This is a genomic window from Xenorhabdus mauleonii (assembly GCF_900113945.1).
GTDB lineage: Bacteria > Pseudomonadota > Gammaproteobacteria > Enterobacterales > Enterobacteriaceae > Xenorhabdus > Xenorhabdus mauleonii.
Window position 1 is genome coordinate 1 of sequence record NZ_FORG01000018.1, and the last position, 57,671, is coordinate 57,671.

The 57,671-nt window shown below is 44.6% G+C and carries 45 protein-coding genes, 6 tRNA genes and 2 pseudogenes; 42 read left to right on the forward strand and 11 right to left on the reverse strand.

Annotated elements, in window-relative coordinates; genetic code table 11:
- Nucleotides 1-1,901 (forward strand): adhesion domain-containing protein (locus tag BM100_RS15580; protein ID WP_139216972.1); only part of this gene is annotated, 1,901 nt, incomplete at its 5' end.
- Nucleotides 1,902-1,966: 65 nt separating this feature from the next.
- Here BM100_RS15580 and BM100_RS15585 read toward each other — a convergent pair.
- Nucleotides 1,967-2,265 (reverse strand): annotated as a pseudogene (locus BM100_RS15585) (disulfide bond formation protein B); the annotation flags it as partial.
- A 53-nt stretch (nt 2,266-2,318) separates the two neighbouring features.
- Here BM100_RS15585 and BM100_RS15590 point away from each other — a divergent pair.
- The 9 genes and pseudogenes from BM100_RS15590 (at nt 2,319) to fur (ending at nt 10,261) form a co-directional block, all read left to right on the forward strand.
- Nucleotides 2,319-2,732: pseudogene (locus tag BM100_RS15590) on the forward strand (helix-turn-helix domain-containing protein).
- Between the two features lie 173 nt (nt 2,733-2,905).
- Nucleotides 2,906-3,157 carry a type II toxin-antitoxin system Phd/YefM family antitoxin gene (locus BM100_RS15595; RefSeq protein WP_092512577.1) on the forward strand — a complete coding sequence of 84 codons (252 nt, stop codon included), beginning with the start codon at nt 2,906-2,908 and terminating at the stop codon, nt 3,155-3,157.
- On the forward strand, nt 3,147-3,428 hold the full coding sequence (locus tag BM100_RS15600) for a type II toxin-antitoxin system RelE family toxin (RefSeq protein ID WP_092512579.1): 282 nt from the start codon (nt 3,147-3,149) through the stop codon (nt 3,426-3,428). Before BM100_RS15595 ends, BM100_RS15600 begins: the two co-directional genes overlap by 11 nt.
- A 272-nt stretch (nt 3,429-3,700) precedes the next feature.
- Nucleotides 3,701-4,825, forward strand: coding sequence for an efflux RND transporter periplasmic adaptor subunit (locus tag BM100_RS15605; RefSeq protein WP_092512581.1), 1,125 nt, complete (start codon nt 3,701-3,703; stop codon nt 4,823-4,825).
- Nucleotide 4,826: 1 nt separating this feature from the next.
- Entirely contained in the window at nt 4,827-7,925 is a 3,099-nt protein-coding gene (locus BM100_RS15610; protein WP_092512583.1) for an efflux RND transporter permease subunit, read from the forward strand.
- Between the two features lie 19 nt (nt 7,926-7,944).
- Nucleotides 7,945-8,535 (forward strand): TetR/AcrR family transcriptional regulator, encoded by a 591-nt coding sequence (locus BM100_RS15615; RefSeq protein ID WP_092512585.1) that lies wholly within the window; start codon nt 7,945-7,947, stop codon nt 8,533-8,535.
- Nucleotides 8,536-8,639: 104 nt separating this feature from the next.
- A complete protein-coding gene (gene ybfE, locus BM100_RS15620) occupies nt 8,640-8,930 on the forward strand; it encodes a LexA regulated protein (protein ID WP_086108058.1) in 291 nt (96 codons plus the stop codon).
- Nucleotides 8,931-9,104: 174 nt separating this feature from the next.
- Nucleotides 9,105-9,638 carry a flavodoxin FldA gene (gene fldA, locus BM100_RS15625; RefSeq protein WP_092512587.1) on the forward strand — a complete coding sequence of 178 codons (534 nt, stop codon included), beginning with the start codon at nt 9,105-9,107 and terminating at the stop codon, nt 9,636-9,638.
- Nucleotides 9,639-9,811: 173 nt separating this feature from the next.
- Nucleotides 9,812-10,261: a ferric iron uptake transcriptional regulator gene (gene fur / locus BM100_RS15630; RefSeq protein ID WP_092512589.1), complete on the forward strand. Its 450-nt coding sequence runs from the start codon at nt 9,812-9,814 to the stop codon at nt 10,259-10,261.
- Nucleotides 10,262-10,436: 175 nt separating this feature from the next.
- Here fur and BM100_RS15635 read toward each other — a convergent pair whose 3' ends face one another.
- From BM100_RS15635 to nagE, 4 genes are all read right to left on the reverse strand, one after another.
- Complete coding sequence (locus BM100_RS15635; protein ID WP_092512591.1) at nt 10,437-13,139, reverse strand: beta-N-acetylhexosaminidase; 2,703 nt, start codon at nt 13,137-13,139, stop codon at nt 10,437-10,439.
- 312 nt (nt 13,140-13,451) lie between these two features.
- Nucleotides 13,452-15,119, reverse strand: coding sequence for a glutamine--tRNA ligase (gene glnS, locus BM100_RS15640; protein ID WP_092512593.1), 1,668 nt, complete (start codon nt 15,117-15,119; stop codon nt 13,452-13,454).
- Nucleotides 15,120-15,382: 263 nt separating this feature from the next.
- A complete protein-coding gene (locus tag BM100_RS15645; protein ID WP_092512595.1) occupies nt 15,383-16,582 on the reverse strand; it encodes an MFS transporter in 1,200 nt (399 codons plus the stop codon).
- 462 nt (nt 16,583-17,044) lie between these two features.
- Entirely contained in the window at nt 17,045-19,078 is a 2,034-nt protein-coding gene (gene nagE, locus BM100_RS15650; RefSeq protein WP_092512597.1) for an N-acetylglucosamine-specific PTS transporter subunit IIBC, read from the reverse strand.
- 379 nt (nt 19,079-19,457) lie between these two features.
- Here nagE and nagB point away from each other — a divergent pair, with 379 nt between their 5' ends.
- The 10 genes from nagB to BM100_RS15700 all read left to right on the forward strand — a co-directional run bounded on the left by nagB (nt 19,458) and on the right by BM100_RS15700 (nt 24,753).
- The gene (nagB, locus tag BM100_RS15655) at nt 19,458-20,264 is read left to right on the forward strand and encodes a glucosamine-6-phosphate deaminase (RefSeq protein ID WP_092512599.1); all 807 of its coding nucleotides are present in this window, start codon (nt 19,458-19,460) and stop codon (nt 20,262-20,264) included.
- A 27-nt stretch (nt 20,265-20,291) separates the two neighbouring features.
- Entirely contained in the window at nt 20,292-21,449 is a 1,158-nt protein-coding gene (gene nagA / locus BM100_RS15660) for an N-acetylglucosamine-6-phosphate deacetylase (protein ID WP_092512601.1), read from the forward strand.
- Between the two features lie 12 nt (nt 21,450-21,461).
- A complete protein-coding gene (gene nagC / locus BM100_RS15665; protein ID WP_092512603.1) occupies nt 21,462-22,685 on the forward strand; it encodes a DNA-binding transcriptional regulator NagC in 1,224 nt (407 codons plus the stop codon).
- 154 nt (nt 22,686-22,839) lie between these two features.
- Nucleotides 22,840-22,916 (forward strand) — tRNA-Met (locus tag BM100_RS15670).
- Nucleotides 22,917-22,921: 5 nt separating this feature from the next.
- Nucleotides 22,922-23,006 (forward strand) — tRNA-Leu (locus BM100_RS15675).
- 69 nt (nt 23,007-23,075) lie between these two features.
- Nucleotides 23,076-23,150, forward strand: a tRNA-Gln gene (locus BM100_RS15680).
- Nucleotides 23,151-23,232: 82 nt separating this feature from the next.
- Nucleotides 23,233-23,307 (forward strand) — tRNA-Gln (locus tag BM100_RS15685).
- Nucleotides 23,308-23,347: 40 nt separating this feature from the next.
- Nucleotides 23,348-23,424: transfer RNA gene (locus BM100_RS15690), tRNA-Met, on the forward strand.
- A gap of 14 nt (nt 23,425-23,438) precedes the next feature.
- A tRNA-Gln gene (locus BM100_RS15695) sits at nt 23,439-23,513 on the forward strand.
- Between the two features lie 379 nt (nt 23,514-23,892).
- Entirely contained in the window at nt 23,893-24,753 is an 861-nt protein-coding gene (locus tag BM100_RS15700) for a phage tail protein (protein ID WP_092512605.1), read from the forward strand.
- Nucleotides 24,754-25,263: 510 nt separating this feature from the next.
- Here the strand turns inward: BM100_RS15700 and ubiF are convergent.
- The gene (ubiF, locus tag BM100_RS15705; protein WP_169924764.1) at nt 25,264-26,451 is read right to left on the reverse strand and encodes a 3-demethoxyubiquinol 3-hydroxylase; all 1,188 of its coding nucleotides are present in this window, start codon (nt 26,449-26,451) and stop codon (nt 25,264-25,266) included.
- Nucleotides 26,452-26,654: 203 nt separating this feature from the next.
- Between ubiF and miaB the strand changes: the two genes are divergently transcribed.
- From miaB to ybeD, 20 genes are all read left to right on the forward strand, one after another.
- Nucleotides 26,655-28,085: a tRNA (N6-isopentenyl adenosine(37)-C2)-methylthiotransferase MiaB gene (miaB, locus tag BM100_RS15710; RefSeq protein ID WP_092512609.1), complete on the forward strand. Its 1,431-nt coding sequence runs from the start codon at nt 26,655-26,657 to the stop codon at nt 28,083-28,085.
- 93 nt (nt 28,086-28,178) lie between these two features.
- Entirely contained in the window at nt 28,179-29,156 is a 978-nt protein-coding gene (locus BM100_RS15715; protein WP_420855341.1) for a PhoH family protein, read from the forward strand.
- Nucleotides 29,153-29,620: an rRNA maturation RNase YbeY gene (gene ybeY / locus BM100_RS15720; RefSeq protein WP_092512613.1), complete on the forward strand. Its 468-nt coding sequence runs from the start codon at nt 29,153-29,155 to the stop codon at nt 29,618-29,620. The genes BM100_RS15715 and ybeY overlap by 4 nt, the downstream gene beginning before the upstream one ends.
- A gap of 72 nt (nt 29,621-29,692) precedes the next feature.
- Nucleotides 29,693-30,571 carry a CNNM family magnesium/cobalt transport protein CorC gene (corC, locus tag BM100_RS15725; protein ID WP_092512615.1) on the forward strand — a complete coding sequence of 293 codons (879 nt, stop codon included), beginning with the start codon at nt 29,693-29,695 and terminating at the stop codon, nt 30,569-30,571.
- 10 nt (nt 30,572-30,581) lie between these two features.
- A complete protein-coding gene (lnt, locus tag BM100_RS15730) occupies nt 30,582-32,111 on the forward strand; it encodes an apolipoprotein N-acyltransferase (protein ID WP_092512617.1) in 1,530 nt (509 codons plus the stop codon).
- A 577-nt stretch (nt 32,112-32,688) separates the two neighbouring features.
- A complete protein-coding gene (locus BM100_RS15735) occupies nt 32,689-33,576 on the forward strand; it encodes an amino acid ABC transporter substrate-binding protein (RefSeq protein ID WP_139216973.1) in 888 nt (295 codons plus the stop codon).
- 153 nt (nt 33,577-33,729) lie between these two features.
- Entirely contained in the window at nt 33,730-34,470 is a 741-nt protein-coding gene (locus BM100_RS15740; protein WP_092512619.1) for an amino acid ABC transporter permease, read from the forward strand.
- Nucleotides 34,471-34,472: 2 nt separating this feature from the next.
- Nucleotides 34,473-35,147, forward strand: coding sequence for a glutamate/aspartate ABC transporter permease GltK (gene gltK, locus BM100_RS15745; protein WP_092512621.1), 675 nt, complete (start codon nt 34,473-34,475; stop codon nt 35,145-35,147).
- The gene (locus BM100_RS15750; RefSeq protein ID WP_092512623.1) at nt 35,147-35,872 is read left to right on the forward strand and encodes an amino acid ABC transporter ATP-binding protein; all 726 of its coding nucleotides are present in this window, start codon (nt 35,147-35,149) and stop codon (nt 35,870-35,872) included. Before gltK ends, BM100_RS15750 begins: the two co-directional genes overlap by 1 nt.
- Before the next feature lie 193 nt (nt 35,873-36,065).
- The gene (gene leuS, locus BM100_RS15755; protein WP_092512625.1) at nt 36,066-38,648 is read left to right on the forward strand and encodes a leucine--tRNA ligase; all 2,583 of its coding nucleotides are present in this window, start codon (nt 36,066-36,068) and stop codon (nt 38,646-38,648) included.
- 33 nt (nt 38,649-38,681) lie between these two features.
- Nucleotides 38,682-39,227 carry an LPS assembly lipoprotein LptE gene (gene lptE / locus BM100_RS15760; RefSeq protein WP_092512699.1) on the forward strand — a complete coding sequence of 182 codons (546 nt, stop codon included), beginning with the start codon at nt 38,682-38,684 and terminating at the stop codon, nt 39,225-39,227.
- A complete protein-coding gene (gene holA / locus BM100_RS15765; protein WP_092512627.1) occupies nt 39,224-40,255 on the forward strand; it encodes a DNA polymerase III subunit delta in 1,032 nt (343 codons plus the stop codon). Before lptE ends, holA begins: the two co-directional genes overlap by 4 nt.
- Nucleotides 40,248-40,952, forward strand: coding sequence for a nicotinate-nucleotide adenylyltransferase (gene nadD / locus BM100_RS15770; protein ID WP_092512629.1), 705 nt, complete (start codon nt 40,248-40,250; stop codon nt 40,950-40,952). The genes holA and nadD overlap by 8 nt, the downstream gene beginning before the upstream one ends.
- 95 nt (nt 40,953-41,047) lie before the next feature.
- Nucleotides 41,048-41,374 (forward strand): ribosome silencing factor, encoded by a 327-nt coding sequence (gene rsfS, locus BM100_RS15775; RefSeq protein ID WP_092512631.1) that lies wholly within the window; start codon nt 41,048-41,050, stop codon nt 41,372-41,374.
- A gap of 2 nt (nt 41,375-41,376) precedes the next feature.
- Nucleotides 41,377-41,847 (forward strand): 23S rRNA (pseudouridine(1915)-N(3))-methyltransferase RlmH, encoded by a 471-nt coding sequence (gene rlmH / locus BM100_RS15780; RefSeq protein ID WP_092512633.1) that lies wholly within the window; start codon nt 41,377-41,379, stop codon nt 41,845-41,847.
- Between the two features lie 36 nt (nt 41,848-41,883).
- A complete protein-coding gene (gene mrdA, locus BM100_RS15785; protein WP_092512635.1) occupies nt 41,884-43,857 on the forward strand; it encodes a peptidoglycan DD-transpeptidase MrdA in 1,974 nt (657 codons plus the stop codon).
- Between the two features lie 8 nt (nt 43,858-43,865).
- The gene (gene mrdB / locus BM100_RS15790) at nt 43,866-44,978 is read left to right on the forward strand and encodes a peptidoglycan glycosyltransferase MrdB (RefSeq protein WP_092512637.1); all 1,113 of its coding nucleotides are present in this window, start codon (nt 43,866-43,868) and stop codon (nt 44,976-44,978) included.
- 12 nt (nt 44,979-44,990) lie between these two features.
- Nucleotides 44,991-46,055, forward strand: a complete 1,065-nt coding sequence (gene rlpA / locus BM100_RS15795; protein ID WP_092512639.1) for an endolytic peptidoglycan transglycosylase RlpA — start codon at nt 44,991-44,993, stop codon at nt 46,053-46,055.
- 251 nt (nt 46,056-46,306) lie between these two features.
- A complete protein-coding gene (dacA, locus tag BM100_RS15800) occupies nt 46,307-47,515 on the forward strand; it encodes a D-alanyl-D-alanine carboxypeptidase DacA (protein WP_092512641.1) in 1,209 nt (402 codons plus the stop codon).
- Nucleotides 47,516-47,621: 106 nt separating this feature from the next.
- On the forward strand, nt 47,622-47,885 hold the full coding sequence (gene ybeD / locus BM100_RS15805; protein WP_045959110.1) for a DUF493 family protein YbeD: 264 nt from the start codon (nt 47,622-47,624) through the stop codon (nt 47,883-47,885).
- A 152-nt stretch (nt 47,886-48,037) separates the two neighbouring features.
- On the opposite strand, the gene BM100_RS15810 is transcribed toward ybeD, so the two are convergent.
- The 4 genes from BM100_RS15810 to fhuC form a co-directional block, all read right to left on the reverse strand.
- Nucleotides 48,038-48,961: a siderophore-interacting protein gene (locus BM100_RS15810; protein WP_092512643.1), complete on the reverse strand. Its 924-nt coding sequence runs from the start codon at nt 48,959-48,961 to the stop codon at nt 48,038-48,040.
- Between the two features lie 174 nt (nt 48,962-49,135).
- Complete coding sequence (gene fhuB / locus BM100_RS15815) at nt 49,136-51,109, reverse strand: Fe(3+)-hydroxamate ABC transporter permease FhuB (RefSeq protein WP_092512645.1); 1,974 nt, start codon at nt 51,107-51,109, stop codon at nt 49,136-49,138.
- Nucleotides 51,106-52,017 carry a Fe(3+)-hydroxamate ABC transporter substrate-binding protein FhuD gene (fhuD, locus tag BM100_RS15820; protein ID WP_092512647.1) on the reverse strand — a complete coding sequence of 304 codons (912 nt, stop codon included), beginning with the start codon at nt 52,015-52,017 and terminating at the stop codon, nt 51,106-51,108. The genes fhuB and fhuD overlap by 4 nt, the downstream gene beginning before the upstream one ends.
- A complete protein-coding gene (gene fhuC / locus BM100_RS15825; RefSeq protein ID WP_420855339.1) occupies nt 52,017-52,814 on the reverse strand; it encodes a Fe3+-hydroxamate ABC transporter ATP-binding protein FhuC in 798 nt (265 codons plus the stop codon). The genes fhuD and fhuC overlap by 1 nt, the downstream gene beginning before the upstream one ends.
- Before the next feature lie 207 nt (nt 52,815-53,021).
- Between fhuC and BM100_RS15830 the strand changes: the two genes are divergently transcribed.
- Nucleotides 53,022-55,235, forward strand: coding sequence for a TonB-dependent siderophore receptor (locus tag BM100_RS15830; RefSeq protein WP_153044899.1), 2,214 nt, complete (start codon nt 53,022-53,024; stop codon nt 55,233-55,235).
- A 65-nt stretch (nt 55,236-55,300) separates the two neighbouring features.
- Here the strand turns inward: BM100_RS15830 and BM100_RS15835 are convergent, their stop codons facing one another.
- Nucleotides 55,301-56,761, reverse strand: coding sequence for a TrkH family potassium uptake protein (locus BM100_RS15835; RefSeq protein ID WP_092512649.1), 1,461 nt, complete (start codon nt 56,759-56,761; stop codon nt 55,301-55,303).
- Between the two features lie 179 nt (nt 56,762-56,940).
- Here BM100_RS15835 and lipB point away from each other — a divergent pair, with 179 nt between their 5' ends.
- Nucleotides 56,941-57,576 (forward strand): lipoyl(octanoyl) transferase LipB, encoded by a 636-nt coding sequence (gene lipB / locus BM100_RS15840; protein WP_092512651.1) that lies wholly within the window; start codon nt 56,941-56,943, stop codon nt 57,574-57,576.
- Nucleotides 57,577-57,671 lie beyond the last annotated feature (95 nt).

The following is a 57,671-nucleotide window of genomic DNA, read 5'->3' on the forward strand; positions in this document are numbered from 1 at the left end:
ATAACAAAGGTCAGGCCAAGCTCATACTGGAAAAAGAGTTGGAATTGGAGATTTCAGGTGAAGTGATTGTCATGTCTATTCTACCGGCCAACTTCACCGGACAACAGAATCTGGACGGTATTAAGAAGGTCACCACAGTACCGGGTTCACCTGGAAACAATACATCTGGTGGCAACAATGGCACCATCGTCGATCCGGATGCGAAACCGATTGTTAAGAATTTGGAACTTCATGGGAGATTGCAAGTTGGCGATACAATAAGAGGTGAATATGCCTTTGGTGCCAATAAGGGGGATCCCGTCGATCACTCAGTGTACACATGGTATCGAATTAAGGGGAAACCAAGCCCGGATAAATTGAAAATTGTACCTGACGAAGAAAATAAAGAGAAAATCCTCGGCCCTATTGCGGTCACTGATAATGGTAAGGTACCGCTCTATACTCTTCAGAAGAGTGAGATGGAACATTTTATCCGACTAGAAGTGCAACCTATGCATGGTGGACAGCCCTTGGGTGATAAGTTAGTGGTAACTACAAATATAGACAAGGAAGATAATGGAAATAAAAATCTTTCGGGAGGGAGTGACAGTTACGGCCGGGTAATCGATCCAGATTTGGGGCCCGAAATATCCGACTTGAAGATAGGCATAGAAGTTGAAGGCGATAAAAAATATCTGACAGCAACCTACCAGTTTAAACCCAAACAGGGAGCAGATGATGAGGATAAATCCCGATTCCTATGGGGTGAGTATGCAGTAGGCGATGAATTCACAACAAGGAGAGATGTGTCCAGAGTAGGCCGTACAGTGGAGAAAAACCAGGCTGTTGCTGCACAACCTCATAAGGTTCCTCGATACGAAAAACCATTAGACGAGCTTTCTGGCAAAATCATTGCACTATCGGTGCAGGGAAAAAATAGATCGAATATGGACGGTAATACTGAAGACGCAGATACCAAAAAGGATGCTAAAGAATTGGGCGATAATGTTAACACAGATGGCGTGATAAAAGGTAAAGCGGATGTTATTGAGGCAAAAATGAATAAAACGGAGGCTAAAGCCAGAGTTAATCTGCTTAACAAGGATCAACCGCTTAGTGATGAAGAATCTGCTAGGCTAACCATTAAAACCACAAAAGGCGGAGCCAATATTGGAGGTGTGCCGGTATCCATTGAAATGACTTACGAAGTGCGTACTCCAAACAATCTGAATCATAAGGATTTTCCTGATAGTGATAGACCAAAGGTAACGGCAAAATTGGAAGTAGAGGATAAAAAAGGTGTTTTATATGACAACCCTAACATACAGGATAGGAAAATAACTTATACAGGTCATACGGATGAAAATGGCGATTTGATTATCAAGGTGACTGATCCTGACGGAAAGGGAGTGAAAACCAAGATAAATGTCACTACGGGGGGAGCTCCTGATGAGAATTTAGATATTACCTTTACGGTAATTACCAGCCCGAATGTGGATGGAGCCACTTATTACGGGCATATGGAGAACACAATCACAACCGAAAATGGATTGGTTTTCCATCGTCCTACAATAAAGAAAGAACACTTAGGGACTGTTGACGTATCGTCACCTGTAGTTGATGGGGAAATATGGACATATCATCGTTATACAAAGGTCATGGGGTATTGTACCGAACGTGGACTCCAGACGCCAAGCACCTCGGAATATTTAGATTTGGCTAAGGAGTCAAATGAGAAATTTGGTGTGGAAAAAAATGCAGTAAAAAGAAAATACGGATGGCCTACAAAATATGAATATTATGCATCCAATATAGTACCTCAAGGTGAGCCTGGCGCAGGTTATCGACGAACCGTAGATCTTGAAATATTAACAGTTGGTCGGAATAACAATAGCCAATTAGTAGCTTGCCGTAATCCTTAATTCTTTTAATCTTAACTAAAACTGCCCTTTGTTGTCACTGCAACAACAAGGGGCAGTTTTTTATCTCAGCTAAAGTACTTATGACGCACCCGAACACCTTGGCTCACCAACACCAACACGCCAACAACCAAATAAACAGCAAAAATGCCAATCAACCATTGCGGCATATCCAGTGTCAGAAATTCCCACTGTTTAATCGAGCAATCACCATACGCCTGAAATACGGAAGGTAACCATTCATGCAGTGGCAGCCAAGACGGGAAATCAACAAAGAAATCGCAGGTGTTAAACGGAGAAGGGTATAACTGCATCATGGTGTGATCCCACGCAAGCCTCAATCCTTGCCAGCGCTGTAAATCCACAGTTTATTGCTGTGTCTCAAATACAATGAAGTGCGAGTTAGATGCGGTTATTCGTATGCTTACAATCCCATTACATGAAGCGACAAAGAGACTGGTCGCTGCTATTCCCTTTTTGGGGGAAGATACGTCTGAAGATGCTTACCAAGACGCATTAGAAATGGTGGATTTACCTGATTAAAACGATGATACCAGCCCGCTGATAGATTTTCTGGTGGAAAAAATCGCTGAATACGAAGACAACAACGAACGCTTTGCCGCATTTAATAAAACGGTAGAAACTATGCCTACAGGCGTCGCTGCATTGCGGGTATTAATGGATCAACACGGTCTTTCTTATTCAGACCTAAAAGAAGAGATTTGCTCGAAGTCACTTATCAGCCAGATTTTTTCTGGTAAACGTTCATTAACGATTGCGCATATCAAGGCACTTTCCAAACGCTTCAACGTAAAGCCTGATATTTTTCTCTGAAAAATATGCTGTGGCCGTTTAAAATGATGTTGCTGGGCTATTCATCGTATAGGCTCACAATAAAGGGAATAATCGATACAGAACATAGTAAACTTTAAAAACTTTTATTAGCACCTTTAAAGGTGCCATTATTAGGTTTTTATAAAATATATCACCTCTTTCTGGAGTCTAATATGGCATATCAAATATTAACGACAATTGCAGCCAGTATTACCGATTTAAAACGTAATCCAATGGGAACTGTTGCAGAAGGGGAAGGAAGCGCGGTTGCAATTCTGAATCGTAATGAACCCGCATTCTACTGTGTTCCGCCAGAGTTATATGCCTACTATCGGGAATTGGCAGAAGATGCTGAACTCAATCGCATTGCAGATGAGCGACTGGAAAATCCTGAATTCGTGAGTGTCAACCTCAATGAATTATAAACTTGAATTTGAGAATCGAGCACTTAAGGAGTGGCGGAATCTGGGACACACAATACGGGAGCAACTTAAAAAGAAGTTGGCTGAACGTTTAAAAAAACCCCATGTTCCTGCGTCTCAATTAAGTGAGCGCACCAACAGATACAAGATCAAACTTAAGTCATCAGGATATCGTTTGGTTTATGAAGTGGTTGATGAAAAGGTGTTGTTGCTTGTTATCGCTGTTGGTAAACGATCCGATGACGAAGTTTATAAACTCGCCGATAAACGATGATCTATACCCTTAGTCTTCCATATCGAAAACCGTCTGGCTTGAGATCAACGGCGGTTTTTAACCCACATAAGTTTTACCAGTACTCAATAACGTTTAATACCATTTAACCCCCCCTACTCAAAAAAACTGGCACGTACCTTTGCTTCAAACGATTTATCATCTGCTATCGCGTTTTATTACGGCTATTTAATTTGATTGAACATAATTTTTAGATAGACTAATCTGTCTAATAATTAACTTATCGCTTAAGTCACCCTCTGTAAGGACGATAAATGGCAAGAAATCTCCTCCCCCTTCTTGGCTTTTGTTTTTCTCTATTCAGTTTTTATACCTATGCCGAGCCTTCTCAACAGCAAATGCGCGTTTCAACCACAACGGTGCAGGCTGTTCCTTTTACGCCTTCAGTTAAAATTGTGGGAACTGTGGTTGCCAGAAATGAAATTGCGATAACCCCCGCGTTAACTCAACTGGTCATCACCGATGTTCTGGTCGAAGAAGGTGACGATGTAAAACAAGGGCAGATTTTAGCGACGCTGGAAACGCCGATTCAGGATGAGAAAGTCAAAAGAGCACAGGCAGAACTGGAAAAAGCACTGGCTTTGGTGAAACAAAACGAAGCGAAGAATACTCAAGCTCAGTCTGAACTTAAACGGGCAAAACCGCTGAGCGTTACCGGCGTGATTTCTGCCAGTGAATTCGATGAGTACAAAATGGAGGCAAGCTCGGCCTTATCTGCCCTCAATGCAGCCAAAGCAGAATTCCGGCAGTTGCAGGCACAATTGGCCGAAGAAAAAACCCAACGGGCCAAAACCACCATCATCGCCCCCAAAGACGGGGTTATCAGTGAACGTGTCGCCACCAGCGGTATGATTACTGACAATAATTTCTTGTTTAAGTTGATTGAAAATAACCAATATGAGTTTTCAGCCGATGCCTATATCTCCCATTTAAAGCAGGTGAAACTCGGTTCTTCTGCGGTCATTAACCTGACAGGCGAAGATAAAATAACCGGCAAGGTGAGATATATTTCACCGAAAATTGATTCAATCACTCAAATCGGCAAAATCAGGATCGCCCTTGAAAATGCCCCCAAAGATATCAAGTTGGGTGATTTCGGCTCCGCCTTGTTTCAGCTTAATCCTGAGACAATCAATGCCATTCCTTATAGTGCCGTCACGATGATCGCCACAAACATCGCGTCCGATAAAAATAAAGCAACGGTCTTTGTGGTTGGCAAAAATAATGCTGCCGAGAAAAAACACGTGATCACCGGACGGGTGTTTGATAACTGGATTGAAATAAAGTCAGGATTATCACCAAAGGATAAAGTCATTGTTTCTGCATCGCCCTTCCTGCAGGAAATGGATACTGTTTCTCTGACATCACAGGAAAAATAAGATGAAATTCCAGTTATCAGAATGGGCGATCAGGAAGCCGATCCCGACGATTGTTATTTTTTTGGCACTCACGGTCGCGGGGTTATTCTCCTTTGATAAACTCCCCATTAACGCCAATCCTGTGATTACTTTTCCGGTTGTGACTGTCACGATTACGCAAAGTGGTTCGTCCCCTTCTGAACTGGAAAACGCCGTTACCCAACCTGTAGAACGCGCTATTTCAGGCTTGCCCGGGATCAGGCACATTAACTCAACCATCACCGATGGTGTCTCTATCACGATTGTTGAGTTCAGTTTAAACGTAGATCCTAACGTTGCCATTAATGATATCCGCGAGCAAATTACCCAAATCCGGGCGGAATTACCCCAGACAATAGAAGAACCCCTGATAAGCCGAATTGATGTCGAAGGCGGTGCCATTCTGAATTATGCCGTTCAATCAAAAAATAAGAGTCTGACCGAATTGTCGTGGTTTGTGGATGATACGTTAAGCAAAAAGTTATTAACGGTTAAAGGCAGCCAAAAAATCACGCGCTTGGGGGGAACAACCCGGGAAATTTTGGTCGAACCTGATCCGGTCAAGATGGCAGCGTTAAAGATCAGTATTACCGACATTAACCATCTATTGCTCCAGAATAACGTCAATATTCCCGGCGGAAATATGACAGTTGCCGGGCAAAATCACACCATACGTGTCTTAGGTGCGAAAAATGAAGTGGATTATCTGCGTCAACTAAAACTGCCCTTGAATAATAATAATTGGGTGACGCTGGGCGATATTGCCACTATCAGTGATTCACATAAAGAGGCGGTTACGATTGCCCGTTTGAATGGCAAAGAGGTGGTTGGCTTTGCTGTATACCGTGCAAGAGGTTCCAGTGATACCGCCGTCGAAAAAGGAGTTACGCAAGCCCTGGAGGAGATTCGTCAAGATCATCCTGATATTGATATCAAGCTGGTGACATCAAACGTTAAATACACCGTGGACAGTTATAATCTGACCATGCAAACGCTTTTCGAAGGCGCAGCATTAACGGTTATTGTAGTGTTTTTCTTCCTGAAAAGTTTGCGGGCGACACTGATTGCCGCGATCGCTTTGCCTTTATCAATTCTGCCGACGTTTATTGTGCTCTATATCTTCGGCTACACGTTAAATAGCATCACGCTGCTGGCATTAACCTTGGTTATTGGTATCTTGGTGGATGATGCCATCGTCGAAATAGAGAATATCGAGAAATATATTGAGCGCGGTGAACGGCCTTATATTGCCGCGATTAAAGCATCAAATGCCATTGGTTTTGCCATCATTGCCATTACGATTACCATTGTGGCCGTTTTCTTGCCGGTGAGCTTTGTTGGTGGCTTCGTCGGCAAATATTTTGTGCCGTTTGGTATTACGGTATCCGCCGCTGTGTTGTCTTCATTGCTGGTCGCCAGACTGGTCACGCCCCTGATGTCGGCTTATTTACTGTTGCCCAGAAAATCGTCACCTGAAAAAGAGAAGAAAGCAGATGACGTCGAGATGCCGAAATGGATCAAAACATATCTTTCTCTTTTGGGCAGGACATTAAAATTCCGCAAAACAGCGTTAGCGGTTGCATCGGTTTTTCTTTTGGGATCATTAGTCCTGGTCGATTTATTGCCATCCGGTTTCTTGCCAAAATCTGATGTCAGTATTGCCAAAATAGAGGTTGAAACCCCACCGGGAACTCAGGCGGCTCAAAGTGACAAAGTCTTGCAGCAAATTATTAATAAGCTGAAAGATCGTTCCGAAATTATTGATATTTTTTCTGTTGCTGGGGCAGATGATTCATCCGGCAATATCAATCAGAATAAAAGCAGTATTCTGATCAATTTAGTGCCTATCAATGAACGTAAATTATCACAAAGAGAGTTTGAGCAATCACTGGCACCTGTTTTAAATGAAATCCCAGATATTCGCTATAATTTGGGCAATAACGACGGTGGCAGGGATGTGTCAATTGTGTTGGCAAGTGACAATCCTGAAATTCTTTCCCAAACAGTGAATCAGTTGCGCCACGAAATGATGGGAGTGACGGGATTGAAAAACATTCAGATCTTGCAACCCTTGCCACGGCGGGAGGTCATTGTTAAGCCCAATATCGCCGAAGCTGCCAGAGCAGGCGTCACGACGGAAAACATTGGTTCCGTCATCAGAACAGCAACCATCGGTGCGGGTGATGCCAATGTCTCTAAATTTAATTTACCGGACAGGCAAGTTCCTATCCGTGTCTTATTATCGAAAGAAAACAGGGACAGCCTGACCGTCTTGAATGATCTCTATGTCAACAGTACATCGGGAACCAATGTTCCCATCAAATCGATCGCTGATATCTCTTTTTCTTCTGGCCCGGACAAAATTGAGCGTATTTCCCGCCAGCGCAAAGCGGCTATTGAAGCTGATCTCAGTGGCATTGAAATTGGAACGGCGCTGGAGCAAATCGATAAATTGCCCTCATTGAAGAATTTGCCACCCGAGGTCAAAAGAGTGCTCTATGGCGATGTGGAATACATGGACGAGATGTTTGACCGTTTTTCCACCACCATGCTGCTGAGTGTTTTGATGGTACTGGCTATTTTAATTATTTTATTTAAAGATTTTTTACAGCCGCTGACGATTTTAATTGCCCTGCCCTTTGCCATAGGTGGTGCTATCATCGCTTTGCTTCTCTATAATGCCGCAATTGATATGCCTGTTATTATCGGCCTATTAATGCTGATGGGAATTGTAACCAAAAACTCTATCTTATTAGTTGAATTTATACTCGAAAGAGCCCGTTCAGGTATGTCACGGAATGAGGCGATTATTCAGGCTGGCAGAGAGCGTGTCCGGCCCATTATCATGACAACAATTGCCATGATTGCCGGAATGATCCCTCTTGTCTTAACCAGCGGGGCAGATGCCAGTTTCCGGGCGCCTATGGCGATTGCGGTGATTGGCGGCCTGCTGAGTTCAACATTGCTGAGTTTGCTGTTTGTACCCGTTATTTATAGTTATATGGATGATTTTAAAAATTTTATTACTCCATATCTTAGAAAATTGTCATCGGTAACGAAGGACGATCTCGATTATCACTGACAATGAAGAGGAAGATAAGGTGAAAAAACTAACGGAAAAACAGAAAGCCAAACGCAAACATATTCTTGATGCCGCGATATCCTGTTTTATCGAAAAAGGGTTCCATGCAACGTCGACCGCAGAAATCTGCAAGGCGGCGGGCATGAGCCCCGGGAATCTGTTTCACTATTACCCGACCAAAAATGCCATAATTGAAGCTATCGCAGAAGAAGATTATCAGGACTACGAAAAAATTTTGTCTGATTGTCACGATGAAAGCTCATTCATCACGACAATAGAAAAAATAATGGCAGAGCTGCTGCGGCTTTCGGATCAACCCGGCTATGCCCGTCTCGGTATCGAACTTATTGCTGAAGCCAGCCGCAATCCCAATGTTTATAAGATTTTTATCGAAAACGATAAAAAAATCAGGAAACGCCTGACCGCATTAATTCGCCAAGGCATTGAAGCAGGAGAAATCAATCGGCAACTTAATGCAGAACAGGCAGCGTCTTGGATAATGACGACCATTGATGGAACTATCGGCAGAAAAGGGATGGAATCAGAGTATGAATGGGCAGGAAATTTTGATTTTCTGACCAGCATGATACGCAAGGCGTTGGCACCGTAATCGCCGATTCCGATAATCTCTCCCATCAACCAGTAGCGACACGCGCCCAGCTAAGGTATTATTGCCCGCTATATTTTGGTACACGCCCTTTATCAATTGAATTTATGGCAAAAGAACAAACTGATCGCACCACACTGGATTTGTTCGCAGATGAACGCAGGCCAGGGCGACCTAAAACAAACCCGCTGTCCAGAGATGAGCAGCTTAGGATCAATAAGCGCAACCAGTTGCGAAGAGATAAGGTCAAGGGATTGCGTCGAGTGGAACTCAAACTCAATGAAGACGCCGTTGATGCACTGAATCATCTGGCAAAACAGCGTAATATCAGCCGCAGCGAGCTGATTGAACAAATGCTGTTAGCCCAACTGGCAGAAGAAAATCACCTTGCCGATTAACGGCTTTTATTCAACAACAATGAAGCTACGCACCACACAAATCTGACAGATTTGTCATGGATGTTTGGTCAAAATAACGCTTTTCATTTTATAAAAACTGACATTTTTCCTGCTGATTTCAGCGCGATGTGTACAAATTAAATACACATAGAAAACAAGAGGTTAACCCATTTTATGGCAATAATAGGTATATTCTTCGGCAGCGATACCGGCAACACAGAGAACATCGCTAAAATGATCCAAGAAAAATTGGGCGGTGCTGATGTTGCTGAAGTTCACGATATTGCCAAAAGTAGCAAAGAAGATATAGAAGCCTTTGACATTTTGCTACTTGGCATCCCGACTTGGTATTACGGCGAGGCTCAGTGTGATTGGGATGATTTCTTCCCAACACTGGAAGAGATCAACTTTGAAGGAAAACTGGTTGCTCTGTTCGGTTGTGGTGATCAGGAAGACTATGCAGAGTATTTTTGTGATGCCATGGGCACTATTCGCGATATTATTGAGCCTAAAGGTGCTATTATTGTGGGTCACTGGTCGACAGAAGGATATCATTTTGAAGCCTCTAAAGGGATGGCTGATGACAACCACTTTATCGGTTTGGCCATTGATGAAGATCGTCAGCCAGAATTAACTGATGAACGCGTAGATGTCTGGGTTCAACAAATCAAGACTGAAATGAGCTTATCAGAAATTCTGGGAGCATAAGTTCCCGCCGCAGGATATTTTCTTGCATAATGTGTCATGATATCAGACCTGGCATGGTTTTCATTTTGGATATCCATGCCTATAATCAACAACGTGAAACAGAATCATGATTCCCTCACGATACCCCTAAGTATCACAAGTTCACTTAACTCAAGTTACAGGACTGAATCCGCATGACCGACAACAATAAAGCATTGAAAAATGCTGGACTTAAAGTAACGCTTCCGCGATTGAAAATTCTGGAAGTGTTACAGGACCCAGAATGCCATCATGTCAGTGCGGAGGATCTCTACAAAAAACTGATTGATATCGGTGAAGAGATTGGCCTCGCCACTGTCTATCGCGTGTTGAACCAGTTCGATGATGCCGGCATTGTCACCCGCCACAATTTCGAAGGCGGCAAATCGGTTTTTGAACTGACTCAACAACATCACCATGACCATCTGATTTGTCTCGATTGTGGTAAAGTCATTGAATTTAATGACGAATTTATTGAAGAACGTCAGAAAAACATCGCTGAACGTTATGGGATTAAACTTTCAAACCATAGCCTCTATTTATATGGTCACTGCGCTGTTGGTGATTGCCGCAAAGATAATACGCTGCATGATGAGAATTCATAAGAAACAAGCACAATAAGAACTGATTGAAGTTGAAAAATTAATTGAAGTTGAAGAATTAATTGTAATTGTTAGTTTTTGCTGTTTGATTTGGTTTGAATAAGCTACTGCCGATTAGCATGGGCTAATCGGCAGGTTGCTTTAAATGCTGGTGTTTGTTCTTTATTCAGCTTTTACTTCACCTAGTTTTTACTTCATCTATCCGGCTGAAACGCTGGCCATCGCTACTGACAGAACGGATTTTCACATGACTGCTGACTGACGGCCTTTGCCTGTCATTGTAAACCTGCCATGTTTTGCCATCATCCAGCGAATATTGAATAACGACGCCCGGCAATGCAATGTTGGCTTCAAATACTCCATCAATAATTCTGCCGCCCGGCACTGGCAACCGATATGAAATCCTTGCCTTATCCAATTTTGCCAGCTCATGTTGCCCTATCAGATTGGCGAAACGTTGCCAGTCGTGATGAAGTGCGCTGATATCAACATAACGTGTTATTCCTCCCTTATATTCCCTGCCCTGCTGATAAGTAAGCTCCCAATCCGCCCGATACCATGCCCGTTCTGCCAACGGCAATAAGCGCGGATAAATCATATATTCCATCTGGTCATCTGTTCTTACTGTTTCGCTCCATGATTGCCCTGACATCCCATAAGCACCCGGCCAGTGTTTATTGCTGTGAGCATTGAAGTGATTGCCATCACGATCTACCGAGGTTTCCGCATTTTGTGGCATGTTGTTTGGCGCAAAACTGAAAACTTTCTCTTCATCATTAAACCGAGTTGCCCAATAATAACCACGTTCCTTCGGATTGACTTCATACGGCATATCGAGATAAACATAATCAGGGCTGGAAACGACAACCCGATAGCCTTTATTCGCCCAATCGTTTACCGAGTCATAGCCTCCCCAATAGAGGGTATCCCAGAAATTGACCGCAACATGCTTGGTGGCGAAATCTTTTGCCGATTTGGCATGTTTCAACCCATCCTGCCATGCCTGCATCGTGTCAATGCCATGCCGGTTGACGATTTTGCTGACTTCAATGGCAAAATAACTGGCAAGTTCATCAACATCTTTAATGACACCCTGTGCAATCATCTTTTGGCAAACTTGGGATTTTGCCCAAGGCTTGTCTTCAATTTTTTGGTCGATAATGCCTTTATGGGGCACAATTGGCCCATCTTTATCCTGATATCCCGCCCCCAGACGGATGTTTTTTGCTTCATCGCCACCAAAATGCCAAGTATTCAATGGCAATCCGGCTTCTTTATGCATAGACGCAATTTCACCGATCACTTTATCAATAAACCGCTTGGAGGAATCCATGCATGGGTTAAGGTAGCTTCGATGATCGTAGAACTGTACAGACGTTGTATTTGAGGTATCCGTCGGATCAAGCAGGCGATATTCATTGGCCTCCTGCACCTTTCCCTGCGCCAGCAATTTGTTATAACGCGCTTCCATCGATACCACTGCGGCACGGGCATGGGCTGGCAAGTCAATTTCCGGGATAACTTCTATCTGCCGGGCCTTGGCATAGTTCAAAATATCAAGATAATCCTGACGGCTAAAATAGCCGCTACCCATGTTATTGTTATCCGGCCCTGAACCCAATTGCGGCAGCAGGCACCAAGTTTCGCTCAAATCATGGCAACGTTGGCTACCAACGTCTGTCAGCTCCGGCAATCCGGGAATTTCCAGACGCCAGCCTTCATCATCACTTAAATGGAAGTGAAATTTGTTCAACTTATAGTTGGACATTTGATCGAGCAGACGCAAGACAGCTTCTTTGCTGTGGAAGTTACGGCCGACATCCAAAAATACGCCACGATATTCAAATCTTGGTGCATCTTTTGCCTTTAATGTCGCGATTTTTGGAGTGCCATTTGCGGGAAGCAAGGAAAGCAATGATTGCAGACCATAGAATACGCCTGACTGATCAAACGCAATGATTTGTGCTCCCTTGGTCGTGATTTCCAGCGTATATGCGCCTTTCACCCGCCAATGCTGATTAAACTTGTTTGCATTGATTTGGGTCGCAATCTGATAACCGCTATCAGTCAGCGTAATATTGTAGGATTTGAAACGATCCCTGATTACATTAATGGATGACCCATCCAACCCTCCCAGTTCCAATTTAACACCGCGAGATAAATCAACATCTTGGGAATGAATGGTTAGTTCTTGAGGCGTAGGAATAATCTGCCCACGCAATTTATCCTCACTAATTTTTACCATCTGATTGTTTTTTCTGAAGCGATTTTCAGGTGTCATCAGAATATTGTTATCATCAGTGGTGCGTTTCCATTGCTCGCCTTCCAGATCAGATAAAAATTCACTGATATTTTCCGTATCCGTATTTTTCAGGATTTTTGGTATCGCATCACCGGATGTGGCGTACCAACGCGGCATAAAATCTGTACTGAAAATTTGCCAATATTCACCAATAATAGGCAACACAACGCGTTCATTGGCCTTGATGCCTTTGAATTTCTCTGTCGGCTCCAACTTATGCAAATCGCCTGTGATATGGGTAATTTTGTATTGGTCATGATCGAGTTTCAAGATCTGGCGAATACTGTGAAAATAGATAGCCCAATCCGCCGCATCAATCGCTTGGGGGCCGTTACTCAAGGTAATGTTGACCCGGTTACAGACAGCAGAATCAGCCCCCAAAATGGCGCAATCTGTGCCGTGCGATCCGGCTTGATTATCAATAACCTTGAAATTAACTTTTAACTGGCTCAGTGAATCCACAACGTGCTGTGATGACATTTGCTGCGACACCTGCGGTGACATTTCTGCATGGACACATCCCATAAATCCAACTGCTGTGATGAGTGCTGCCAAGGTACGTAATTTAACGGTTTTCATAAATTACCTCGTCCGAATTTATTATTTTTTTCGATGGGGCAAATTTTAGAACAAATAATGTACAGATTTGGCTAGCTAATAACCCTATACAATATAGGACTATAAGGCAATTTTTAATCTCTGGGGGAAGGAATTAATTTTCATTACGATGCTGTTAAGATCAAGATAAAAACCACTCTGACAAACCCATGTTGTTGCCAGGCAGCCCGACTAATTTAGCCTATAGACCGGAAAAACAAAACCCCGTTGAAATAACGGGGTTTTTTAACATCTTCATGAGCAAAATTTACAGGTTAGATAACCAGAGTTACCTTACGCTTGTGAAATTTTTGCCCAAGTATCACGCAGGCCAACCGTACGGTTGAAGACCAAATTTTCAGCACTTGAGAGACGGCTATCAGCACAGAAATAACCTTCACGCTCAAACTGATAATTGTCTTCTGATCGTGCGCTTGTCAGCCCCGGTTCCACAAATCCTTTACGCACTGTCAGCGATTCAGGGTTAATGGTAGACAGGAAATCATCTTCTGCGCCTGGGTTTGGTACGCTGAACAGACGGTCATACAGATAAAATTCCGCAGGAACACCGTGTGTTGCGCTGACCCAGTGAATAACACCTTTAACCTTGCGGCCATCAGCCGGATCTTTGTTCAGTGTTTGCTCGTCGTATTGACAATAAATTGCCGTGATATTGCCTTCCGCATCTTTTTCAACACGATTTGCCTGAATCACATACGCATTACGCAAGCGCACTTCTTTGCCCAATACCAGACGCTTATATTGACGGTTCGCTTCTTCGCGGAAGTCAGCACGATCAATATACAATTCGCGGCTGAACGGCACTTCACGGCTGCCCATTTCCGGTTTGTTCGGATGGTTAGGCATGGTCAGAATGACTTCGCCTTCTGGCATGTTCTCAATGACCAGCTTCACCGGATCAAGAACCGCCATTGCACGCGGTGCATTTTCATTCAGATCATCACGGATGCAAGATTCCAATGACGCCATTTCAACGTTATTGTCTTGTTTTGTGACACCAATGCGGCGGCAGAATTCACGAATGGAAGCAGCAGTATAACCACGGCGGCGTAAACCAGAAATGGTCAGCATACGTGGATCATCCCAACCACTCACGATGTTTTCTGTCACCAATTGGTTCAGCTTGCGCTTCGACATCACGGTATATTCCAGATTCAGACGAGAAAATTCGTACTGACGCGGATGGCAATCAATGGTGATGTTATCCAATACCCAATCGTACAAACGACGGTTATCCTGGAATTCCAGAGTACAAAGGGAATGGGTGATCCCTTCCAGTGCATCGGAAATGCAGTGCGTGAAATCGTACATCGGGTAGATGCACCACTTATTGCCTGACTGGTGATGCTCCGCAAATTTAATACGGTAAATCACCGGATCACGCATGACAATAAACGAGGATGCCATATCAATTTTGGCACGCAGACACGCTTTGCCTTCTTCAAATCCACCAGCCCGCATTTTTTCAAACAGCGCTAAGTTTTCTTCCACGCTGCGATCACGATACGGGCTGTTTTTACCCGGAGCTTTCAAAGTACCGCGATATTCACGGATCTCTTCCGCGCTCAACTCATCAACGTACGCCAATCCTTTGTTGATTAACTCAATGGCGTATTGATACAGCGTATCGAAATAGTCAGAAGAGTAACGGATATTGCCGCTCCACTCGAAACCCAACCATTTTACGTCATTCTGGATAGACTCAACGTATTCGATATCTTCTTTAACCGGGTTTGTATCGTCAAAACGTAGGTTGCATTGTCCCTGATAGTCTTGAGCGATGCCGAAATTCAGGCATATCGATTTAGCATGACCGATATGCAGATAACCGTTAGGTTCAGGCGGGAAACGGGTATGTACGGATGTATGTTTACCAGTTGCCAAGTCTTCATCAATAATCTGACGAATAAAGTTTGTCGGGCGGGCATCTGCCTCACTCATCGTTTTTTCCTCAATGCAAAAAGCGCTTCAATATAACCCCTTATAATCTAACAAGAGGAACTGAGAAACAACACTTAGTTAGCGGTAAATAACAGTTAGTGGTAAATACAGGAGCTTAATTGAACAAGCGTAGATAAACACAGGCAAGAAAATCTCAATATAAAAAAGACAGCTATTTATTATATAACCCGTAGCTAATCAAAAAATATGCGGAGCCTCATTAGGATCTCCGCATAATATCTGGCCTTTACTTGTCGATATATTTACTTTTCGCTGCCTTTACTTGCCAGTACTTTGTTCATGGAAAAAGCGGTAGTCCATAAAGAAGCAATGAGGAGGAGAGTTATCACCCATGCAAAAGATGCCACTCCCGTGCTATCAAGCAAAATACCACCGATAACGCCACCAGCGGCAACTGCGGCATTCCATCCCGTTGTATAAATGGCTTGTGCAACATCAACTGAATTACCGGAGAAACGCGATAATGCGGTTTGAGTAATGGTCGCAAACCCACCAAAGGCCAAACCCCAAATAGCGATGCACAGGTAAACCATTTGTGGAATATCACCCCAAAAACCAAGCAGCAAAGCTGCCAAAATGAAAATGGCAATGCTTGTTACAGCAAGAAATTGCAACCGGCGATCGATCATCATGCCGACAAACCATAATCCCACGATAGAGCCAATGCCAAAAATGAGTAGAATGAAATCGACATTTTTGGACAAACCTGAAGATGCAAGGAAAGGCTCAATGTAAATATAAAGAATGTTGTGGGCAATAATGAACGTAAAGACCACAAATAATACAGAACGAATCCCTGTTTTCATAAATACGCCAGCAAGAGATTGGCGTTGCTCCCTAGATTGACCAGGAAAATCCGGAACAACAGCTATCACCCATACAATGAGCAATAATGCTATGGCTGTCATCAAGCCAAAAGCCCCTTGCCAACCGATGAATTGCCCAAGCAATGAACCCAGTGGCACACCGAGTACCAGAGCGATGGTAGCCCCTGCGCCTGATATTGCAATAGCCCTCCCGCTGAGATGGGACGGCGACATGCGGACTGCATAGCCAGCGAGCAATGACCAAACAATTCCACCAAAAATGCCCGCAAAAAAACGGGTGACTAATGAAATGTGATAATTATTGGAAAGTGCCGTAATAAGATTGACCACTGCAAAGCCAAAAATGGCAGTCAACAGAAGAGGACGTCGGTGTATGCCTTGAGTAAGGGTTGTCACTGGAATCGCTGCGATCAACGCGCCCATCGCATAGGCGGTAATAAATTGACCTGCCAGGCTTTCAGAGACACTCAACCCTTCTGCAATGGAAGAAAGCAATCCTGCTGGCATGATTTCGGTCAACAATGTAATAAAAGCTGCGACTGCCAAAGCCATTAATGCTGCAATCGGCAATCGTTCAATTTCTTTGTGTTGTGTAGCCACAGTCTTGTTATTCATCAATCTGATTCCTCAAAAGTAGAATCCATTCTCGCGCCTACAAAATGTGCCTTTTATGTATTTATTCTTTATAAAAAAAATTACAATGAGAAATTATAATATGGCTAAATATACTCAAGATGTTGAAGTTAGGGCTGCGGTAGGAAAAAGAGTAGCTTAGCCTAACGGTTGGCAGAATCATGTGAGGCACAGAAGGTGTTAGCAGCATGCATTATAATATCGCCTTCATGTGACATAAATAAAAGTAGCCGGTTAAAAGGAGTTACAGATAAGTTTTATCATTTGCCAACTTTCATTCTTAGGTATTGATGCTATGTTACATCGTTATCTATGTCCTCAGAATTCTGTAACTCATCTTTAGAAGTTCGGCCGTGTGATGAACGAATAACGCCACTGCGCATTTCGTTCATCACACGGCCGAACAGGTAGGAACATGAATAAACTGATTCAACAACTGTTAGTTTATTTTAGTACCTGAAATAAGTTTGATTCTTTGGCAATGACTTGACCTTGCGCCATGATTATAACGCCTGAGTAATCGTCAATATTACTGATAACAATCGGGCTGATTATCGATTTAGCATGGACATTCAAATAATCAAGATCCAACTTCAATATTGGTTCTCCAGCTTGCACTCTCACCCCTTCCTCAATCAAACGTTCAAAACCTCTGCCATTTAATGTCACGGTATCAATACCAATATGAACAATGACTTCAGCACCATTATCAGCTTCAATACATACGGCATGGTTGGTATCAAAAACTTTCACCACGGTGCCTGAAATAGGTGAAAAAACAGTATTGGAAGAGGGTTTTATCGCTATACCTTCCCCAACTAATTTACTGGAAAAAGCTTCATCAGGGACATCTTCCAACTTAACCAATTCCCCTGACATAGGTGCAATCAATGTCAAAATTGCTTCGCTTTTCTGCGGGCTTTCTTTTTTGGCCGGAATACTTTCATCAGCCTGCGAGGTTTCTGTCATTGCTTCAACAGTATTGCCTTGCGCCAGTACCTCTTTCATGGCACTGGCAATTAATTCCGCCCGAGTCCCGACAATAATCTGCACGCTTTGTTTATTCAGGCGGATAACACCAGAAGCACCAAGGCGTTTTACCAATCTTTCACTGACTACGCCTGAATCTTTCACCGACAAGCGTAACCGAGTGATACAGGAATCGATATTTGTCAGGTTATCTGTTCCCCCTACAACCGCAATGTATTGATGTGCTTCTTCCTGAATACTGACACCCGAATTATTGTCTTTTTTCGCGATGCTAACATTATCATCACCCGCTTGCCCTGCTACTGGCATTTCACGTCCCGGCGTCATCAGATTGAATTTTTTGATGGTGAAACGGAATACAACGTAGTAAAGACAGAAGAACACCAAACCTTGTGGGATCAGCATGTACCAATGAACCGCCAAGGGATTGCGCGAGGAAAGCAGCATATCAACAAACCCTGCACTGAAACCGAAACCGGCAATCCAATGCATTGCTGCCGCGATATAGACCGAGATTCCCGTCATGACGGCATGCAAAAAATAAAGCACCGGCGCAACAAACATGAAAGAGAATTCCAGCGGCTCTGTGATCCCGGTAAAAAAGGCGGCAAATGCCCCCGCCATCATCAAACCGGCAACCTTAGCTTTATTTTCAGGCCGAGCGCAGTGATAAATCGCCAATGCTGCACCAGGTAAACCAAACATCATAATCGGGAAGAAACCTGCCTGATAGCGGCCGGTCGTGCCTATAACTGCCGTTCCTGCTTCAATGGACTTCTGTCCCCCGAGGAAATTGGGAATATCATTAATACCCGCAACATCAAACCAGAATACGGAGTTCAAGGCATGATGCAGACCAACCGGTATCAGTAGACGATTAAAGAAAGCATAAAGACCTGCACCTGTTGATCCTAGCCCCATGATGCTTTCACCAAATGCTACCAGCCAATCGTAAACGACCGGCCATACAAACATCAGGATGAAAGAGACAAGAATCATCAAGAAAGAATTCAGGATGGGAACTAAACGGCGGCCACTGAAAAAAGATAATGCTTGTGGTAATTCCACGTTATTGTAACGATTGTATAATTCAGCTGACAGTACACCAACCAAGATGCCTATAAATTGATTATCGATCTTACTAAATGCCTTTGGCACTTCTTCAACCGGAATTGATTTGATCATTGATACTGCTTCCGGAGAACACAGTTTCATGACAACAATAAATCCGATTAACCCTGCCAGTGCAGCGGCACCATCCTTATCTTTCGACATACCATAGGCGATACCCACTGCAAACAGCATTCCCATATTGGTCAAAATGGCATTACCTGACGTAAGAAGTAATGCCGCTAGAGCGTTATTAGCGCCCCAACCTGTTGGATCTATCCAATAACCTACACCAACCAATATTGCCGCTGCCGGCAATGTTGCCACAGGCACCATCAATGCCCGGCCAATTCGTTGTAAGTAGCTCAGAATGTTCACTCACGCCCCCTTGAAGCTCCGTTGATGGAGTCTTTTAGTTAATTAATGATGGATAGCATCATTTATTTGTTTATTGTTAAAGCATTTTTAGTCTAAAAAAATTATTTTGTATCGCAAATTAATTCCTTCTGATATGTGATTAAAATCACTGGAACAGATAAATTTTTGATCAAAATACTAGCTGACACACAAAACTTATTTTATTATGAAAAATATCTAGAGCGCATGGAATGAGCCAAACACCGATTCAAGAAGGATGATGTAAACTTTGATTTTTTAGCTAACGCGCATCGCATTGGTAACATTGATATTTTGAATATCGCGTATATCGTGTATGGCTTTCATAATTAAACTAATAAATAATTTTTAAGAGGTAATCATGAGGTTGATCCCTTTAACTACAGCAAGTGATGTTGGTCGGTGGTCTGCCCACTATATTGTCAGTAGAATCAATGCGTTCAATCCTACGGCTGAACGCCCTTTCCTGCTTGGGCTTCCTACTGGCAGCACCCCACTGGCCACTTACAAGGAACTTATTTCCCTGTACCAAACAGAAAAAGTCAGCTTCAAACATGTTGTCACATTCAATATGGACGAATATGTCGGCCTGCCAGAAGATCACCCTCAAAGCTATCATTCATTCATGTACCAAAATTTCTTTAATCACATTGATATCAGAGAAGAAAACATCAATTTACTGAACGGAAATGCAGAAAACATTGATGCTGAATGTCTACGTTATGAAAATAAAATCAAAAGTTATGGCAAGATCCATTTATTCATGGGTGGCGTCGGTAATGACGGGCATATTGCTTTCAATGAACCTGCGTCTTCCCTTTCTTCCCGTACCCGAATCAAAACCCTGACTATTGAAACGCGGACAGCCAATTCTCGTTTTTTCAATAATGATGTAAAACAAGTTCCCCAATATGCATTAACTGTCGGTGTAGGTACGTTGATGGATGCCGAAGAAATTATGATTCTGGCTACCGGAATGAATAAGGCACAGGCATTGCAAGCCGCGATAGAAGGGAACATCAATCATATGTGGACAATCAGTTGTCTCCAGATGCACCCAAAATCGCTCATTGTCAGTGATGAACCTGCAACAATGGAGCTGAAGGTGAAAACAGTGAAATATTTCAGACAATTAGAAGTTGATATTATCAATGAATTCGCCAGCTAGAATTTATTTAGGAGCTAGGAAGTCGATATGTACGCATTAACCAATTGCATTATTTATACCGGATATGACAGGCTTGATAACCACGCAGTTGTCATTGCAGATGGTTTAATCAAGCAAGTTTGTCCACTCAAAGAGTTGCCAGACAATATTGAGAAGCACGATTTAAATGGTGCAAATCTCTCTCCTGGGTTTATCGATCTGCAAGTCAATGGATGTGGCGGCGTCCAGTTTAATGAGCGGTTGGAGGATATTTCAGAAGAAACTCTGCATATCATGCAGAAAACCAATCAACGTTATGGCTGTACCAGTTTTTTGCCTACCCTCATCACCGGTCCCGATGAATTAATGATAAAAGCCATTGAAGTGATGCGCGATTACTTGAAAAAGAATCCTAATCAAGCATTGGGGCTGCATCTGGAAGGGCCTTATATCAATCCAATAAAAAAAGGCACTCACAATACCGCTTATATTCGTAAGCCGACCTCTGAAATGGTGAATTACTTGTGCCTGAATGCAGATGTGATTACCAAAATCACACTCGCGCCTGAAATGGTAGACGGTAAGTATATTCAGCAATTGCACGAAGCCGGCATTATTATTTCTGCCGGCCATTCAAATGCCACTTATGAAGAAGCACGCCACGGTTTTCAAAATGGGATAACTTTTTCTACTCATTTATATAATGCCATGCCTGCCATTTCAGGCCGCCAACCCGGGTTAATCACTGCCATTTATGATTCCTCCGAAGTCTATGCCGGCATTATTTGTGATGGCCTGCATGTGTCATGGCCCAATATCCGCAACACCAAAAAGTTGAAAAATGAAAAACTGATTTTAGTCACGGATGCGATCGTGCCCGCGGGATTAGCACCGGATGCAATGACGCAATTTACCTTTGCCAATAAAACAATATATTATCGAAACGGCTTATGTGTTGATGAAAATGGCACGCTAAGCGGTTCCTCAATCACAATGATTGATAGCGTCAAGAACAGTGTTGAACATGTTGGTATTGCTTTGGATGAAACGTTGCGGATGGTAACGCTCTACCCAGCCCGGGCAATAGGGGTTGATAGACACCTCGGTACAATTGAACCCGGTAAGGTAGCGAATCTGACCGCGTTTACTCACGATTTCAAAATCTGCAAAACCATTGTTAACGGAAATGAAGTCCAACTATCGTGAGTATAACGTCTGATGAGTAATGAAAATGCACAGAAGCAAATCGGTAACATCGATCTGGTTAAACAGCTAAATGGGGCGGTTGTCTATCGATTAATTGACCAGCATGGGCCAATATCACGCATCCAAATTGCAGAAGAAAGTCAGCTTGCTCCCGCTAGCGTAACCAAAATTACTCGTCAGTTATTGGAACGTGGGTTGATAAAAGAAGTCGAGCACCAAGCTTCTACCGGTGGCAGACGGGCCATTTCTATTATTACAGAAACCCAGCGCTTCCATACCATTGGTATTCGGCTCGGGCGCCATGATGCAACCGTGGCGCTGTTTAATATGGGTGGCAAGACTTTGGCGGAAGAACGCTACCCTTTATTGGAAAATACCCAACAAGCGCTCGAAAAACAGATTATTTCCACCATTGAGAATTTTATCGACAAGAATCAGCGCCGTATCCATGAATTAATTGCTATTTCAATTATTCTGCCGGGGTTGGTTGATCCTGATGAAGGCATTGTCCGTTATATGCCACACATTCAAGTAGATGATTGGCCGTTGGTTAATAATCTCAGGGAGCGTTTCAAAACCTTCTGCTTTATTGGGCATGACATTCGCAGCTTTGCATTGGCCGAAAATTATTTCGGGGCCACCCGCGACTGTGAAGACTCCATTTTGGTACGTATCCACCGTGGCACAGGTGCAGGCGTCATCATCAACAACAATATTCTGGTTAATAAGCGCGGTAATTTGGGGGAAATCGGGCATATCCAGATAGAGCCGCTGGGTGAGCGCTGCCATTGCGGTAATTTTGGCTGTCTGGAAACCATCGCCTCCAATTCTGCGATCGAAGCCAGAGTGCAGCATCAACTTCGTCAGGGATACCCAAGCCAGCTTGCCTTGAATAACTGCAATATCTATGCAATTTGTCTCGCGGCCAATGAAGGTGATCCACTGGCAACAGAAGTCATCAGGCAAGTCGGGCTTTATCTTGGCAAAGCGCTTTCTATCGCCATTAACTTATTTAACCCTCAGAAAATCGTTATCGCAGGAGATATCACAGAAGCAGAGCAGGTATTGCTGCCAGCCATTCAGAGCTGCATCAATACCCAAGTACTAAAAGCATTTCGTGAAGATCTCCCCATTGTTGTTTCGAAGCTAAATCATTACTCTGCAATAGGTGCATTCGCATTAACAAAACGCGCTATGCTTAATGGTGTACTGCTGCAACACCTTCTTGGAGGATAATTCAACCGTTTTTGCTGTGATTGTCGACAAAATGATTACAGGACGAACAAACAAACGATTTTGTGCATATTTCTTTAAAAAAGCAGTTGACGCATCTGTCTGATATACGCATAATGCGCCCCGCACCGCCGATGAAGGCAAAGCGAAAAAAGATGGCTACGTAGCTCAGCTGGTTAGAGCACAGCACTCATAATGCTGGGGTCACAGGTTCGATTCCCGTCGTAGCCACCATCTTTGCGGGAGTGGCGAAATTGGTAGACGCACCAGATTTAGGTTCTGGCGCCGCAAGGTGTGCGAGTTCAAGTCTCGCCTCCCGCACCATTTTCTTTGTCGGGTTGTACTTAGAATAGGTTTGATTTACGATTTTAAGTTTTAGTGTGTTGTTTCAGGTGGGGTATCGCCAAGCGGTAAGGCACCAGGTTTTGATCCTGGCATACCCTGGTTCGAATCCAGGTACCCCAGCCATTTTACTGAAACATATGATTAAAACGAAAAGCGAATTAAGTCCATATTCTAAGAATAACAGGTTGCAGTGATAACATTCAGTTGGGGTATCGCCAAGCGGTAAGGCACCAGGTTTTGATCCTGGCATTCCCAGGTTCGAATCCTGGTACCCCAGCCATATCGCTGATAGTTATCAAAACTTCAAGAACATTGTAAATGGCTACGTAGCTCAGCTGGTTAGAGCACAGCACTCATAATGCTGGGGTCACAGGTTCGATTCCCGTCGTAGCCACCATTTACAAATCCAGTTGGGGTATCGCCAAGCGGTAAGGCACCGGATTCTGATTCCGGCATTCCCAGGTTCGAATCCTGGTACCCCAGCCACGTTCTAGTAAGATGGAAGATTCATAAGGCCACCAAGAGGTGGTTTTTTTGTTTTTATGCCTTCAAACCTTTCTCATAAAAACCTCTGTATAACTCCCTATTCAATTACTTAATTAACATAAACTTTCACTCAATATTTAACCAACCGAAGTCCCCTCTTTAATCACACACGGCTTTATCAAAACCTGATAAATTTCATTGATTTCTCACTTGTCATTTTGTGCCATTCTCTCCACAAAACATACGGCTTATCAAATAGTAGCCAAGCTCTATCTCCAGTATTGATGAACCGATTTTATTGTTGTTCACTGGCGGAGAAGTATCCACCGCCTTCATGTTACTTAGCAATGTGTATTGTTGATTAAAATGAGGGATAAATATGAGTACACAAGATAATAAGCCTGATACATCAAGCGCAGAAAAAGATGGCATTGTCCGTGTAACAACACCGGAATATGTCAAAGAATTGATTCAGGAGCATGCCCAAAGCCGCAACCATCCAGAGGCAACACTAAAAGATAAGGGATTTGTATCACTAAGCAATGATATCAATAGCGATAGTGAAACAAGCGCATCAACTCCCAGAGCAGTAAAAACAGCCTATGATTTAGCTAATGCCGCGAATCAAAATGCGAATAATGCCAACGAGAATGCTGACAACGCAAACAAGAACGCCAATAACGCAAATGAAAATGCCAATACGCGCTTAGCGAAAGACCAAAACGGCGCAGACATACCCAATAAAAAAGAATTTGTTAAAAACCTAGGATTGGAATCGTTAATGGGAGAATTTTCCTTACCAGTTGGGGTTCCCGTTCCTTGGCCAACAGAATCCGCTCCAGCAGGTTGGCTGATATGCAATGGCGACCCCTTTGATAAGACCAAATATCCGAAACTTGCCCTTGCTTATCCATCCGGGGTATTGCCTGATTTAAGGGGTGAATTCATCCGTGGATTGGATAATGGGCGTGGTGCAGATCCAGACAGAAAATTATTAACGCATCAAGAAGGAACCATCGTTTCAGGCTTTGATGACAACGATACAGGTGATATCAGTTCTATTGGTGCACCTCAATATGCGTTTGGTGATCCCATGACACCTAAGCAGTGGGAGAATATCAAAGGCAAAAAATGGATATATTGGAATAAAAATAACATGTCAAACCGTTATGATTGGTGGGCTTATGTTTCAGCCCGCCCACGTAACGTCGCATTCAATTACATTGTAAGAGCGGCTTAATTTCAAGCTCACAATTAAGCCCGCAGATAAGCCTGCAGAAAACTGCGGGCTTATCATTTTCTATGGCAATCTCGCCCCAGTATTCACTTTAGAAATTCAGATAGGCCAATCTCAACAGCAAACTCTGTCAATTCGTTGGAATTAGTACCATATTATTGAAGTACTCGTTTTTTGCTTTTCAATTAAAAGTGAGGTTAATGATGAATACAAATCGAGATGATATTAACAAAGCGGCGGGAAAAATATTATTAGGCTTCAAAAGAATTAATCGGTTCGTGGATAACTATTTGCCATATCTTAGTGAAAAAGATAAAAAAGCCATTAAAGATCAAATAAATTTATTAAATGATAAACTTAAATCTTAGATTTATCAGAACAAGCACAACAGAAATTTAGCGCTTCCACAACGATGCATAAAACCGGCAACATCAGCCCCATGAGGGGCTGGTTATTCCAATCTATACTCACCCATTCATAACAACACGATTGCCTGACAATAAGAAGAATCAATCACAATCCCAAAGCATATTTCAGTGCAAGATTTTTCATTGCACCTGAACGCTGTGCCGCCATCAACGCCAAATTTCGTACTGTTTTCAACCCCGGCAAATCATTACTGAACGCAGTATGGAAAAGATCCATTCCCGCCTGCATCATCAAATTATCCGGCATCCTACGGCGCTGATAACGTTGCAGAACCGTTAAAGAATCCCATTCCTCCAGCAATTCCCTGGCTTCCGTTAGTACTTTGAGTAATGCATCAACATCCCGATAGCCTAAATTCACCCCCTGCCCCGCCAAAGGATTGATGGTATGCGCCGCATCTCCCAACAAAACTAATCCTTCTCGTACATAACGGCTGGCGTGATGGCGAGTCAATGGGAACGAACCCGCGGCAATTGGGGTGACTTTACCGAGGCGGGCAGGAAATGCCTGAAAAATTTCCTGCTCAAGTTGAAGCATTGTCATTGATTGTAATTGGCGAATACGGGCAGGAGAATCGTACCAGACCAATGAAGCCCATTGATCAAACAGCGGCAAGAACGCTCTGGGGCCAGACGGGAAAAATTGTTGCCATGTCGTATCTTGTTGAGGTTTGTTAGTTTTGACTGTTATCAGCATGCACGACTGTCGATACTGCCATCCTTTACTGCCAATGCCTGCCAACTGGCGAACTTGAGAACGCGCCCCATCCGCGCCAATAATCAACCGGGTATCAATTTCAGTACCATCAGCCAATGTCACCAGCCATGTTTTATTCTGATGTTGGCGCTGCATAGATTGCAAGGCTGCGGGGCAAAATAGTGTCAAATTTGGATAACGGGGGAATTCTTGCCACAATGCCAATTGCAAGACACGGTTTTCAAGCATGTGCCCTAATTCTGGCAGCCCCAGACTTTCTGCATCGAAAATAACATTAGAACCGTTTTGCTCCCACGTTTCCAATTTTCGATAAGGCGCGCTACGCATTTGCAGCACATTTTTCCACACGCCCAATTGTTTTAATAAGTCCACAGAAGCACAGCTAATCGCAGATATGCGGACATCCGGTTCACTACCCGCATCGTAGGGTGCAGGAGACTGATGCTCCAACAAGGCAACACGCCAGCCTTCCTGCGCCAGTCCCAATGCTGTCGCGGCGCCAATCATGCCTGCGCCCACGACAACGATATCGAATTTCTGTTGTGGATTATTCATATTCATCATGCCATTAACTTATTGATTAAAATAGTGTACCGGAATTTTCGCTTTCCGGCTGTGAATATCCGGTGTTACAGTCTGGTCACTGGTGCCTCAAATGACTACAATAGCCGACAATATTATGCTAAATACACTATGTGCAATATGTTGCGCTTTTCAGTGTTGATGCATCATTCCACTGGAAACACCGGATACACAAAATGTCGACGATAAAAAAACTGTACATCAAAACTTGGGGCTGTCAGATGAATGAATACGATTCATCCAAGATGGCCGACCTACTGGAAACCACTCACGGTTATCAGTTAACCGATGTCGCCGAAGAAGCAGATATCTTACTCTTGAATACTTGTTCAATCCGTGAAAAAGCTCAGGAAAAAGTCTTTCATCAACTTGGCCGCTGGAAAGGTTTGAAAGATAAAAATCCAGACATTATTATCGGCGTAGGCGGTTGTGTTGCTTCTCAGGAAGGGGATTACATCCGCCAGCGCGCACCTAGCGTTGATATTATTTTCGGGCCGCAAACCCTGCACCGTCTGCCTGAAATGATTAATCATGTAAAAGGTACTCACAGCCCTGTCGTTGATATCAGTTTCCCTGAAATAGAAAAATTCGACCGCCTGCCAGAGCCTCGCGCTGATGGCCCAACCGCATTCGTTTCTATCATGGAAGGCTGTAATAAATACTGCACATTCTGCGTTGTTCCTTACACCCGCGGGGAAGAAGTCAGCCGTCCTTGTGACGATATCCTGTTTGAGATCGCTCAACTGGCTGCACAAGGCGTACGTGAAGTTAATTTGCTTGGTCAAAACGTAAATGCTTACCGCGGCGAAACGTTTGATGGGGATATCTGTACATTCGCCGAGCTGCTGCGTCTGGTTGCCGCCATTGACGGTATCGACCGAGTTCGCTTTACCACCAGCCATCCCATTGAATTCACAGACGATATCATCGCTGTTTACGAAGATACGCCGGAATTGGTCAGCTACCTGCACTTGCCTGTCCAGAGTGGCTCTGATCGCATCCTGACGCTGATGAAACGCGCCCATACCGCCTTGGAATATAAAGGTATCATCCGCCGTTTACGCAAGGCCCGTCCAGATATTTTGATTAGTTCGGACTTCATCATTGGTTTCCCGGGTGAAACACAGGAAGATTTCGAAAAAACCATGAAGCTTATCGCAGATGTCAACTTTGACATGAGCTTCAGCTTTATTTATTCGGCCCGCCCGGGAACCCCTGCGGCTGATTTACCGGATGACGTTGATGAAGAAGAGAAAAAACAGCGCCTATACTTATTGCAACAACGTATTAATCAACAGGCCATGAGCTTCAGCCGTGCAATGCTTGGCAGTACCCAACGCATCTTGGTTGAAGGCCCGTCCCGCAAAAATATCATGGAGCTTTCTGGCCGTACTGAAAATAACCGCGTGGTTAACTTTGAAGGTACACCGGACATGATTGGTAAATTCGTTGATGTCGAAATTGTTGACGTATACGCTAATTCCCTGCGTGGTAAGGTTATCCGTACTGAAGATGAAATGGATCTGCGTATCCATGAATCACCTGAGTCAGTCATTGCCCGTACTCGCAAGGAAGATGAAATCGGCGTTGGATTTTATCAGCCTTAATCGGCCCTAATATAGAGATAATCAGTGACACAAATAAACCCACAAGTAGCAACACAAGAAATCTTTCTGGAACCTGCGGACAATGAACGTCTAATGAGTCTGTGTGGACCGCTTGATGATAACTTGAAACAACTTGAGCGTCGTTTGGGGATAGAAATTAACCGCCGCGACAATCGTTTCAAACTGGTAGGCAAGCCATTGTGTGTTAACGCAGCTACTGGAATTCTGCGTCACCTTTATGTCGAAACAGCACCTATACGCGGCGTGATACCTGATATTGAACCTGAACAAGTTCATTTATCCATCACCGAAAGCCGCGTACTGGAACAAGCAGCAGAAAGTGTGCCCGAGTATGGCAAGGCTGTGAATATCAAAACCAAACGAGGGGTTGTGAAACCCCGCACCCCGAATCAGGCCCAATACATTGCCAATATCCTTACTCACGATATCACATTCGGTATCGGGCCTGCGGGAACCGGGAAAACCTATTTAGCCGTTGCGGCCGCTGTTGATGCGCTGGAACGTCAGGAAGTACGCCGTATCTTGCTGACGCGTCCCGCCGTTGAAGCGGGTGAAAAATTGGGTTTCCTGCCGGGTGATTTAAGCCAGAAAGTCGATCCTTACTTGCGCCCGCTTTACGATGCCCTATTTGAAATGCTGGGTTTCGAAAAAGTTGAGAAGCTTATCGAAAGAAACGTTATTGAGGTAGCCCCACTGGCTTATATGCGTGGACGTACCCTCAATGATGCCTTTATCATTCTCGATGAAAGCCAGAATACCACCATCGAACAGATGAAAATGTTTTTGACCCGCATTGGTTTTAATTCCCAAGCGGTCATTACCGGTGACGTTACCCAGATTGACTTGCCAAGAGGGCAAAAATCAGGTCTGAGTCACGCAATCGAAGTGCTATCTGATGTAGATGAGTTGAGCTTTAACTTCTTGCATAGTGAAGATGTTGTTCGCCATCCGGTCGTTGCAAGAGTGGTTATCGCCTATGAAGAATGGGAAGCTGCAGAGCAAGTGCGTAAACAGGCTCTAAATGAAAAACGCAGACAGGAAGCACAATGAGTTCAGTCATATTAGATTTGCAAATTGCATGTGAAAATCCAGAAGGGCTTCCTGAAGAAGCCCTTTTCCAGCGCTGGCTGGAAGGTGTTCTGCCACAATTTCAGGCAGAAAGCGAAGTGACAATTCGTTTGGTCGATGAGCCAGAAAGCCACGATTTAAACCTCACTTATCGCGGGAAAGATAAGCCGACGAATGTGCTATCCTTTCCATTTGAAGCACCACCTGAAGTAGAATTGCCTTTGCTCGGTGATTTGATCATCTGTCGTCAGGTTGTTGAAAAAGAGGCAGAAGAGCAACAAAAAACCGTTGAAGAGCACTGGGCACATATGGTTGTTCACGGTAGCCTCCATCTTCTTGGCTATGACCATATTGAAGATGATGAAGCAGAAGAAATGGAGTCTCTGGAAACGGAGATCTTACAAAAAATGGGTTATCCTGATCCTTATCTGATAGAAAAAGAATAACCACTGCTGACAATTTTATGTTAAACATTACAGTCTATGATTTTATCAATGGGGAATTTTTATTAAAACGCCATGAGCGACGACCATCCTTCAAGTAACGATAGCCCTGGCCCTAAGAAAGGCTTCTTTGCGCTTCTTAATCAGCTTTTTCACGGTGAACCGAAAAACCGTGATGATTTGGTTGAACTGATCCGTGATTCTGAGCAGAACGACCTTATTGATCCCGATACCCGAGAGATGCTCGAAGGTGTAATGGATATTGCTGATCAACGCGTGCGTGACATTATGATCCCACGCTCACAGATCGTTACCTTAAAACGCAATCAATCTCTGGACGAATGTCTGGATGTTATTATCGACTCGGCCCATTCGCGCTTTCCTGTGATCAGTGAGGATAAAGATCATATTGAAGGCATATTGATGGCAAAAGATCTCCTGCCATTCATGCGAACTAACACAGAACCTTTCAGCATCGATAAAGTGCTTCGTCAGGCTGTGGTGGTGCCGGAAAGTAAACGTGTTGACCGTCTGCTGAAAGACTTTCGTTCACAACGCTACCACATGGCGATTGTTATCGATGAATTTGGCGGAGTTTCTGGGCTGGTCACAATCGAGGATATCCTTGAACTGATTGTGGGTGAGATAGAGGACGAATACGATGATGAAGAAGATAACGATATTCGTGCATTAAGCCGTCACTCTTATTCAGTGCGGGCATTGACCCAAATTGAGGATTTCAACGATACTTTTGGTACCAATTTCAGCGATGAAGAAGTTGATACTATTGGTGGGTTAGTCATGCAGGCATTTGGCCATCTGCCTTCCCGCGGAGAATCCATTGCCGTTGATGGCTACCTTTTCAAAGTGGCAATGTCTGATAGCCGTAAAATCATTCAGGTTCATGTAAAAATACCGGATGACGCTGAAGTTCCTAGTCTTGATAAACAATAATAGGATTTGGATGAACAAAGCATCATTAACAAGTTGCCAGCGGCTGCGTGTCTTGCTGGCACTTTTATTCGGAGCCAGTGGAACACTGGCTTTTTCACCTTTTGATTTCTGGCCTGCCGCACTTGTTTCTCTGTTTGGCCTGCAAATCCTAACGTTAAACAGAACATCCCGTCAGGCTTTCATCATCGGCTTATGTTGGGGGCTTGGCTTATTTGGCAGTGGCGCAAATTGGGTTTATGTCAGTATTGCTGACTTTGGGGGAATGCCAACCGCCGTTAACATTTTTTTGGTTATCCTGCTATCTGCCTATCTTGCTCTTTATCCGGCGCTATTTGCTGGTTTACTCAACCGTTTTTTCCCGGCTTCCAATCTTATCAGGCTAGTTGTTGCCAGCCCCGCTTTATGGCAATTGACCGAGTTCTTGCGTGGCTGGGTATTAACCGGATTTCCATGGCTACAATTCGGTTACAGCCAAATTGACGGCCCGATGAAAGCTGTCGCGCCTATTTTGGGCGTAGAGGGTATTACCTTCCTGCTGATGATGATCAGTGGATTACTGGTTTTTGCCGCCACCCAGAAGAAAATTTTATCAGCCATTTTCGCCCTTGCCCTGCTGCTGTTGCCGTGGCCCATGCAACACTACCATTGGTATACCCTACAGCCGGAAAAAACGACAGATATCGCATTAGTTCAAGGCAATATTCCCCAATCCCTAAAATGGGAAACCTCGGCCCTTCAAACAACGCTAGACATCTACCTGGATAACAGCAAGCCTTTTATTGGCAAGGTACCGATCATCATCTGGCCGGAATCAGCGATTCCCGATATTGAATACAACCAGAAAAATTTCCTCACCAAACTGGATGCCTTACTGAGGCAGCACCATACCAGCCTGATTACCGGTATTGTTGACGCCCGGCCAACGCTGGAGGGTTATAAGGCTTACAACAGCATTATCGTACTGGGTGAGAAAACGCCTTACCAATATCCAGACCTTATCCGCTACGATAAACATCACCTCGTGCCATTTGGTGAGTTTGTTCCACTGGAATCCATACTTCGTCCACTGGCGCCTTTGTTTAACCTGCCGATGTCTTCCTTTAGTCGCGGTGATTATATTCAGCCTCAACTGTCTGTTGCCGGGCACAATATTACTGCGGCTATCTGTTATGAAATTATTTTGGGTGAACAGGTACGAGATAACTTCAAGCCTGACACAGAATTTTTACTCACCATTTCGAATGATGCGTGGTTCGGACGCTCTATTGGCCCATGGCAGCATTTCCAAATGGCCCGGATGCGCGCCCTTGAATTAGGCCGACCTTTGCTGAGGGGAACCAATAACGGTATCACGGCAGTTATTGAACCCGATGGCTCAATTCAAGCTGAAATCCCGCAATTTACCCGGCAAGTATTGGCAGCCAAAGTGACTCCAGCTACAGGGATAACACCTTATTTCCGTTTCGGTAATTGGCCGATATGGGGAGCTACGGTACTGTTTCTCATTGTTGCTTTTATACGAAAACGCAACCGGATTTGACTTGCAGCGAATTTAACCTGTCATGTTCGGTAGTGCCTGTCTAAAAACGCCACATTATCCAATCAGGGCATAATTAAGATGTCCTGATTGGATCTATTTCTTCATCCACTTTTACGTTTTCTACACTTCATCCTTTTTATAGACCACTTTTTATAGACCACATCGATAACCTCCCCTCACTATCTACGCCATCAGAATCTGACACCAATAGAAATCAAACAATTCAGAATATAAAGTTACAAAAATACAAAATAGAAAAATAAGTTGCTGAAAAGCTCAAACTGTGAACATCGTTCAATATTGCACCCTTTTGACTCCATATAAATGGAATTGTTTATTTATAGTGCGATACAGGTCGCGAATCCGAAACATTATTGTTTCAAAAAAGCAACATTATGAATTATTTTTTCACAGCGTATAAACATTGAATTTAAGAAAAACGTTTCTATAGCTGGGATATTCTGTAACTGGAATGTTTTATAACTGGGATAGTGTGAGCTATAAGCGTAGAAACATAAATAATTACAAGCAAATCCGATTTTGTAAAAAATACCCAAAAAAAAGAAAGGAGCTGTATATGCGTAAGTTGATGTTAACAATGATGTTGCTTAGCGCGGTAGGAGCTGCCCATGCTGAGGAGTTAACTGGAACGTTAAAAAAAGCGAAAGATAATGGCGTCATTGTTGTTGGTCACAGAGAATCATCAGTACCATTCTCTTACTATGACAATCAACAAAACGTTGTTGGTTATTCTCAAGATTATTCCAATCTGATTGTTGATGCCGTCAAGAAAAAACTCGACATGCCAAACCTGCAAGTCAAGTTGATCCCCATTACCTCCCAAAATCGTATTCCTCTGTTACAAAACGGTACTTTCGACTTTGAATGCGGTTCAACCACGAATAACCTTGAACGCCAAAAACAAGCGGCATTCTCCAACACTATTTTTTCCGTCGGAACTCGTCTGTTGACCAATAAAGACTCTGGTATTAAAGGATTTGACGATCTGGCTGGAAAAAATGTCGTTGTCACCTCAGGTACAACTTCCGAAGTCCTGCTCAATAAGCTCAATGATGAGAAGAACATGAAAATGCGCATCATCAGCGCAAAAGATCATGGTGATTCATTCCGTACTCTGGAATCAGGGCGCGCCGTGGCCTTTATGATGGATGATGCATTACTTGCAGGAGAGCGTGCAAAAGCGAAGAAACCCGATCAGTGGATCATTGTTGGCAAACCACAATCACAAGAAGCATACGGCTGCATGCTGCGTAAAGATGATCCGCAATTCAAGAAACTGATCGATGACACCATCGTAAAAGTACAAACCTCCGGTGAAGCAGAAAAAATGTTTGATCGTTGGTTCAAAGAGCCGATTCCACCTAAGAATCTGAACCTGAACTTCTCCATGTCAGATGAAATGAAAGCGTTGTTCAAATCACCAAACGATAAAGCATTGGATTAAGCAACGAACCGAACAACCTAATTTTATTGGCGTTACGGGTATGAGGTAGTCGTTCCCTACCTCATTTTTTTAGCTCATTTTTTGACTTAATGAATAACAACGAATGGATCGTTTTTAGGCGTTATAGCCAACCCCATATCAGGGAGCACGGTTATGTCAGTTGATTGGAATTGGGGCATCTTTTTACAAGCTGCCCCCTTTGGTAATACCACCTATTTGGGGTGGATCATTTCTGGATTTGAAGTAACAATTGCACTTTCCATCTGTGCTTGGCTCATAGCACTTGTTGTCGGCTCGCTGTTCGGTATATTGCGGACTGTCCCGAATAAATTTCTTTCTGGGCTTGGCACCTGCTATGTTGAATTATTTCGCAACGTCCCCCTCATCGTCCAGTTTTTCACCTGGTATCTGGTGGCTCCCGAATTTTTGCCCAAGGACATAAGTAATTGGTTCAAAATGGATCTGGATCCCAATATCCAGTTTTTTATCTCTTCAGTCATCTGTTTGGGATTATTCACTGCTGCCCGTGTCTGTGAACAGGTTCGTGCGGCAATTCAATCCCTCCCCAGAGGACAAAAAGCGGCAGGATTAGCGATGGGATTAACTCTGCCACAAACCTATCGTTATATTTTGCTGCCAAATGCTTACCGCGTGATTATTCCCCCAATGACCTCAGAAATGCTCAATCTGGTCAAAAACTCCGCCATCGCGTCCACCATTGGTCTGGTTGACATGGCTGCCCAAGCGGGGAAATTGCTGGATTATTCAGCACATGCCTATGAGTCATTTACCGCAATCACTTTGGCTTATGTGGGTATCAATCTCGTGATCATGCTAGCCATGACCTTACTTGAGAAAAAACTGCGTTTGCCGGGCAGTATGGGAGGACGATAAAGATGTATCAGTTTGACTGGAGTTCGATAGTTCCTAGCCTGCCCTTTCTCTTAGATGGATTGGTAATCACGCTTAAAATTACAGGTATTGCTATTGTTGTTGGGATTCTCTGGGGGACAGTGCTGGCGATGATGCGCCTCTCATCCATCAAGGTATTGAGCTGGTTTGCTGCCCTGTATGTCAACCTCTTCCGCTCCGTCCCTTTGGTGATGGTACTGCTGTGGTTCTACCTTATTGTGCCTAACTTATTACAAAATATTCTAGGCATATCCCCCAAGACCGATATCCGTTTAATTTCCGCAATGGTTGCGTTTTCACTCTTTGAAGCCGCTTATTATTCTGAAATCATCCGGGCAGGCATTCAGAGCATTTCCCGTGGGCAATCTTCTGCTTCGCTGGCTCTGGGGATGACTCATATGCAAAGTATGCGTCTGATAATCCTGCCACAAGCATTCCGGGCAATGACACCATTGTTGCTGACACAGGGTATAGTATTATTCCAAGATACATCTTTAGTATATGTGCTGAGTCTGGCGGATTTTTTCCGGACAGCAACCAATATTGGCGAGCGTGACGGTACTCAGGTTGAGATGGTTCTGTTTGCTGGCCTTGTTTATTTTGTGATTAGCTTTGCCGCGTCTATGCTAGTTAACTATTTGAAGAAAAGGACTGTTTGATGATTTCCCTGAAAAATGTATCCAAGTGGTATGGCCAATTTCAGGTTCTTACTGACTGCTCGACTGAAGTCAAAAAAGGCGAAGTAGTCGTTGTCTGTGGGCCTTCTGGATCCGGTAAGTCGACACTGATAAAAACGGTCAATGGCCTGGAACCTGTCCAGCAGGGTGAAATTCTGGTAAATGACATAAAAGTCAATGACAAGAACACAAATCTGGCACAATTGCGCTCTAAGGTAGGGATGGTGTTCCAACATTTTGAGCTGTTCCCTCACCTCTCTATCATTGAAAATCTGACATTGGCGCAAGTTAAGGTACTAAAGCGCGATAAGCATGCTGCCACCGAAAAAGCCCTGAAATTGTTGGAGCGGGTAGGCCTGTCAAATCATGCCGATAAATTCCCTTCACAACTTTCCGGTGGTCAGCAACAACGCGTCGCCATTGCACGCGCTCTGTGTATGGATCCAATCGCCATGTTGTTTGATGAGCCGACTTCTGCACTTGATCCTGAAATGATCAATGAAGTGCTGGACGTGATGGTTGAACTGGCGAATGAAGGTATGACCATGATGGTTGTGACCCATGAAATGGGATTCGCCAAAAAAGTGGCGCATCGGGTTATCTTCATGGATGAAGGAAAAATTGTCGAAGACAGTAAAAAAGAAGATTTCTTCGCCAATCCAAAATCAGATCGCGCCCGGGATTTTCTGGCAAAAATTCTGCACTGATCCTCTGTGTCGGCGGATGGCTATGCGGCCGCCGACCTTAAATTTCCCCAAAAATAAATAATTTTCAGCATTCCAGCTTTAACAAGAGTTGTTGCCCCTATCCCTTATCAGCTATGCTATGGAGTCTTAGATTTCATAAACAACCATGCTCGCTAAAGGCGTAGCTTTACTTCACCATAGGATCATCGGTGCCATGCAAGAACAATATCGTCCAGAAGACATAGAGCAACAAGTCCAGCTTCATTGGCAAGAGAAGCAAACATTTAAAGTGACAGAAGATAACAATAAAGAAAAATATTACTGCCTGTCCATGCTACCTTACCCTTCTGGCCGACTACACATGGGTCATGTCCGCAACTACACAATTGGTGATGTAATTTCCCGCTATCAGCGCATGCTGGGTAAAAATGTCCTGCAACCTATCGGTTGGGATGCATTCGGCCTGCCAGCAGAAGGCGCAGCGATAAAAAACAATACCGCACCCGCACCTTGGACTTACTCCAATATCGAATACATGAAAAACCAGTTGAAAATGCTGGGGTTCGGTTATGACTGGGATCGTGAAGTTACGACCTGTACACCAGAATACTATCGCTGGGAACAGTGGTTCTTCACTAAATTGTACGAAAAAGGTCTGGTATACAAGAAAACCTCTGCGGTTAACTGGTGTCCACACGATCTGACTGTTCTGGCAAATGAGCAGGTTATCGATGGTTGCTGCTGGCGTTGTGATACTCCAGTTGAGCGTAAAGAGATCCCTCAGTGGTTCATCAAAATTACCGCTTACGCTGAAGAACTGCTAAACGATCTGGACAAACTGGAAGACTGGCCTGAGCAGGTCAAAGTCATGCAGCGCAACTGGATCGGCCGTTCGGAAGGTGTTGAAATCACATTTAATGTTGCTGACAGCCAAGAAAAACTGACTGTTTATACTACTCGCCCAGACACTTTCATGGGTGCAACCTATGTTGCTGTCGCAGCCGGTCATCCTTTGGCGAAACAAGCGGCTGAAAACAATCCTGCATTGGCCGAGTTCATTAATGAATGCCGCAATACCAAAGTTGCCGAAGCAGATATGGCGACGATGGAGAAAAAAGGCATGTCAACGGGCATGTTCGTTATCCATCCATTGACCAATGAAAAAATCGCTATTTGGGTTGCTAACTTTGTTCTGATGGAATACGGCACCGGTGCGGTAATGGCAGTTCCAGCGCACGATCAACGTGATTGGGAATTTGCAACCAAATATAACCTGCCGATGAAAGCCGTTATTCTGGACAATGACGGTAACGTACCAAACATTCAAGAAGCGGCGCTGACAGACAAAAACGCCCTGTGCAACTCCGGTGAATTCGATGGATTGAGCAATGAAGAAGGCTTCAATGCCATTGCTGATAAATTGGTTTCTATGGGTGTAGGCCAACGCAAAATCAATTACCGCCTGCGTGACTGGGGTGTTTCCCGTCAACGTTATTGGGGAGCCCCAATTCCGATGGCAACACTGGAAGACGGAACAGTTGTTCCTGTACCAGAAGATCAACTGCCAGTTGTTCTGCCTGAAGATGTTGAAATGGACGGCATTACCAGCCCAATCAAAGCTGATCCAGAGTGGGCGAAAACCACGATCAATGGACAGCCTGCACTGTTTGAAACAGATACCTTTGATACATTCATGGAATCTTCCTGGTATTACGCACGCTATACTTGCCCTGATTATGATAAAGGCATGCTGGATCCGGCTGCTGCCAACTATTGGCTGCCAGTAGATCAATACATCGGTGGTATTGAGCATGCGATAATGCACCTGATGTACTTCCGCTTCTTCCATAAACTGATGCGCGATGCTGGCATGGTCAACTCTGATGAACCTGCTAAACATCTGCTGTGCCAAGGTATGGTTCTGGCTGATGCTTTCTATTACACCGGTAACAGTGGCGAAAAAGTCTGGGTTTCCCCAGCGGATGTCACTGTTGAGCGTGATGAGAAAGGCCGGGTGGTTAAAGCCACGGATGAAGAAGGCCATGAACTGGTTTATACCGGCATGAGCAAAATGTCCAAATCGAAGAATAACGGTATCGATCCACAACTGATGGTAGACAAGTATGGTGCTGATACTGTTCGTCTGTTCATGATGTTTGCAGCGCCGCCAGAATTGACTCTTGAGTGGCAGGAATCTGGCGTAGAAGGTGCTAACCGTTTCCTGAAACGTGTATGGCGTCTGGTTTATGAGCACAGCAACAAAGGGGCAACTCAGCCGTTGGATGTCAGTAAACTGACTGCTGAACAAAAAGATCTGCGTCGTGACCTGCACAAGACTATCGCAAAAGTCACCGATGATATCGGCCGCCGTCAGGCATTCAATACCGCCATTGCCGCTATCATGGAATTGATGAACAAATTGACTCGTGCGCCACAAGAGACTGAACAAGACCGCGCGTTAATGCAAGAATCCCTGAGCGCGATTGTTCGCCTGCTTTCCCCAATCACGCCACACTCTGGTTTTGTTATGTGGAAAGCGCTGGGCAATGAAAATGACATTGACGTTGCCCAATGGCCGCAAGCTGATGAACAAGCAATGGTTGACGATACTAAACTGGTGATCATTCAGATCAACGGCAAAGTTCGTGGCCGCATTACTGTTCCAGCAGATGCAACAAAAGAACATGTTCAAGAAATGGCGGCACAGGAATACAGCGTGGCGAAATATCTTGAAGGTGTCACTATTCGCAAAATCATCTACGTACCAGGCAAATTATTGAATCTGGTTGTAGGCTGATAACAGGAGACCCTATTTGTGGCAGGAAATAATTTGCGACATCGTATTTGCACGTTGTTTCTCGGGTTAGCGGTGCTGGTCACCGCTGGCTGCGGTTTTCATCTCCGTGGCACAACGCAAGTACCTAAAGAACTTCAAACCTTGCAACTGAGTTCAAGTGACCCTTACGGGCCGCTGGCACGCGCTGTACGTCAGCAACTTCGCCTCAATGATGTCAAGCTTGTGGAAAATGGTGATGCTTCAGTACCTATCCTGAAACTTTTGGGCTCTGATGAAAACAAAGATACCGTTTCAGTTTTCCAGGATGGTAAAGCGGCAGAACGCCAATTAGTGCTGAATGTTGATGCTCAGGTTCTGATGCCGGATGGCAGCATTTACCCATTGCAGGCAAGGGTTGATCGCTCTTTCTTCGATAACCCATTGGAAGCATTGGCAAAAGATGCTGAGAATGAATTAGTTAAGCAGGAAATGCGTGAACAGGCTGCCCGTCGGCTTATACGTCAACTGTTGACGGTTCATAGTGCAGAACTTCAGAAAGCTGATGAAAAGCAAAAAGCAGCAGCTACACCGAAGCAATGATCCGTATTTATCCTGAACAACTTCTTGCGCAGCTCAACGAAGAGCTGCGAAACCGTTATCTGCTGTGGGGCAGCGAACCTTTGCTGTTGCAAGAGAGTCAGGACAGCATTCGCCGGGTGGCTGAACAGCATGGCTTTATGGAACATTTCTCTTTTGTGTTGGATAACCACACCGATTGGGATGAAATCTTTAGCCTCTGCCAGTCACTCAGCTTATTTACCAGCCGCCAATCAATTACACTGCAACTGCCGGAAAATGGCCCAAATGCAGCCATGGCTGAGCGGCTGGTCAAGCTGTCAGAATTATTGCATGCAGATATCCTGCTAATATTGCGTGGGCACAAGCTGACCAAAGCTCAGGAAAATAGTCCTTGGTTTAAGGCACTTGGGCAAAATGGTGTCTATATCAGTTGTCTGACGCCAGAGCAAAACCGCCTGCCCCAATGGGTGGCCCAGCGAGCCAAAAACATGGGGCTATCGCTGGAAAATGAAGCCAATCAGTTACTCTGCTATTGCTATGAAGGAAATTTATTGGCATTGGCTCAGGCACTGGAACGCCTCTCCTTGCTCTATCCTGATAATCGTCTGACCCTGCACCGGGTTGAAGAAACTGTCAATGATGCCGCCCATTTCTCCCCCTATCATTGGGTTGATGCCTTGCTGGCTGGAAAAATAAAGCGGGCCTGGCATGTATTGAAACAGCTGCGGCAGGAAGATACTGAAACTATCATTTTGCTGCGCACTATCCAACGGGAATTGATGCTGCTGCTGACTTTTAAGCGTCAGAGCACGACGGTTCCCTTGAAGACATTGTTTGATCAGCACAAAGTTTGGCAAAATCGTCGGCCGTTGCTGACAGCGGCATTACAACGTCTGTCACAACAGGATCTACAATCTGCCATACATTTGTTAAGCCAGATGGAACTGCGCGTCAAACAGGATTATAGCCAATCCATTTGGGCTGACCTGGAAACGCTTTCCATGCTGTTATGCGGAAAATCATTGCCAGAGAGCTTTTTGAATGACTGATTCCACTATTTCAGATGATATTATTCCAGATAATATTGTCTCAGACGCCAATACCCCAGTTATTCAAGCTTTGTTTGGTGGTACGTTTGATCCTATCCATTATGGTCATTTATACCCTGTGCAAGCCTTGGCTCGGCTGGTGGGGCTAAAACAAGTTATTTTATTGCCGAATCATGTACCGCCACACCGTCCCCAACCGGAGGCAAGCTCACAGCAGCGGCTGGAAATGGTTCGTCTTGCTGTACAAGATAATCCGCTTTTTGCCGTGGATACTCGCGAATTGGAACGCCAAACACCGTCCTATACGGTCGAAACATTAAAATCCTTTCGTCAAGAAGTCGGTGAGCAGCATCCATTGGCGTTCATCATTGGGCAGGATTCACTGCAAACTATCCATACTTGGCATAAATGGGAAGAGCTACTGGAGATTTGCCATCTTCTGGTTTGCTCCCGCCCGGGTTATCAGCATCAACTTTCAACCCCAGAAATGCAGCAATGGCTTGAAAAGCATCAGGTTGATACACCATTCCCATTGAGCCAAAAACCGCACGGTTACATTTACTTAGCAGCCACTCCGTTGCTAAATATCTCCGCAACTGATATTCGTCAGCGCCATCAACAAGGACTGAGCTGTGATGATCTGCTTCCGCCATCAATATTGCAGTATATCGATGCTCACGGGTTATACAGACAATAACTAAACCTTGCGGTGATTTGCCGTTAAGTTGCTTACTTTTACCGAGTTTTGCATGCTATTATTCTGCGCTACTCAACCAATTTTATGAAATAAAGGTGATCCTTTTGCAAGGCACAGAACTACAACAATTTGTTATTGATAAACTTGAAGATTCCAAAGCACAGGATATTGTTTCTATAGACGTTCGTGGAAAATCCAGCATTACTGACTGCATGGTCATCTGCACCGGAACCTCAAATCGCCACCTGATGTCTGTGGCCGATAATTTAGTCGATGACTGCCGCCAGGTCGGCATTATGCCTCTGGGTGTTGAAGGTCAAGGGATTTCAGACTGGATTGTCGTGGATCTTGGCGAAATCATGGTTCATGTTATGCAAGAAGACAGCCGTCGCATGTACGAGCTGGAAAAACTCTGGAGCTGAGTTTGAAGCTACAATTAGTCGCAGTAGGAACAAAAATGCCGGACTGGGTGCAGACCGGCTTTATGGATTATTTGAACCGTTTTCCCAAGGATATGCCTTTTGAGCTAATTGAAGTCCCGGCAGGAAAACGGGGAAAAAATGCGGATATCAAGCGCATTTTGGAAAAAGAAGGCGAGCAGATGCTGGCTGCTGTCGGTAAAGGTAACCGGATTGTGACTCTGGATATTCCGGGCTCTCGCTGGGATACCCCACAATTGGCGAATCAGCTCGAACGCTGGAAGCTGGATGGCAGAAATGTCAGTCTCCTGATCGGTGGCCCTGAGGGGTTGGCACCTGCATGCAAGGCAGCAGCAGAACAGAGTTGGTCACTTTCTCCTTTGACCATGCCACATCCTTTGGTACGCGTTCTGGTAGCGGAGAGTCTTTACCGTGCATGGAGCATAACAACTAACCACCCTTATCATCGGGAATAAATTGGGTAATCTATCACCGTGAATTCTGGCAATGGGATGAAGAATAAACGAACCCCTTTTCGTGATCATTCGGCTGAATCAGCCTTGTTTATACGCCGCGCACTTGTGGCGTTTATTGGTATTATTATTTTGACAGGCATTCTAATTGCCAATCTTTATAAACTTCAGATCACTCGTCACGAAGATTACCAAACCCGCTCAAATGAGAACCGGATTAAGCTTCTTCCCATAGCCCCAAGCCGGGGCATTATTTATGATCGCAATGGCACACCACTGGCAATTAACCGAACCACTTATCAGTTAGAAGTTGTGCCACAAAAAGTCGACAACCTGAACAAGGTATTAGAAGAACTACGTTCTGTTGTCGGGCTTACAGATGAAGATATCGAAAATTTTCAAAAAGAGCGCAAACGGACAGGCTCCTTTAAAGCCATTACGTTAAAAACACCTTTAACTCCAGTTCAGGTCGCTCGGTTTTCGGTCAATCAGTACCGCTTTCCGGGGCTGGAAGTCAGAGGTCAGCAGCGTCGTTATTATCCGTATGGTTCGACCCTCACCCATGTCATTGGCTATGTGGCTAAAATCAATGACAAAGATTTAGCACAGCTCACCCAAGAAGGAATTGTGAGGGATTATGCAGCGAGCCATGATATCGGGAAATTAGGTATTGAACGCTATTATGAATCCGTCTTGCACGGCAAGCCCGGCTATGAAGAAGTGGAAGTCAACAACCGTGGCAAAGTGATCCGCCAACTGCATGAACAGCCTCCAGAAGCAGGTAAAGATATTTATCTGTCCATCGATTTAGAGCTGCAAACCTATATCGAAAAACTACTGGCAACCAGCCGTGCCGCTGTCGTCGTCACGGATCCCCGCACAGGGGAAGTCTTGGCTATGGTATCCAATCCAGGTTATGACCCGAATCCATTCGTCAATGGCATTTCATTCAAAGACTATGCTGCCCTGCAAAACAATCCCAATCATCCCATGATTAACCGGGCTACATTTGGAACATATCCTCCGGCATCGACAGTGAAACCTGCTATTGCTGTCGCGGCCCTCAGCAGTAATGTGATTACAAAAAATACCACAATATTCGATCCTGGTTGGTGGCAATTACCCAATTCAGAAAAACGTTACCGTGACTGGAAACGCTCAGGGCACGGCAAACTGGATGTCCATAAATCCATTGTTGAATCTGCAGATACTTTCTTTTATCAAGTTGCCTATGACATGGGTATCGATAGATTGTCCGAATGGATGTCAAAATTTGGCTACGGCCAACTGACAGGCATTGATTTGAAAGAAGAAAGGCCGGGCAATATGCCAACGCGGGAATGGAAATTGAAGCGCTATAAAAAGCCTTGGTATCAAGGAGATACTATTTCCGTAGGTGTCGGCCAAGGGTACTGGACTGCCACCCCGATACAGATGGTCAAAGCCCTTATGATATTGATTAATGATGGTGAGGTAAAAACACCACATTTATTACTTAAAACGCGTATCAATGGCGAAATGTACCCTTATCAGCCCCCAGTCAGCAGCCCCATTGGGGATATCCACTCCGGTTACTGGGAAATTGCCAAGGGTGGTATGTACGGTGCGGCCAATTCCCCAACAGGTACTGCACGCCGGGCTTTCGCCGGCACTCCGTACAAAGCTGCGGTTAAATCAGGTACGGCTCAGGTTTTCAGTTATGAAACGTATAACGCCAGTAAACTTGCTGAACGCTTGCGTGACCATAAGCTGATGATTGCTTTTGCGCCCTATGATAACCCGACAGTCGCCATGTCTATTATTCTGGAAAATGAAGGTTCATCAGGGATGACGGTTGCTCAAACTGTGCGTAAGATTTTGGATCATGTTTTACTCAAGGATAAAAACACGCCTTCTCCAGCCACAGTTTCCGATGTAATGGTTTCCAATGAAATGCGAGAACAGCCAACCAATACGCGTTCTCCCAATGCACAAGTACCCAAAACACAAGCAACCAGAACACAAGCCAATTGAGTAAAGCGATGACAGAGTCTCAAAAAAAGGTTCCTTTTTGGACCCGCATACATATAGATATTCCACTGATGCTATTGGTTCTGACATTACTGGCTTACAGTCTGTTTATCATGTGGAGCGCCAGTGGACAAGATATGGACATGATGGAGCGTAAAATCGGGCAGGTGCTTATGGGCCTGATTGTCATGGTAGTCTTGGCTCAAATTCCTCCACGCCTATACGAGAATTGGGCACCCTATTTATACATAGGGTGTGTCATCCTGCTGATTTTGGTTGATGTGTTTGGTCAAATCAGTAAAGGTGCGCAACGCTGGTTGGATTTGGGCATTGTTCGTTTTCAGCCATCGGAAATAGCCAAAATTGCCGTTCCTTTGATGGTCGCTCGTTTTATGAACCGCGACCTCTGCCCGCCTTCATTGAAAAACACGGCTATTGCGCTGGTTTTGATTTTTGTTCCGACTCTGCTGGTCGCCGCGCAACCCGATTTAGGCACCTCCATTCTGATTGCTGCGTCTGGGGTGTTCATACTTTTTCTGGCCGGAATGAACTGGAAACTGATTGCCCTTGCCTTTGTGCTGGTTGCTTGCTTCATTCCTATATTGTGGTTTTTCCTGATGCACGACTACCAACGCTCCCGCGTGATGATGTTGCTGGATCCCAATATTGATCCATTAGGCAAAGGCTACCATATCATCCAATCCCAAATTGCCATTGGTTCAGGTGGGTTGTTCGGGAAGGGTTGGCTGCAAGGCACTCAATCACAACTGGAGTTTCTACCTGAGCGCCATACCGACTTTATTTTCGCCGTGTTATCTGAAGAATTGGGCCTGATTGGCGTTCTTGCTCTGCTTGCGCTCTATATACTGATCATTATGCGGGGATTAGTTATTGCAGCGAAGGCACAAAATACTTTCGGCCGGGTCATGGTCGGAGGGCTGATACTGATTTTGTTTGTCTATGTTTTCGTTAATATCGGCATGGTGAGCGGTATCTTGCCCGTCGTTGGTGTCCCTTTGCCTCTGGTGAGTTATGGAGGCTCCGCTCTCATTGTATTAATGGCGGGGTTCGGCATTATTATGTCGATACATACGCATCGTAAATTATTATCCAAAAGTTTATGAGGAAGAAGTTTCATGCGTCAGCAATGGCTTATAATTAGCATCGTAGCGGTACTGATATCAGGCTGTACATTAACCAGCAATGAGCAGAGTGTTTCTAAACCTCAGGTTCCGACCCAGGACGTTTTAGGTGCAGAACCCCAATATGAGCCTTACCATCCCAGTGCCAATCAAGATTATCAGCGAGATGGGCACACCTATCGCATTGTGCAAGATCCAGCCAACTTTACCCAAACAGGCTACGCCAGTTGGTTCGGCGAAGCAGCGAATGGTAAGTTGACCGCGATTGGTGAACGCGCCAGCCCCAATGCTTTAACGGCTGCGCATCCGACATTGCCTATCCCAAGTTATGTTCGTGTCACCAATTTAAGCAATGGGCGCATGATGATTGTCCGCATCAACGATCGCGGCCCTTACAATACAGGGAAGATTATCGAATTATCACGTGCAGCGGCAGAACGCCTGAATTTGATGCCGCAAAGCAGGGTCAAATTGGATGGCATTCAAGTCGCACCTGATGACTCACTTTCTGGTTTAGGAACAGTCGGTTCCACTATCGTCAAACAAAGCTATGCTTTGCCAGACAGGCCAAGTATTGATTTTCAGTCGCCATTGACAAACAACGCCGCTGAGCAAAATCTGTCTGTAAAGCCAGAGGGGCAAACTGACACTCCATCCACTGAGGCACAGTCTCCTGAAACAGGATTTTCTGGAACATCAGCATCTGAAACACCAGCTTCTGCAACAATGTTATCTGCCTCCGGTGCTTCTGCTGTTCCAACGGCCTCATTAACATCAAGCAGTTCATTAAGTATGAACACGCCATCAACCCCGGATACCGCAGATTCAATCTCAGCGGGGAAATATATGGTGCAGGTAGGCGCGGTCAGTATCGAACAAAAAGCCAGAGAGTGGCAACAATCGTTGAGCCAACGCCTGAACGTACAAGGCCGCATAACTCAATTTGGTAATGTCTATCGCGTGCAGTTGGGGCCATTCAACAGCCGCCAGCAAGCGGTTGAGTTGCAAAAGAAATTAACAGATCAAATGCACCAATCTTCATTTATTGTTGCGCCTTGATTCTCCGGATAAATTTCGATGCCGGCAAACTGTTGTGCCAGATAAAAGCAAGATAGAAGCAAATAACACTCCCTGCTGATATTAAATGTCTCACTCTTATCAGCAGGCAGATAAAATAATTGCGAGCTGGGTTTGGGTAAAACAGTGTAAACCTTTAACTCACTCAATTTTGTTTAATGTCAGCCTTTTTTTCATTTGTTATTATGTGGCTTATTATTAATCTTTTTCTCACGGATGTTATCTGATCAATCATGAAATATATAGTTACTTCCCGCTTGATTAAAAAAGCGACCTTAGGCATCGCCCTAGCTGCCAGTGTTTCTGCGTTTGCCAACGCAGATGATAATTTCAAAACCATGATCCCCGGGGTTCCTGTCCTGGATTCTGAAGCCTATATTCTGATTGATTACAACTCAGGAAAGGTCTTGGCTGAGAAAAACGCAGATGTTCGCCGTGACCCCGCAAGCCTGACCAAAATGATGACCAGCTATGTCATAGGCCAAGCCATCAAATCAGGAAAAATAACACCCAATGATACGGTTACTGTCGGTAAAGACGCTTGGGCAACCGGTAACCCGATCTTCAAGGGTTCTTCCTTGATGTTTTTAAAACCCGGTGATCAAGTTTCTGTCGCGATGCTGTCCCGTGGAATCAACCTGCAATCCGGCAATGACGCCTGTGTTGCAATGGCTGACTATGTGGCCGGCAGTCAGGATGCATTCGTCAGCTTGATGAATAAATACGTACAAAGCCTTGGCCTGAAAAATACCCATTTCCAGACTGTGCATGGTTTGGATGCGAATGGCCAATACAGCTCCGCCCGTGATATGGCTCTCATTGGTCAGGCGTTGATCCGCGATGTGCCCGATGAATACGCTATCTACAAAGAGAAAGAATTCACGTACAACAACATTCGCCAGCCTAACCGCAATGGCCTGTTGTGGGATAAGAGCCTGAACGTTGATGGCATTAAAACCGGTCACACCAACGGCGCAGGATATAACCTTGTTTCCTCTGCAACCGAAGGCAATATGCGCCTTATTTCTGCCGTCATGGGCAGCCCAACATTCAAAGGCCGTGAAAGCGACAGTAAAAAGTTGCTGACTTGGGGCTTCCGTTTCTTCGAAACTGTTTCACCGTTGAAAGTTGGTAAAGAATTCGCGTCAGAGCCGGTTTGGTATGGCGATACCGATAAAGTCCAGCTGGGCGTTGACCAAAATGTGTACCTGACAATTCCTCGTGGCCGCTTGAAAGACTTAAAAGCGAGCTATGTATTAAACAATACTGAATTGCATGCACCATTGGCGCAACACCAAGTTGTCGGCACAATCAACTTCCAGCTTGATGGAAAAACCATTGAACAGCGCCCATTAGTTGTTATGCAGGAAGTTAAAGAAGGTGGCTTCTTCAGCCGCATCGTTGATTATATTCGACTGATGTTCCATCATTGGTTTGGTTAATCCCTTGAAAGCCAAGTATTGGGCCTTATATTAGTTACATCCGTTAGAAAATTATGACGCCACGGCAATTTGTCGTTCTGCCGTGGCAAAGACATGAGGAACGCCCATGAAAACAAAATTAAATGAACTGCTTGAGTTCCCCTGCTCATTTACATACAAAGTGATGGGCTTAGCTCAACCTGAGCTGGTGGATCACGTGGTTGAAGTAGTTCAGCGCCATGCTCCGGGCGATTACTCCCCAGTTGTAAAACCAAGCAGCAAAGGCAATTATCATTCTGTCTCCATCACCATCAACGCGACGCATATTGAACAAGTTGAAACGTTGTATGAAGAACTGGGCGCTCTGGAATTGGTGCGTGTCGTCCTCTAAGTACTGTATTTCGGGCAATATGCTCTTTGAGTAAGAATGTGCGGAGCTGTCATTCATTGATGGTTCGATAGAAAAATGCTGATTGAGAAAATCAGCGTTTTTCTTTTTTGCAATCTGCCTGCATACATTCTATTTCAGGCAGCTTCTGTAATTTAATGATGGCCTTTTGACGATTTAGCCCAATAGGCCATGAAATTAATCAATTTTTTATCTAAATGCCGTTCTTGAAGCAGATACCGACGCAGGTTTTTTACAGCCGTTGATTCTGCAGCAACCCAGCCATAAAAATGGCTCGCTTTACCCTCATTTTCTGCTCTTTCCCATAATATACCGTCTGGTGAAACAGATTCAGATAAAGATTGCTCTTCAATAAATGCGGACTCCGGAAGTACAACGTGTTCACGTACCGCTTCTAATAAACGCTCGCCGTATCCATATCCCTCTTTAACATCACGTGGCAACCAAAATATGTTGGCAAATTTGAATTGTTCTAAGTTGAGGCAATCCCCCTGCACTGGAACCTCGAAGAATGCCTGTACTTTTGGGGGTGAGTCATGCAAAGCTAACTCTTCAAGGATTCCCAATGCCGCTGGCAATGCGGTTTCATCAGCAATGAGCAATACTTGGTTAACCTGCTCTGGCGGCACCCATTCGCAGCCTCCTGTGCCCCCCATTTGGCCACTGCTATCTGAAGCCTCTTTAGGGGCAACTATCTGTAAGGGTGCGCCTTGCTTAGCCTCGCTTAGCCAATCGGACACAGGTGTGTTTTTACCATGCAAAACAAACTCTACATCCATTTCATTATCTTCAATGCGCAGCGCCCTTAATGTATAAGTCCTCATCAAAGGCCGCTCTTCCTTGGGAATAGACATATAATGGCTGTACCAGTCGCTCCCTTCATTTACCTTCATTGCAGGATGGCTTGGCTGAGGAAATAGTAACTTAATGCGCTGATCGGGAGCATGCCGCCGCATTTTATGCACTTCAGAACTTTCAAATACACAACGCACCAAAGATGTAGATACCGTAATGCGTTCTTTCAAAACCAAATTAAAGATAGAGTAAATTGAAGACATAATATTCTATTAACAAATGGTTGTTATTCTCGTTATTGAAAGGATGCTAGACAACCTAGTTCAATTGATAACGCAAATCAATATCATGTTGATAATTATTTTCATTATTACCAATAATAGCAATTATTGCTAAATATCCTTCCAGATTCATCAGGCCCTACACTCATTTCAGTCCTACCTTGCCTGTCGGCGTAACAACACAATAAAGTAAGGAACACCAATAAAAGCCGCGAGCAATCCTGCCGGTATCTGGTAAGGAAACAACAGCATCCGCCCACACCAATCAGCCAACAGCATCAAAGATCCTCCCAGCAGCATTCCCATCACCAGTTGCGGCATTGCCCGCCTGAATCCCATCATGCGTGCCATATGTGGAGCCATTAAACCAACGAAACTCAATGGCCCGGTCATCAAAGTTGCGGCTGCGGTAAGCGCTGAAGCTATCAATAAAATAAGCAATCGTGAGGAAGTCAGAGAAATTCCCACAGACTGAGCACTTACACTTCCCAATGGCAAAATCGTCAACAACCGGCGATATAACGGCGTCAGGCCTATCAATATCATGGCGATTGCCAACGTGAAAAGTGCCTGAATGGGTTCGACCCCGTAAGTTGAACCTGATAACCATGCCAGCAGCATTCCCGTGCGGGGATCGCCACTTGCCAGCACCAGTACAACTAACGTGCCAAATACCGTACTAATTGCAATGCCAGACAATAACATCCGTTGCGCCGAAAAACCTTGCCGGCTAGAAGCAAGTAAAACCAATAACAGAGTAAGGGCAGCCCCTAAACTTCCAGCCGGGAGTAACCAGACAAAAACATTGCCGGATGTCATTAACAGTAATGCCAATACGCCCAACGCCGCTCCCGATGAGATACCTAAAACTTCAGGGCTGGCCATCGGATTGCCCGTCAGTTTCTGGATCATCGTCCCTGCAACAGCCAACATCATACCGGCACCAAGTGCCGCTATCACACGCGGCCAGCGCCAAGGCAATAATTCAGTGATTTGATTCCCCTGCGCCCAATACCAACCTTCGACACCACGCCCGAACAGCAATGCGGTTACTGTCATCGCACTCAAAAACAGTATCCCCAATATGATCCAACGCCAAAATGCCCGGCGTTCAACAAGGTTCTTGTCGATGACTGAAAGTGTTGGTTTGTGCCCATTGGTACGCAGGCGTGGCAGAAGCCACAACAAGAGAGGGGCCCCGATCAGCGCGACGACCGACCCCGTGGGAATATTGCGCCATACCGTCGCCAGCCACTGCACGACCTGATCCGTAAACCACAATAACAAGGCACCAATCAGCGGTGACATGAACACTTGCTGACCCAATTGCCTTGCACCACAAATTCGTGCCAGCAAGGGAGCAAATAAACCAATAAAGCCAATGACTCCCACCGCATTGACCATGACAGCACTGAGAATAACAGCCAGTGATAATGCAGCCAGCCGGGCACTGTTCAGGCCCAATCCAAGATTTTTTGCCACTCCGTCATCCAATCCAAGCAGCGTTAATGGTCTCAGCAACAATAAAGTTAACACCAGAGACACCGACAATGTTGGAATCAACCACTGTACAATTTGCCAATCGTGTTGGGCCAATGAACCGCTTGCCCAGACAAACATGCCTTGTAATTTTTCATAGTTAAACAGTGCGAGCAGAGAATTCACGGCACCGCAATATAACCCCATCACTAAGCCGGCAAGAATCAGCGTTACCGGTGATAATCGCTGCCCCCATGACAACCCGAATACGACCAATGCAACCATCACCGAGCCTGCCAACGCGGCCAGTTGCATTGACAGGCTATCTGGCGGCACGGCCAATAATAATGCCAGTGTCACACCGCATTGAGCGCCGGCAGAAACGCCGAGGGTTGCAGGTTCGGCCAGAGGATTGCGCAATACCTGCTGAAATAATAATCCAGCCAATCCCAGCCCTGCCCCAACCAATAGGGAAATCGATAAACGGGGTAATGTGCTGTAATGCATGACAACCTGACGGATATTATTTGTGTCAGGAGAATATAGAGATTGCCACCACTGGAGAACAGGCAATTGATGTTGCAGGTTATAGAATGTCAATATCAGTGATGGAAACAACAATAGCAAAGGTACCGTCCATAAACGTTTCATGCCCGTTTCTCCAACGCAGCCGTCAATAATTCACTAAAGCGCATCGCTGACAGCGTAGCACCATAAAACCACACGGCAGGTTGAATGCTGATCGGGTAACGTTGTACAAACGGCAGCGCTCTCCATAATGGTGTTTGCTGCACACGAGCGAACAGTGCTTCATTTCCATGACTGAAAAAAACAGCCTTGGCGTCTTGAATCGTGGCTAATTGCTCTATATTCACCACCTGACTTCCCCATGCGTTTGTCTTTCCTTTCCAGGCATTTCTCAGTCCCAGATTATCGAGGACATCCTTGAACAAGCTACCATCGCCAAAGACCATCGCATGATCTTTATCCAGCAAAGTAAATAATAAGATAGGTACATCATGCCAAATGCGCAGCCGCTGTTGGCACTGCGCCATCTGCCGATGGTAATGCTGCACATGCTGGGTATATTGGTGATGAAGCCCAAGCCGCCCAGCCAGCAATTGCAATGAATGCCATGCTTCTGCCAACGGAGTTCGGGTGTTGCTTGTAAAGCGGAACCCCATGATTGGCGCAATTGACGTCATTTTCTCCACTGTGGGGCCGTAATTTTGTGAGTAAAGGATCAGGGACGGTGATAATTGCTGCAATAATTCCATATTTGGCTCAGTACGCGTCCCCAAATCGATCACTTTGGACGGTAGTTCAGGCTCCCGTACCCACAAGTTATAATTACGAATATCAGCCACGGCCAACGGCATAATTCCCAAAGCTGCCAGTAGCTCCACTGGCAGCCACTCCAATACGGCAATGCGCTGGATATCAGGGTGGGCAACATACGGGGAAGTCACGGAACGGGCCAATGATGGCATCCATAACGGAGAAAGAGCCAGCGACGTGAGTAAACGACGGCGGGCTAAATTAGGGTTAAATTTATTCATCAGTAGACAAAACTTACCGGAGCTCCACCAGCAGGATGAGGTAAAATTCCCATCTCTATTCCATATATTTGTTCTAACACATGCTCTTGCATTATCTCTTGGGGGGTTCCCTGAGCAATCAATTCTCCACCTCGCAATGCCACCAAATGGTCGCAATAACGGGCAGCCATGTTGATATCATGCAGGACTGCAATCACCGTCAATCCCCTTTCACGGCTCAAGCGCTGGATCAAGGCCAGCACTTCGACTTGATGCGCTATATCCAGTGCAGAAGTGGGTTCATCAAGCAACAGACAACGACTGTTCTGTGCGACTGTCATTGCAATCCATGCTCGCTGTCGTTCCCCACCAGATAAGCTGTCAACCAGCCGATTAGCCATCGAACTCAAATCCACCAGCGCTATTGCTTCTTCGACATGACGACGATCTTCAGAGCTGAACCGCCCCAAAGCCCCATGCCAAGGATAACGGCCGACCGCAACCAACTCACGCACGGTCATCCCTTCCGCAGGCGGCAATTGCTGTGGTAAGTAAGCGACTTCGCGTGCGAACGCTTTATTGCTCCACTGTACTATCGGCTGCCGTCCCAGCTGTATTGTTCCTTCGCTTGGTGCCTGATGACGCCCCAACATTTTCAGCAAGGTCGATTTGCCAGAACCATTATGGCCAATTAATCCAGTAACCAGACCTGAAGTAAATGCCAATGAGAGATTGCTGAGTAGCCGTCGGCTTGGTACAGAAAAACTAACTTGTTGCAAAACAAAATTAGAAATTGGGGATGAAATACTTTCAATCAAACCTAATTACCTCTGGACACAGGTTACGATTACTTCGTTGAATTGTAGACATAATACACAAAATGCTTTACACAACAAACTAAATGAATATCATCTTAATAATTATTCTTAATGGCATTTATACCTTTATTTTCAGAATATAATTATTGCAATATTTATAGTAATTCCGACGTTCATTAATTCATTTATTTAATACGAAGGCAATCAATGATAAAGCGCAGTTCTTTTTGGATTATTTCGCCCTGTTTGTCTGTTATTTTGGCCCCATCGGTTTCAGCGACAGAATTAAAAAAAGAAAGTGATAAAGAAGATCGCATTGTTGTTTCCTCCAGCCGTACTCATCGCAGTATTCCCCAAATGGCGCAGACAACTTGGGTGATTGAAAAGAGTGACATTGAACAGCAAATGGATGGGGGGAAAGAATTCAAAGATATTCTGGCGCAATTAATTCCAGGTATGGATGTCAGCAGCCAAGGCCGCACTAATCATGGAATGAATATTCGTGGCCGCTCAATTGCCGTCATGATTGATGGCGTGCGTTTAAATTCTTCCCGTTCTGATAGCCGACAATTAGATTCTATCGACCCATTCAATATTGACCATATTGAAGTCATCTCTGGCGCGACATCGCTTTATGGCGGTGGCAGTACGGGGGGATTAATTAATATTGTCACGAAAAAAGGGCAGCAGGAAACACAAATTGATCTGCAATTGGGTGGCAAAAGTGGCCTGATAAGCCGTCAAGATCATGATGAAAAAGTAGCCGCAGCCATTAGTGGCGGCACTGATCGTATATATGGTCGTCTTTCAACTTCTTACCAACGTTATGGCGGCTGGTTTGATGGCAAAAAGAATGAAGTTTTAATCGATAACACTCAAACAGGCCTGCAATATTCCGATCGGTTTGATGTGATGGGAACCGGCCAGCTAACCATCAATGAACACCAGCAATTGCAGCTAATAACACAATATTACCGGAGTAAGGCTGATGGGAAGCATGGTATCTATCTCGGCCAGGATTTTGCAGCCGTCACCGGCAAAGCGGCAGCCTATAATGCAAGTGGATTAAATTCAGATCGCATTCCCGGCACTGAACGCCATCTGGTAAACCTGCAATATTCCAACACTGATTTTTTGGGGCAGGATTTAGTCGCACAGGCTTTTTATCGCGATGAGTCTTTTGCCTTTTATCCTTTCCCAACGCTGAAACAGGGTAAAGTCAACAGTATCAGTTCATCAGAGCAAAAAACCCGTTTTTACGGTGGGAAATTCACGCTAAATAGCCAGCCTATTGAAAATTTGTCATTAACATACGGCTTTGATGCAGAACATGAAAAATTCAGTGCAAATCAGCAATTCTTTAATTTAGATACCGCTCGGAAATCCGGCGGGATGAAATTAAAAAATGACTATAATGTCGGCCGATATCCTGGATTCACGATTACCAACTTGGCTCCTTTTTTACAAACGAGCTACGATATCAATTCAATTTTTACCATCAATGGCGGGATACGCTATCAATATACGCAGAACAAAATTGATGATTTTATCGCGTATAAACAGCAACAAGCGATTGCGGAAAAAGAAGCTAAATCCGCAGATACCATCCCCGGCGGCACAACCAGCTACAATAACTACCTGTTTAATGCGGGAGTACTCGCCAATCTCGCTAAAAACCAACAAGTATGGTTTAACTTTTCCCAAGGGTTTGAACTGCCTGACTTAGGTAAATACTACGGTTCAGGAATTTATGGCAAACCGGTAAACGGGCACTATCCGTTAATAAACAGCGTGAATGTCAATGACTCCAAATTAAGAGGCATCAAAGTCAATTCATATGAGTTGGGATGGCGTTACAACGGAGATAACCTGCATACACAAATAGCAACTTATTATTCGCTGTCTGATATCACAATCGGTGTCAATAAAACAGACATGACTATCATTGTGAATCCCAACAAGCGGCGTATTTATGGTGTGGAAGGTGCTGTAGATTATTTCTTTGACAACAGTGACTGGAGAGTCGGAACAACATTCAATATCCTCAAATCGGAAACACAAAAAAATGGGACATGGGAGAAACTGCCGATTACGGATGCCAGCCCATCTAAAATGACCGCCTATGTCAATTGGGCACCCGATGATTGGGAATTCCGCCTGCAATCACAACAAACATTTAATGTCTCTGATGGCAGTGGCAAAAAGATAGATGGGTACAATACCGTTGATTTTCTCGGCACCTACTATTTACCTGTTGGAAAAATCAATTTCAGTATCGAAAATTTGTTGGATACAAAGTACACCACGATTTGGGGACAACGTGCCCGCGTCTTTTATAGCCCGGGATATGGCGCTCCTGAATTATATAGCTATAAGGGTAGAGGAAGAGCGCTTGGACTAAGTTATTCCGTCACTTTCTAGCCATGAGCCGTTATGTGTGCCCATCCAATGGGTACACATAACACGTAATGCATTAAATATAGTCACTAAAACCGCCAAAACGCTTTCGAACATAAAATCAATATTGGGTAAATTTCCAGCCTTCCCAATAACATAGCCGCGCACATCATCCATTTTGCTGCTGCATCAAGCTCACCAAAACCTTGGGCTGTGGCACCATATCCAATCCCCATGTTATTGATACAGGCAGCAACCGTGGCAAAAGATGTCACCAAATCGTAACCAAGCAAGTTCAAGGCCCATATAAAGAAGCAGCTAAAAAAAACATAAAGGAAGAAAAAGCCCCAGACCGATCGCAATACACGCTCTTGAACCGCAGATTGGCCAATCTTGATCGTCGAAATGGAATTTGGGTGAACGAGTTGATTAATTTCACTGAAACTTTGTTTTGCCAGGATCATGAAGCGCAATGCTTTGATGCCGCCACAGGTTGATCCCACGCAGCCACCAAAAAAGCTGACCGCCAGCAACATCAAGATAGTATGGGGTGGCCATTGGGCGTAATCCGATGTTGCCAGACCATTGTCCGTCATCATGGAACTGGTCATAAAAAAGCCATGAACAAAGGCATCTTTTATGCCATACATACCAGAACGGTATAATTCCAACCAAATAATACAAACTATCCCTGACAGCACTAATAAGAAGAATTGTAACTCGGCATTTTTCAAGAGCGGCTTCAGGCTTCGGCGTGTCAAGGCAACGAAGTAAAGCGTAAAGTTGACAGCCGACAATACTGAGAAAATCCCCCCCACCATTTCAATGGCAGCACTGTCATAGTAACCAAGGCTTTCATTACGGGTTGAAAATCCCCCCAGCGAGACGGTGGAGATACCATGACAAATGGCATCGAACCATGACATCCCTGCCCCCCAAAAGCTGACCGAGCATAATCCCCCCAACATTAAATAAACAACCCACAAGCTCTTGGCACTGTCGGCAAGGCGCGGAGTCAATCGCTCTTCTTTGAAAGGGCCGGGCATTTCTGATTGATACAGTTTGGCCCCACCAATACCCAGTAATGGCAGTATGGCTACGGCAAGAACAATGACGCCCAATCCGCCGATAAAATTGAGTTGGGCACGATAATAAAGCATCGACTTGGGCAAAGCAGAAACATCATTCAGTATTGTTGCGCCCGTGGTCGTTATCCCGGAGACGCCTTCAAACATTGCATCCACGAGCTTGATGTTCAAACTTTTGTCGAGTACAAATGGCAAGGCGCTGATCAGCGAAAACAGCAACCAAAATAACACGATGATAAGAAACCCATCTTGCGTACTGGGCTGTACTTTCGTTTTACGGGTGAGATACCAACCCGTGCTTCCGGCGACTAATCCAATAATAAATGTCTCAAAAAAAGCAAAAACACTTTTTTCTTTATAAAACAATGCAACAAAAATAGGCAACAGCATCGAAAGGCTGTACAGGAGCACCAAAAAACTACACAGGTGCCCAACAATCATGAGTTGGTTTTTTCTGACCATCTGTTATCTCAAACAGCGATTAAAAGAAATCTGCGAAATATATAACTATGATAATATAAAATATAAATATATTCGTCTAATTAACATTATTATTGCATTAAGTCATTCCCGAACTGGTGAGATTCATCTTAGGGCGTTATACTGACGGGCACTTTTTATTAACGAATGATGAACCCCCATTGCAACATAACACCGTTATCTTACGCCAGTTAGGTATTCAGCCTTACGAGCCGGTTTCTGATGCCATGCATCAATTTACCGAACAGCGTACTGCGGAAACACCTGATGAAATCTGGCTGGTCCAACACGAAAAAGTCTTCACGCAAGGTCAGGCAGGTAAATCCGAGCACGTACTTGTCGCTGGTGATATTCCGGTCATTCAATCGGACAGAGGTGGCCAAGTCACCTATCATGGGCCTGGGCAGCAGGTCATGTATGTTTTGATTGATTTGAAACGGTCAAAAATTGGTGTTCGTCAATTGGTAACGGCAATCGAAAATACTGTGATTGAAACGCTGGCCCATTTTGAGGTGGAAGCGTACGCTCGCCCGGATGCACCCGGTGTTTACGTCGCAGGCAACAAAATATGTTCTCTTGGGCTGCGGATCCGTAAGGGATGTTCTTTCCACGGCCTCGCACTGAATATAGCAATGGATTTAGAACCGTTTTTACGCATTAACCCATGTGGTTATGCTGGCATGAAAATGATCCAACTCAGTGATTTCATTACTGGCGTGACAATAGAAGATGTACAACCCGTTCTGGTGGAGAAATTCTGTCAGATCTTGGGATTTCAACTAATCAATGAAAGATGATATAATTTTTTAACATTTTTCAAAAAAATTTGAATGGATTTATTGCCTCGATATTTCACTCATCACCATCAGGCAGTAAATAAAAATCTGAAGAA

Bases quoted from the DNA above. Each gene is read 5' to 3' on its own strand.
- BM100_RS15595 (WP_092512577.1), top strand. From the start codon at position 2,906: ATGGCATATCAAATATTAACGACAATTGCAGCCAGTATTACCGATTTA.
- BM100_RS15600 (WP_092512579.1), top strand. From the start codon at position 3,147: ATGAATTATAAACTTGAATTTGAGAATCGAGCACTTAAGGAGTGGCGG.
- BM100_RS15605 (WP_092512581.1), top strand. From the start codon at position 3,701: ATGGCAAGAAATCTCCTCCCCCTTCTTGGCTTTTGTTTTTCTCTATTC.
- BM100_RS15610 (WP_092512583.1), top strand. From the start codon at position 4,827: ATGAAATTCCAGTTATCAGAATGGGCGATCAGGAAGCCGATCCCGACG.
- ybfE (WP_086108058.1), top strand. From the start codon at position 8,640: ATGGCAAAAGAACAAACTGATCGCACCACACTGGATTTGTTCGCAGAT.
- fldA (WP_092512587.1), top strand. From the start codon at position 9,105: ATGGCAATAATAGGTATATTCTTCGGCAGCGATACCGGCAACACAGAG.
- fur (WP_092512589.1), top strand. From the start codon at position 9,812: ATGACCGACAACAATAAAGCATTGAAAAATGCTGGACTTAAAGTAACG.
- BM100_RS15635 (WP_092512591.1), bottom strand. From the start codon at position 13,139: ATGAAAACCGTTAAATTACGTACCTTGGCAGCACTCATCACAGCAGTT.
- glnS (WP_092512593.1), bottom strand. From the start codon at position 15,119: ATGAGTGAGGCAGATGCCCGCCCGACAAACTTTATTCGTCAGATTATT.
- BM100_RS15645 (WP_092512595.1), bottom strand. From the start codon at position 16,582: ATGAATAACAAGACTGTGGCTACACAACACAAAGAAATTGAACGATTG.
- nagB (WP_092512599.1), top strand. From the start codon at position 19,458: ATGAGGTTGATCCCTTTAACTACAGCAAGTGATGTTGGTCGGTGGTCT.
- nagA (WP_092512601.1), top strand. From the start codon at position 20,292: ATGTACGCATTAACCAATTGCATTATTTATACCGGATATGACAGGCTT.
- nagC (WP_092512603.1), top strand. From the start codon at position 21,462: ATGAGTAATGAAAATGCACAGAAGCAAATCGGTAACATCGATCTGGTT.
- BM100_RS15700 (WP_092512605.1), top strand. From the start codon at position 23,893: ATGAGTACACAAGATAATAAGCCTGATACATCAAGCGCAGAAAAAGAT.
- ubiF (WP_169924764.1), bottom strand. From the start codon at position 26,451: ATGAATAATCCACAACAGAAATTCGATATCGTTGTCGTGGGCGCAGGC.
- miaB (WP_092512609.1), top strand. From the start codon at position 26,655: ATGTCGACGATAAAAAAACTGTACATCAAAACTTGGGGCTGTCAGATG.
- BM100_RS15715 (WP_420855341.1), top strand. From the start codon at position 28,179: ATGAGTCTGTGTGGACCGCTTGATGATAACTTGAAACAACTTGAGCGT.
- ybeY (WP_092512613.1), top strand. From the start codon at position 29,153: ATGAGTTCAGTCATATTAGATTTGCAAATTGCATGTGAAAATCCAGAA.
- corC (WP_092512615.1), top strand. From the start codon at position 29,693: ATGAGCGACGACCATCCTTCAAGTAACGATAGCCCTGGCCCTAAGAAA.
- lnt (WP_092512617.1), top strand. From the start codon at position 30,582: ATGAACAAAGCATCATTAACAAGTTGCCAGCGGCTGCGTGTCTTGCTG.
- BM100_RS15735 (WP_139216973.1), top strand. From the start codon at position 32,689: ATGCGTAAGTTGATGTTAACAATGATGTTGCTTAGCGCGGTAGGAGCT.
- BM100_RS15740 (WP_092512619.1), top strand. From the start codon at position 33,730: ATGTCAGTTGATTGGAATTGGGGCATCTTTTTACAAGCTGCCCCCTTT.
- gltK (WP_092512621.1), top strand. From the start codon at position 34,473: ATGTATCAGTTTGACTGGAGTTCGATAGTTCCTAGCCTGCCCTTTCTC.
- BM100_RS15750 (WP_092512623.1), top strand. From the start codon at position 35,147: ATGATTTCCCTGAAAAATGTATCCAAGTGGTATGGCCAATTTCAGGTT.
- leuS (WP_092512625.1), top strand. From the start codon at position 36,066: ATGCAAGAACAATATCGTCCAGAAGACATAGAGCAACAAGTCCAGCTT.
- holA (WP_092512627.1), top strand. From the start codon at position 39,224: ATGATCCGTATTTATCCTGAACAACTTCTTGCGCAGCTCAACGAAGAG.
- nadD (WP_092512629.1), top strand. From the start codon at position 40,248: ATGACTGATTCCACTATTTCAGATGATATTATTCCAGATAATATTGTC.
- mrdA (WP_092512635.1), top strand. From the start codon at position 41,884: ATGAAGAATAAACGAACCCCTTTTCGTGATCATTCGGCTGAATCAGCC.
- mrdB (WP_092512637.1), top strand. From the start codon at position 43,866: ATGACAGAGTCTCAAAAAAAGGTTCCTTTTTGGACCCGCATACATATA.
- rlpA (WP_092512639.1), top strand. From the start codon at position 44,991: ATGCGTCAGCAATGGCTTATAATTAGCATCGTAGCGGTACTGATATCA.
- dacA (WP_092512641.1), top strand. From the start codon at position 46,307: ATGAAATATATAGTTACTTCCCGCTTGATTAAAAAAGCGACCTTAGGC.
- ybeD (WP_045959110.1), top strand. From the start codon at position 47,622: ATGAAAACAAAATTAAATGAACTGCTTGAGTTCCCCTGCTCATTTACA.
- BM100_RS15810 (WP_092512643.1), bottom strand. From the start codon at position 48,961: ATGTCTTCAATTTACTCTATCTTTAATTTGGTTTTGAAAGAACGCATT.
- fhuB (WP_092512645.1), bottom strand. From the start codon at position 51,109: ATGAAACGTTTATGGACGGTACCTTTGCTATTGTTGTTTCCATCACTG.
- fhuD (WP_092512647.1), bottom strand. From the start codon at position 52,017: ATGAATAAATTTAACCCTAATTTAGCCCGCCGTCGTTTACTCACGTCG.
- BM100_RS15830 (WP_153044899.1), top strand. From the start codon at position 53,022: ATGATAAAGCGCAGTTCTTTTTGGATTATTTCGCCCTGTTTGTCTGTT.
- BM100_RS15835 (WP_092512649.1), bottom strand. From the start codon at position 56,761: ATGGTCAGAAAAAACCAACTCATGATTGTTGGGCACCTGTGTAGTTTT.